The organism is Leucobacter sp. OLIS6, from assembly GCF_002752355.1.
GTDB lineage: Bacteria > Actinomycetota > Actinomycetes > Actinomycetales > Microbacteriaceae > Leucobacter.
This window is the reverse complement of record NZ_MRAV01000014.1, coordinates 454,148-509,298: the sequence shown is the minus strand read 5'-3', so window position 1 is coordinate 509,298 and position 55,151 is coordinate 454,148. Positions and strand designations below refer to the sequence as shown.

General features: G+C 70.6%; 55 protein-coding genes and 7 tRNA genes (1 of these 62 cut by a window edge). 41 read left to right on the top strand and 21 right to left on the bottom strand.

Translation table 11 applies throughout. The features are described 5' to 3' along the window. Positions 1 to 61: 61 nt before the first annotated feature. Positions 62 to 1,237 (bottom strand): HRDC domain-containing protein, encoded by a 1,176-nt coding sequence (locus BMH31_RS12575; RefSeq protein ID WP_099725317.1) that lies wholly within the window; start codon positions 1,235 to 1,237, stop codon positions 62 to 64. A gap of 39 nt (positions 1,238 to 1,276) precedes the next feature. Next, on the bottom strand, positions 1,277 to 1,894 hold the full coding sequence (locus BMH31_RS12570; protein ID WP_099724937.1) for a DUF3000 domain-containing protein: 618 nt from the start codon (positions 1,892 to 1,894) through the stop codon (positions 1,277 to 1,279). A gap of 75 nt (positions 1,895 to 1,969) precedes the next feature. Between BMH31_RS12570 and BMH31_RS12565 the strand changes: the two genes are divergently transcribed. From BMH31_RS12565 to BMH31_RS12555, 3 genes are read left to right on the top strand one after another with little or no spacing between them, the layout of a single operon-like run. Then, a complete protein-coding gene (locus BMH31_RS12565) occupies positions 1,970 to 3,211 on the top strand; it encodes an alpha/beta hydrolase (RefSeq protein ID WP_099724938.1) in 1,242 nt (413 codons plus the stop codon). 10 nt (positions 3,212 to 3,221) lie between these two features. Next, positions 3,222 to 4,289 (top strand): cell division protein ZapE, encoded by a 1,068-nt coding sequence (zapE, locus tag BMH31_RS12560; RefSeq protein ID WP_099724939.1) that lies wholly within the window; start codon positions 3,222 to 3,224, stop codon positions 4,287 to 4,289. Further along, the gene (locus BMH31_RS12555) at positions 4,286 to 4,855 is read left to right on the top strand and encodes a type II toxin-antitoxin system PemK/MazF family toxin (protein ID WP_099724940.1); all 570 of its coding nucleotides are present in this window, start codon (positions 4,286 to 4,288) and stop codon (positions 4,853 to 4,855) included. Before zapE ends, BMH31_RS12555 begins: the two co-directional genes overlap by 4 nt. A gap of 28 nt (positions 4,856 to 4,883) precedes the next feature. Here the strand turns inward: BMH31_RS12555 and BMH31_RS12550 are convergent, their stop codons facing one another. Then, on the bottom strand, positions 4,884 to 5,240 hold the full coding sequence (locus BMH31_RS12550; RefSeq protein WP_099724941.1) for a VOC family protein: 357 nt from the start codon (positions 5,238 to 5,240) through the stop codon (positions 4,884 to 4,886). A 197-nt stretch (positions 5,241 to 5,437) separates the two neighbouring features. Between BMH31_RS12550 and BMH31_RS12545 the strand changes: the two genes are divergently transcribed. From BMH31_RS12545 to BMH31_RS12535, 3 genes are read left to right on the top strand one after another with little or no spacing between them, the layout of a single operon-like run. Further along, a complete protein-coding gene (locus tag BMH31_RS12545; RefSeq protein WP_099724942.1) occupies positions 5,438 to 6,133 on the top strand; it encodes a PASTA domain-containing protein in 696 nt (231 codons plus the stop codon). 42 nt (positions 6,134 to 6,175) lie between these two features. Beyond that, complete coding sequence (locus tag BMH31_RS12540; RefSeq protein ID WP_158234966.1) at positions 6,176 to 6,718, top strand: GNAT family protein; 543 nt, start codon at positions 6,176 to 6,178, stop codon at positions 6,716 to 6,718. After that, positions 6,715 to 7,203: a DUF1990 domain-containing protein gene (locus BMH31_RS12535; protein WP_099724944.1), complete on the top strand. Its 489-nt coding sequence runs from the start codon at positions 6,715 to 6,717 to the stop codon at positions 7,201 to 7,203. The genes BMH31_RS12540 and BMH31_RS12535 overlap by 4 nt, the downstream gene beginning before the upstream one ends. On the opposite strand, the gene BMH31_RS12530 is transcribed toward BMH31_RS12535, so the two are convergent. The 4 genes from BMH31_RS12530 to BMH31_RS12515 all read right to left on the bottom strand — a co-directional run bounded on the left by BMH31_RS12530 (position 7,200) and on the right by BMH31_RS12515 (position 10,220). Further along, entirely contained in the window at positions 7,200 to 8,096 is an 897-nt protein-coding gene (locus BMH31_RS12530) for a phosphodiesterase (protein ID WP_099724945.1), read from the bottom strand. The two genes, BMH31_RS12535 and BMH31_RS12530, sit on opposite strands and share 4 nt — an antisense overlap. 38 nt (positions 8,097 to 8,134) lie before the next feature. Next, positions 8,135 to 8,683 carry a peptide-methionine (S)-S-oxide reductase MsrA gene (msrA, locus tag BMH31_RS12525; protein ID WP_099724946.1) on the bottom strand — a complete coding sequence of 183 codons (549 nt, stop codon included), beginning with the start codon at positions 8,681 to 8,683 and terminating at the stop codon, positions 8,135 to 8,137. Positions 8,684 to 9,021: 338 nt separating this feature from the next. Further along, positions 9,022 to 9,097: transfer RNA gene (locus BMH31_RS12520), tRNA-Val, on the bottom strand. 106 nt (positions 9,098 to 9,203) lie between these two features. Next, the gene (locus BMH31_RS12515; RefSeq protein WP_099724947.1) at positions 9,204 to 10,220 is read right to left on the bottom strand and encodes a hypothetical protein; all 1,017 of its coding nucleotides are present in this window, start codon (positions 10,218 to 10,220) and stop codon (positions 9,204 to 9,206) included. 178 nt (positions 10,221 to 10,398) lie between these two features. Between BMH31_RS12515 and BMH31_RS12510 the strand changes: the two genes are divergently transcribed. The 4 genes from BMH31_RS12510 (at position 10,399) to BMH31_RS12495 (ending at position 11,513) form a co-directional block, all read left to right on the top strand. After that, positions 10,399 to 10,474 (top strand) — tRNA-Gly (locus BMH31_RS12510). 45 nt (positions 10,475 to 10,519) lie between these two features. Further along, positions 10,520 to 10,590 (top strand) — tRNA-Cys (locus tag BMH31_RS12505). 31 nt (positions 10,591 to 10,621) lie between these two features. Then, positions 10,622 to 10,693, top strand: a tRNA-Val gene (locus tag BMH31_RS12500). A gap of 121 nt (positions 10,694 to 10,814) precedes the next feature. Then, complete coding sequence (locus BMH31_RS12495) at positions 10,815 to 11,513, top strand: hypothetical protein (protein WP_143469884.1); 699 nt, start codon at positions 10,815 to 10,817, stop codon at positions 11,511 to 11,513. A 98-nt stretch (positions 11,514 to 11,611) separates the two neighbouring features. Here BMH31_RS12495 and BMH31_RS12490 read toward each other — a convergent pair whose 3' ends face one another. Next, on the bottom strand, positions 11,612 to 12,751 hold the full coding sequence (locus tag BMH31_RS12490) for an epoxide hydrolase family protein (protein WP_099724949.1): 1,140 nt from the start codon (positions 12,749 to 12,751) through the stop codon (positions 11,612 to 11,614). Between the two features lie 62 nt (positions 12,752 to 12,813). Between BMH31_RS12490 and BMH31_RS12485 the strand changes: the two genes are divergently transcribed. Next, complete coding sequence (locus tag BMH31_RS12485; RefSeq protein ID WP_099724950.1) at positions 12,814 to 13,767, top strand: YafY family protein; 954 nt, start codon at positions 12,814 to 12,816, stop codon at positions 13,765 to 13,767. A 46-nt stretch (positions 13,768 to 13,813) separates the two neighbouring features. Here the strand turns inward: BMH31_RS12485 and BMH31_RS12480 are convergent, their stop codons facing one another. Further along, positions 13,814 to 14,575, bottom strand: a complete 762-nt coding sequence (locus BMH31_RS12480; RefSeq protein WP_099724951.1) for an SDR family oxidoreductase — start codon at positions 14,573 to 14,575, stop codon at positions 13,814 to 13,816. 117 nt (positions 14,576 to 14,692) lie between these two features. Here BMH31_RS12480 and BMH31_RS12475 point away from each other — a divergent pair, with 117 nt between their 5' ends. The 4 genes from BMH31_RS12475 (at position 14,693) to BMH31_RS12460 (ending at position 17,952) form a co-directional block, all read left to right on the top strand. Further along, the gene (locus BMH31_RS12475; protein WP_099724952.1) at positions 14,693 to 15,109 is read left to right on the top strand and encodes a VOC family protein; all 417 of its coding nucleotides are present in this window, start codon (positions 14,693 to 14,695) and stop codon (positions 15,107 to 15,109) included. Between the two features lie 149 nt (positions 15,110 to 15,258). Continuing rightward, positions 15,259 to 16,470, top strand: coding sequence for a hypothetical protein (locus BMH31_RS12470; RefSeq protein ID WP_099724953.1), 1,212 nt, complete (start codon positions 15,259 to 15,261; stop codon positions 16,468 to 16,470). A gap of 475 nt (positions 16,471 to 16,945) precedes the next feature. Further along, positions 16,946 to 17,359 carry a hypothetical protein gene (locus tag BMH31_RS15440; protein WP_143469882.1) on the top strand — a complete coding sequence of 138 codons (414 nt, stop codon included), beginning with the start codon at positions 16,946 to 16,948 and terminating at the stop codon, positions 17,357 to 17,359. After that, positions 17,356 to 17,952, top strand: a complete 597-nt coding sequence (locus tag BMH31_RS12460; protein ID WP_143469880.1) for a hypothetical protein — start codon at positions 17,356 to 17,358, stop codon at positions 17,950 to 17,952. Before BMH31_RS15440 ends, BMH31_RS12460 begins: the two co-directional genes overlap by 4 nt. A gap of 18 nt (positions 17,953 to 17,970) precedes the next feature. Here the strand turns inward: BMH31_RS12460 and BMH31_RS12455 are convergent, their stop codons facing one another. Further along, a complete protein-coding gene (locus BMH31_RS12455; RefSeq protein ID WP_099724956.1) occupies positions 17,971 to 19,122 on the bottom strand; it encodes a hypothetical protein in 1,152 nt (383 codons plus the stop codon). 19 nt (positions 19,123 to 19,141) lie between these two features. Continuing rightward, complete coding sequence (locus tag BMH31_RS12450) at positions 19,142 to 19,816, bottom strand: peptidylprolyl isomerase (RefSeq protein ID WP_099724957.1); 675 nt, start codon at positions 19,814 to 19,816, stop codon at positions 19,142 to 19,144. A gap of 165 nt (positions 19,817 to 19,981) precedes the next feature. Between BMH31_RS12450 and BMH31_RS12445 the strand changes: the two genes are divergently transcribed. Further along, on the top strand, positions 19,982 to 20,449 hold the full coding sequence (locus BMH31_RS12445; RefSeq protein ID WP_099724958.1) for a PaaI family thioesterase: 468 nt from the start codon (positions 19,982 to 19,984) through the stop codon (positions 20,447 to 20,449). 24 nt (positions 20,450 to 20,473) lie between these two features. Here the strand turns inward: BMH31_RS12445 and BMH31_RS12440 are convergent, their stop codons facing one another. After that, the gene (locus BMH31_RS12440) at positions 20,474 to 21,040 is read right to left on the bottom strand and encodes a TetR/AcrR family transcriptional regulator (protein ID WP_099724959.1); all 567 of its coding nucleotides are present in this window, start codon (positions 21,038 to 21,040) and stop codon (positions 20,474 to 20,476) included. Beyond that, entirely contained in the window at positions 21,033 to 21,848 is an 816-nt protein-coding gene (locus BMH31_RS12435; protein WP_099724960.1) for an alpha/beta hydrolase, read from the bottom strand. Before BMH31_RS12435 ends, BMH31_RS12440 begins: the two co-directional genes overlap by 8 nt. Positions 21,849 to 21,935: 87 nt before the next feature. On the opposite strand from BMH31_RS12435, the gene BMH31_RS12430 reads away from it, so the two are divergent. From BMH31_RS12430 to ruvC, 5 genes are all read left to right on the top strand, one after another. After that, on the top strand, positions 21,936 to 22,220 hold the full coding sequence (locus BMH31_RS12430; protein ID WP_099724961.1) for a hypothetical protein: 285 nt from the start codon (positions 21,936 to 21,938) through the stop codon (positions 22,218 to 22,220). Positions 22,221 to 22,324: 104 nt separating this feature from the next. Continuing rightward, the gene (gene thrS, locus BMH31_RS12425; RefSeq protein ID WP_099724962.1) at positions 22,325 to 24,322 is read left to right on the top strand and encodes a threonine--tRNA ligase; all 1,998 of its coding nucleotides are present in this window, start codon (positions 22,325 to 22,327) and stop codon (positions 24,320 to 24,322) included. Beyond that, positions 24,310 to 24,873 carry an HIT domain-containing protein gene (locus BMH31_RS12420; protein WP_099724963.1) on the top strand — a complete coding sequence of 188 codons (564 nt, stop codon included), beginning with the start codon at positions 24,310 to 24,312 and terminating at the stop codon, positions 24,871 to 24,873. Before thrS ends, BMH31_RS12420 begins: the two co-directional genes overlap by 13 nt. 63 nt (positions 24,874 to 24,936) lie before the next feature. Beyond that, positions 24,937 to 25,701, top strand: coding sequence for a YebC/PmpR family DNA-binding transcriptional regulator (locus BMH31_RS12415; protein ID WP_099724964.1), 765 nt, complete (start codon positions 24,937 to 24,939; stop codon positions 25,699 to 25,701). Between the two features lie 105 nt (positions 25,702 to 25,806). Next, positions 25,807 to 26,403, top strand: coding sequence for a crossover junction endodeoxyribonuclease RuvC (gene ruvC / locus BMH31_RS12410; RefSeq protein WP_099724965.1), 597 nt, complete (start codon positions 25,807 to 25,809; stop codon positions 26,401 to 26,403). A 13-nt stretch (positions 26,404 to 26,416) separates the two neighbouring features. Here the strand turns inward: ruvC and BMH31_RS12405 are convergent, their stop codons facing one another. After that, complete coding sequence (locus BMH31_RS12405; RefSeq protein WP_099724966.1) at positions 26,417 to 28,357, bottom strand: primary-amine oxidase; 1,941 nt, start codon at positions 28,355 to 28,357, stop codon at positions 26,417 to 26,419. Positions 28,358 to 28,417: 60 nt separating this feature from the next. Next, the gene (locus BMH31_RS12400) at positions 28,418 to 29,167 is read right to left on the bottom strand and encodes a TRIC cation channel family protein (protein WP_099724967.1); all 750 of its coding nucleotides are present in this window, start codon (positions 29,165 to 29,167) and stop codon (positions 28,418 to 28,420) included. Between the two features lie 47 nt (positions 29,168 to 29,214). Between BMH31_RS12400 and recO the strand changes: the two genes are divergently transcribed. From recO to clpX, 14 genes are all read left to right on the top strand, one after another. After that, on the top strand, positions 29,215 to 29,949 hold the full coding sequence (gene recO / locus BMH31_RS12395) for a DNA repair protein RecO (RefSeq protein ID WP_099724968.1): 735 nt from the start codon (positions 29,215 to 29,217) through the stop codon (positions 29,947 to 29,949). Positions 29,950 to 29,970: 21 nt separating this feature from the next. Next, positions 29,971 to 30,756, top strand: a complete 786-nt coding sequence (locus tag BMH31_RS12390) for an isoprenyl transferase (protein ID WP_099724969.1) — start codon at positions 29,971 to 29,973, stop codon at positions 30,754 to 30,756. A 38-nt stretch (positions 30,757 to 30,794) separates the two neighbouring features. Then, positions 30,795 to 31,985, top strand: a complete 1,191-nt coding sequence (dusB, locus tag BMH31_RS12385) for a tRNA dihydrouridine synthase DusB (RefSeq protein WP_099724970.1) — start codon at positions 30,795 to 30,797, stop codon at positions 31,983 to 31,985. Continuing rightward, a complete protein-coding gene (locus tag BMH31_RS12380) occupies positions 31,978 to 33,231 on the top strand; it encodes a deoxyguanosinetriphosphate triphosphohydrolase (protein WP_241898275.1) in 1,254 nt (417 codons plus the stop codon). Before dusB ends, BMH31_RS12380 begins: the two co-directional genes overlap by 8 nt. A gap of 30 nt (positions 33,232 to 33,261) precedes the next feature. Then, entirely contained in the window at positions 33,262 to 35,145 is a 1,884-nt protein-coding gene (gene dnaG, locus BMH31_RS12375) for a DNA primase (RefSeq protein ID WP_099724972.1), read from the top strand. 67 nt (positions 35,146 to 35,212) lie between these two features. Beyond that, positions 35,213 to 36,061 (top strand): ATP-binding cassette domain-containing protein, encoded by an 849-nt coding sequence (locus tag BMH31_RS12370; protein ID WP_099724973.1) that lies wholly within the window; start codon positions 35,213 to 35,215, stop codon positions 36,059 to 36,061. A 91-nt stretch (positions 36,062 to 36,152) separates the two neighbouring features. Further along, positions 36,153 to 36,225, top strand: a tRNA-Asn gene (locus BMH31_RS12365). Between the two features lie 149 nt (positions 36,226 to 36,374). Further along, positions 36,375 to 36,956 carry a gamma carbonic anhydrase family protein gene (locus BMH31_RS12360; protein ID WP_099750233.1) on the top strand — a complete coding sequence of 194 codons (582 nt, stop codon included), beginning with the start codon at positions 36,375 to 36,377 and terminating at the stop codon, positions 36,954 to 36,956. An 89-nt stretch (positions 36,957 to 37,045) separates the two neighbouring features. Continuing rightward, positions 37,046 to 37,116 (top strand) — tRNA-Gly (locus BMH31_RS12355). 180 nt (positions 37,117 to 37,296) lie between these two features. Continuing rightward, positions 37,297 to 37,371 (top strand) — tRNA-Pro (locus BMH31_RS12350). A 66-nt stretch (positions 37,372 to 37,437) separates the two neighbouring features. Beyond that, the gene (gene tig, locus BMH31_RS12345; protein WP_099724975.1) at positions 37,438 to 38,934 is read left to right on the top strand and encodes a trigger factor; all 1,497 of its coding nucleotides are present in this window, start codon (positions 37,438 to 37,440) and stop codon (positions 38,932 to 38,934) included. Between the two features lie 145 nt (positions 38,935 to 39,079). After that, positions 39,080 to 39,664, top strand: coding sequence for an ATP-dependent Clp protease proteolytic subunit (locus BMH31_RS12340; protein WP_046456718.1), 585 nt, complete (start codon positions 39,080 to 39,082; stop codon positions 39,662 to 39,664). A 25-nt stretch (positions 39,665 to 39,689) separates the two neighbouring features. Further along, positions 39,690 to 40,370, top strand: coding sequence for an ATP-dependent Clp protease proteolytic subunit (locus BMH31_RS12335; protein ID WP_046456717.1), 681 nt, complete (start codon positions 39,690 to 39,692; stop codon positions 40,368 to 40,370). Between the two features lie 117 nt (positions 40,371 to 40,487). Continuing rightward, a complete protein-coding gene (clpX, locus tag BMH31_RS12330) occupies positions 40,488 to 41,762 on the top strand; it encodes an ATP-dependent Clp protease ATP-binding subunit ClpX (protein ID WP_099724976.1) in 1,275 nt (424 codons plus the stop codon). 25 nt (positions 41,763 to 41,787) lie between these two features. On the opposite strand, the gene BMH31_RS12325 is transcribed toward clpX, so the two are convergent. The 5 genes from BMH31_RS12325 to BMH31_RS12305 all read right to left on the bottom strand — a co-directional run bounded on the left by BMH31_RS12325 (position 41,788) and on the right by BMH31_RS12305 (position 46,576). After that, on the bottom strand, positions 41,788 to 42,276 hold the full coding sequence (locus tag BMH31_RS12325; RefSeq protein WP_099724977.1) for a hypothetical protein: 489 nt from the start codon (positions 42,274 to 42,276) through the stop codon (positions 41,788 to 41,790). Between the two features lie 73 nt (positions 42,277 to 42,349). Beyond that, positions 42,350 to 42,595 carry a Fe-S oxidoreductase gene (locus BMH31_RS12320; RefSeq protein WP_099724978.1) on the bottom strand — a complete coding sequence of 82 codons (246 nt, stop codon included), beginning with the start codon at positions 42,593 to 42,595 and terminating at the stop codon, positions 42,350 to 42,352. A gap of 28 nt (positions 42,596 to 42,623) precedes the next feature. After that, positions 42,624 to 45,215: a valine--tRNA ligase gene (valS, locus tag BMH31_RS12315; protein ID WP_099724979.1), complete on the bottom strand. Its 2,592-nt coding sequence runs from the start codon at positions 45,213 to 45,215 to the stop codon at positions 42,624 to 42,626. Between the two features lie 227 nt (positions 45,216 to 45,442). Next, positions 45,443 to 46,048 (bottom strand): TetR family transcriptional regulator, encoded by a 606-nt coding sequence (locus BMH31_RS12310; protein WP_099724980.1) that lies wholly within the window; start codon positions 46,046 to 46,048, stop codon positions 45,443 to 45,445. A gap of 54 nt (positions 46,049 to 46,102) precedes the next feature. Continuing rightward, positions 46,103 to 46,576: a GyrI-like domain-containing protein gene (locus BMH31_RS12305; protein WP_241898274.1), complete on the bottom strand. Its 474-nt coding sequence runs from the start codon at positions 46,574 to 46,576 to the stop codon at positions 46,103 to 46,105. Positions 46,577 to 46,915: 339 nt separating this feature from the next. Here BMH31_RS12305 and ileS point away from each other — a divergent pair, with 339 nt between their 5' ends. Genes ileS through ndk form a run of 4 tightly spaced genes read left to right on the top strand, consistent with a single transcriptional unit; the run spans position 46,916 to position 52,587 of the window. Then, a complete protein-coding gene (gene ileS / locus BMH31_RS12300; RefSeq protein WP_099724982.1) occupies positions 46,916 to 50,296 on the top strand; it encodes an isoleucine--tRNA ligase in 3,381 nt (1,126 codons plus the stop codon). Then, the gene (locus BMH31_RS12295; RefSeq protein WP_099724983.1) at positions 50,293 to 51,642 is read left to right on the top strand and encodes a folylpolyglutamate synthase/dihydrofolate synthase family protein; all 1,350 of its coding nucleotides are present in this window, start codon (positions 50,293 to 50,295) and stop codon (positions 51,640 to 51,642) included. Before ileS ends, BMH31_RS12295 begins: the two co-directional genes overlap by 4 nt. Beyond that, positions 51,639 to 52,115 (top strand): DUF4233 domain-containing protein, encoded by a 477-nt coding sequence (locus BMH31_RS12290; protein ID WP_099724984.1) that lies wholly within the window; start codon positions 51,639 to 51,641, stop codon positions 52,113 to 52,115. The genes BMH31_RS12295 and BMH31_RS12290 overlap by 4 nt, the downstream gene beginning before the upstream one ends. A gap of 55 nt (positions 52,116 to 52,170) precedes the next feature. Continuing rightward, complete coding sequence (ndk, locus tag BMH31_RS12285; RefSeq protein WP_099724985.1) at positions 52,171 to 52,587, top strand: nucleoside-diphosphate kinase; 417 nt, start codon at positions 52,171 to 52,173, stop codon at positions 52,585 to 52,587. Between the two features lie 88 nt (positions 52,588 to 52,675). Here ndk and murG read toward each other — a convergent pair whose 3' ends face one another. Then, positions 52,676 to 53,752: an undecaprenyldiphospho-muramoylpentapeptide beta-N-acetylglucosaminyltransferase gene (murG, locus tag BMH31_RS12280; protein WP_099724986.1), complete on the bottom strand. Its 1,077-nt coding sequence runs from the start codon at positions 53,750 to 53,752 to the stop codon at positions 52,676 to 52,678. An 87-nt stretch (positions 53,753 to 53,839) separates the two neighbouring features. On the opposite strand from murG, the gene alr reads away from it, so the two are divergent. Beyond that, positions 53,840 to 54,979 (top strand): alanine racemase, encoded by a 1,140-nt coding sequence (gene alr / locus BMH31_RS12275; protein ID WP_099724987.1) that lies wholly within the window; start codon positions 53,840 to 53,842, stop codon positions 54,977 to 54,979. Continuing rightward, positions 54,976 to 55,151: the 5' end (the start) of a D-alanine--D-alanine ligase gene (locus BMH31_RS12270; RefSeq protein ID WP_099724988.1), read on the top strand. 811 nt of this gene lie beyond the right edge of the window; only the first 176 of its 987 coding nucleotides appear in the window; its start codon is at positions 54,976 to 54,978; the stop codon falls past the right edge of the window. The genes alr and BMH31_RS12270 overlap by 4 nt, the downstream gene beginning before the upstream one ends.

Below are 55,151 nucleotides of genomic sequence, written 5' to 3'. Positions count from 1 at the left end.
CCGCGGCACGGGGGACGAGCCGCCGTGCGGAACCCGCAGGAAACGCGTGGCGCCCGCGGCGTCAGCTTTGTTTGGCCTCTACAAAAGCGATGGCGATGATTGGTGCAGTAATGACAGCCTGCCAGTGTCGTGCGCCGAGCTCCTCGAGCCGATCGGAGATCTGCTCGGCGCTCGCGGACGAGGCGCCCTTCGCCGGCTTCGGCGGCGCCCAGGAGACGCGGCGGAGCAGCTCGGGGGTCAGCAGGTTCTCGAGGGGGATGCTGCGCTCCTCGGCCTCCGCGGCGAGCGCCTCGCGAGCGATCGACAGGCGCGCGGCGGCTTCGGGATGGCGCTGGGCCCAGCCGCGGTGGTGCGGCATCGCGTCGGGATCGCGTGGTCGCGGCTTCGGCAGCTGGTCGGTGGTCTTGCCGCGCAGGGCCGCGTCCCACCAGCGATCCAGCTCGGTCCGGCTCGCCCGACCCGCGAAGGTCTTGAGTCGAGCCAGGTCGCCGCGGGATCGCGGCATGGCGCCGGCCGCGGCGACGATCGAGGAGTCCGGCAGCAGGCGGCCGGGGGCGGTGTCGCGTTCGCGGGCGAGCTCGTCGCGCGCGAGCCAGAGTTCGCGGACGATCGCGAGCTCGCGCGGAGAGCGCAGGCGGTGGCCGCCCGAGACCTTGCGCCACGGTTCCTCGACCGGCGGCTTCGGCGCGCGCTGACGGACCGCCTCGAACTCCTCTTCCGCGAACTCCCGCTTGTGCTGGGCATCGAGCTCGTGCGCGATCGACTCCCGCAGATCGGGCAGCAGGGCGACGTCGAGCGCCGCGTACTCGAGCCACGATTCGGGTAGCGGACGGGTCGACCAGTCGGCCGCCGAGTGCGCCTTCTGCAGCGAGATGCCGAGCTGCGACTCGACGAGCGCGCCGAGTCCCACGCGCTCGAAGCCGAGGAGCCGTGCGGCGAGCTCCGTGTCGAAGAGTCGCGGCGGGTGCAGTCCGAGCTCGTCGAGGCAGGGGATGTCCTGGCTCGCGGCGTGCAGGATCCACTCGAGCCCGTCGAGCGCCTGCGCGAGCGGGGAGAACGAGGAGATCCCGGTGGGGTCGAAGAGGAACGTGCCCGAGTCCTCGCGGTACGCCTGGACGAGGTAGGCCTCGCCGCCGTAGCGGAAGCCGGAGGCGCGCTCGGCGTCGACGCCGACCGGGCCGTGACCGGCCGCGAGCGACTCCGCCGCGGCGCGCAGCCCGGCGTCGTCGGCGACCATGGTCCAGGTGGAGTGGAGGTCCGCTTGCTGGAGCACGGGTTACGCCCTCCGGCCTTCGCCGCGGTGGGCACGCTTCGCGCCGAGGGAGGCGACGCCCTCCTGGTGCGGGAGTCCGGCGAGCAGGCAGAGCAGCTCCGACCAGGCCTCCGCGTGCGCGCCGAAATCGGTGCCGAGCGGGGTCCAGGAGGCGCGGATCTCGATCTGCGCGGCATCGCCCTGCTCCTCGAGCGTGCCGAAACCGGTGGACAGCGTCTTCGTCGCGGTCCCGGACGCGAACGTGACCTGTGCGCCGCGGGAATCGAGGGCGTCGACGAGCCACGACCAGGCGACGTCGGCGATGAACGGATCCACGCCGATCTCGACTTCGAGGGGGGCCTGCGCGAAGCAGATGATACGGAACGGCGATCCCCACTCCGCGGCGGAATCGGGGTCGTGCAGCAGGATCAGGCGACCCGCCCCGTAGGGGGAGTCGCCGCTCTCCTCGGCGGGATGCGCCGAGCCTCGGGTGACGCCCGCGGCGAGCGCCACGGAGCGCGGCGCGATGCGTTCGGGGGCCGGGATCTCGCGCACCTGCAGTTCGCTGCGGAACCGTGCGTGGCGCAGCTGCTCGGCAGCGCGCTCGAACGCATCGGCATTCACTTCGTTCCCGGACTTCACACCTGGAACACTAAGGATTGCTGAGAGTATGGTGCGGATGCCACGCCGCGCTGCAGAAACATCCCGGAGGTGCCCATGAGCAGGCTTCGACCGATCCAGGCGGTCGCCGGTTTCGCCGCGATCGCGACGGCGACGGCTGCGGGATGCGCGCTGCTTGCCGGTGCGGTCGCGCGCCGGGTGGTCACGCCCGAGGCGCGGCCGGACTCCTCCACTCGGGTGCGTTCGGTCCTGCCCGCTGCCCGGGCGTCTCGCCGCTACGGGGTCGACGGCCCGGTGGTCCGGATCCGGGGCGGCTGGTCGGAACTCCCCGGGAGCTACTCGCTGATCCTCGATGGCGGCGCCACCCACGCGAAGGTGGGGCCGGTGCTCGAGGCGCGCCGCGGGACTGCTGCGCGCGAGATCCTCACGACCGATCGCGGCCGCGTGCGGCGCGGGGCGACGGGGCGGGTGACCGGGTGGTGGTACGCGGATCCCGAGGAGCTCGCCGACGAGATCGGCGAGGGAGCCTCGGTCGAGCGGATCGTGCTGCCGCTGGAGGACGGACCGGCGACGGCCTGGATCGTGCGCCCGGCCGATCCGGTGCCCGGCCGGTGGGCGGTGCACGTGCACGGCATGGGTGCGCTGCCGGCAGAGACGCTGCGCGGTGTTCCGCCGCTGGCGCGCGCCGGTCTGACGAGCCTCGTCATCTCCTATCGCAACGATCCGGGCGCTCCGCGCGGTGCGCACGGCCGCTACGGTCTGGGCTCCGCCGAGCAGCGCGACGTCGACGCGGCGATCGCCGAGGCCGTGCGCCGCGGTGCGACCCGGGTGACGCTGTTCGGGTGGTCGATGGGCGGCACGGCGAGCACGCTGGCGGCGACTCGGGGAGCGCACCGCGATGCGGTGGACGGCCTCGTGCTCGATTCGCCCGCGCTCGACTGGCACGGGCTGCTGCGGCACCAGGCGCGACGCGTCGGGATCCCGCGACCCATCGCGGCGCTCGCCGTGCGGCTGCTCGAGGGCGGCCGTGTGCGCGGTGGCGATCCCGCGTCGCCGGGGCTCGCCGCGCTCAGCGCGCCCGAGATCGGTCGGGGCCTTGCGGTGCCGACGCTGATCCACGTCAGCGCGGGCGACACCTACGTGCCGGAGGACGGAGCGCTCGATTTCGCGGCTCGGCACAGCGACCTCGTCGTGCTGCGCCGGCAGCTGGTGGGCGAGCATGTGAAGCTCTGGAACGTCGATCCCGAGGCCTGGGAGGCCGCGACGGAACGCTTCTTGCGGGGCCTGCCGGCTCCCGCACCCGCATCGGATGCGGACGAGGACGCCCCGCGCGGGTAAGCTGTCGGCGATGTCTCAGGATCCGCAGCACAGCTCCGCCCACCTCGTCGACCGCAGCCCGAGCATCTCGGGCGCCGAGCTGGTCGCGACCCTCGTCCCTCCGCGCCAGTTCGACGGGGCGAGCTTCGACTCGTACCGTCCGGATCCGGAGTACCCCTCGCAGGCGGAGGCCCGGGACACGCTGCGCGCGTTCTCGGAGCCCGAGACGCCGATGGCACGGGGCGGCTTCTTCGGCTTCGGGCGCAAGAAGGCCGCGGCCGAGCCCCGGCCGAACACCCCGACCAAGCCGGGCGTCTACCTCGACGGCGGTTTCGGCGTGGGCAAGACCCACCTGCTCGCGGCGACCTGGCACGCGACGGCCGGGCGCAAGTACTTCGGCACCTTCATCGAGTACACGGCGCTCGTCGGAGCGCTCGGATACTCGGGCGCGCTCGGCGTGCTGCAGGGGGCTCGGCTCATCTGCATCGACGAGTTCGAGCTCGACGATCCGGGCGACACGATGCTCATGACGCGGCTGATCGGCGACCTCGTGAAGACGGGTTCGCGCATCGTCGCTACCTCCAATACTCCGCCGAACGCGCTCGGCGAGGGCCGCTTCGCGGCGGCCGACTTCATGCGCGAGATCCAGGCCATGGCCGACAACTTCGTCACGATCCGCATCGACGGCACCGACTACCGCCAGCGCGACCTCGACGGCGATGCCGTCGCCCTGAGCGACGAGGCGTACCGCTTCGCGCTCGCGGACGCCGCGGCCGCGGGGGAGCGCACGACCGACGACGACTTCTCGACCCTCGTCGCGCATCTCGCGACGGTGCACCCCTCCAGCTACTTCGGCATGCTCACCGGGGTGCAGTGCATCGGCCTGCGCGACGTGCACGAGCTCACCGACCAGTCGGCGGCGCTGCGCTTCGTCGCGTTCATCGACCGAGTCTACGACGCCCAGATCCCGATCCGGGCGACCGGAGCGCCGCTCACCACGATCTTCGGCGGCGGCATGCTCGACGGCGGGTACCGCAAGAAGTATCTCCGTTGCATGTCCCGTCTGAACGCGCTGACGCAGGGCGAGATCGCCTCATGAGCTCCGGCGGCGGAGGCGGCCTGCTGCGGGCGATCCTCGACGCGCTGATCGAAGCGCTCCGCCGCGGTCTCCAGAGCCGCTCGGATCCCGCGGGGAAGCGGACGACCGCGGGCCCGCGCGCGGGTGCGTCGGGTGCGCGCCCGGAGGCCTCGCCGGGGCAGACCGGCGACGGGGCGACCCGCGACCTCGGCGCGGCCGAGATCCGGGGCCTGCGCCCGAGCTACGCGCCGGCCGTGGACGGCACCCCCGATCCCGGCGAGGTCATCTGGACCTGGGTGCCCTACGCCGAGCACGACGGACGCGGCAAGGATCGCCCGGTGCTCATCATCGCGCGCATCGACGCCACGACGGTCGCCGGCTGCTACCTGTCGACCAAGCAGCACCGCGGCTTCATCAGCGTCGGCACGGGCGGCTGGGACGGCCAGGGGCGCGAGAGCTTCCTCTCGCCCGAGCGCGTGCTGCGCATCTCCGACTCCGGCATGCGCCGCGAAGGTCACGTGCTCGATCGCGCGCGGTTCGAGCACGTCGTCGCCGAGCTCTCGCGGGACCTCGGCATCGTTCGCTGACCGTCCGCCCGCCGCAGTCGTCGGGCGATCAGCTGCTGACGGTGCAGAACGGGTGCCCGACGGGATCGAGATAGACCCGGAACGTGTCGTGCGCCTCGAGGAATCGCGCCCCGAGGGCGAGCAAGGGCTCGTGCGCGGCTTCGAGATCCGGGACGAGCACGTCGAGGTGCAGTTGCTGGTCCCCGTCGTCGCCCGGCCAGACCGGTGGAACGTACCCGGGGGAATCCTGGAAGGCGAGCTTCGCCGGGCCCTCCGGCAGCTCGAGATCGACCCAGCCGTCGTCCTCGCCGGCCACGACCGTGCCGCCGAGGATCCCGCGATAGAACTCCGCGAGCGCCGCGGGATCCGGGCAGTCGAATACGGTGCTGTGCAGGGTGCCGATCATCGGGACTCCTTCGTGCGATGCGGGATCGTCCGCCGACGGAGAGATCCCGCCGACCCGCCCAGGCTACGCCTCGGGTTCGGGCGGCGCGAGCGCGTGCCGGCCGGGGCCGGCCCCTGTGTACGCTGTGAGTCGTGCGCGGCCGACATCCGTCGGCGCCCGCCCGCCGAACTCTGCGGGCGCTCGACCAGAGGAGGAACGTGACCGCCGCTCAGCCCGATCCGACGCCGACCCGCCGTGCTCCGATCTCGGGGATCGCCGCGCTCCTGGTGGGCATCGCCGCTTTCGTGTTCTGCTGGGTCCCGTTCCTCGGCCTCGGGCTCGGCGCCGGTTCGATCGTGCTCGGGATCCTGTCGGTCCGCGGCGGTCGTGCGCGGGGTGCCGGCATCGGCGGGCTGGCGTTCGGCGCGGTCGCGGCAATCCCCGCGGTCGTGATGACCATCATGTTCATCGCGGCGTTCGTGATCGCCCTGCCCACCGGCACCGGCGCGAGCAGGACGGCCGCACCCCCGAGCGCGACCGCGAGCCCGGCTCCGAGCGCGACTTCGACCCCGAGTCCGAGGACCGGCGCGGAGGAGAAGGCGCAGTACGAGGCGCGGCTCAAGGAGCGGCAGGAAGCGGAACGTGCGGCACGCGAGGAGGACGCGCGGAAGAACGGGGTCGAGCTGCCGGACCTCTCAGGGCTCGACGGCAAGACCGCGCAGTGGCGGTTGGAGGACCTCGGTCTGACGGTCCGGTTCGACGGGAAGAGCGGGACGGTGCTGGCCCCGGTCAACTGGACCGTCATCGGCAGTTCTCCCGGTGCGGGGAAGCGGGCGAAGCTCGGGAGCACCGTCGTGCTCCGGATGGAGAAGACCGCGGAGATGACTCCGAGCCCGACGCCGCCGGGGCAGTAGCGATTCGAGGCGATGTCTGTACCCCGGAGTAGGGTGTGTCCCATGTCGACGCCGCCGGTTGTTTCGCTCCGTTCCCGTACCGATGCCGATTGGGACGCGCTGTACGGGATCGCCTCGGATCTCGACACCTGGGAGGAACGCAACCCGGGGCGGCCCGCTACGCCGCGCCGCGACGCCTGGCAGGCCCGGATCCAGGAGCGCGAGGCGAACCCGGACGGCAGCATGAGCTTCGTGATCGACGTGGACGGCGACGCGGTCGGCACCGTGGGCGTGTTCGACATCGACGAGGTCGCCCGGCACGGCGAGGTCGGGATCGCGCTGGCGCAGCACGCCCGCGGTCGGGGTTTCGGCACCGAGGCCATGACGCAGATGCTCGAGTTCGCGTTCCTCCGCGGCAACCTGCGCCGCATCCACCTCGAGGTGATCTCGTCGAACGCCGCGGCGATCCGCGTCTACGAGAAGCTCGGCTTCGTGATCGAGGGGCGCCAGCGCGAGCACGCGTGGGTGCGCGGCCGCTACGAGGACATCGTGCGCATGGGGTTGTTGCGCGCGGAGTGGGCCGCGCAGCGCGAATCGAACGGATGACCGATCTCACGTACCTCGAGGTGGGTGCCACCGGTGGCGAGCTGCCGGCGGGGTACCACCACGTGCGTGCCGAGCGCGTCATCGGGCGCGGCCGCGAGTACTTCAAGCGCTGCTGCGACGAGCTCCTGTCGGGCGCCGTGCAGCGGCGGGCCGGCGCCGAGGTGAGCGCATCCGATGCGCCGTTCCGCGTGGGCACCGAGGTGCGCATGCGTCTGCGGATCGGGCCTCTGAACTTCATCGCGCCCTGTCGCGTCGTCTGGGTCGAGCGCGGCGTCGATCGCTGCGGGTTCGCCTACGGGACTCTGCCGGGGCATCCCGAACGCGGTGAGGAGCGGTTCGAGCTCCGCCTCGATCCCTCGGGCGACGTCCTGTTCCGGATCGTCGCCTTCTCTGCACCGGCCCGCTGGTTCACGCGCCTCGGCGGACCGCTCGGTCGCCTCGTGCAGGCGCGCATGACCCGTCGGTATCTCGCTGCGTTCGACTAGCGCTTCCGGCTGAACCGCTCCAGGCGCTCCTCCGGGCTGAGCCGGGTCATCTCGGCGTACCACTGCGGCGTGAACGCCGCTGCCGGCTCGGCCGAGACCACCGGCACCACCGCGTGCGTGACCGTGTCCTCCCACACGTGCACCAGGTGGAAGGACTGGCCCGCATCCATCCCGTTCACCCGCTCGACCGGCAGGGCCAGGTCCATGGCGTAGCAGGTCGCAGACGCGACGCTGACCGGGATCCCCGCGAAGGTCCCGCTCGTGGAGTAGTGCAGGTGCCCGGCGAGGATCGCGCGCACGTCGCTGCCCGTGATGGCCTCGGCGAACGCCGGCTGATCGCGCAGCTCCAGGATGTCGAAGAACGGGATGTGGCTCGGCAGCGGCGGATGGTGCAGCGCGAGGATCGTGCCCAGCGGCGCGGGTTCGGCCAGTTCGGCCCGCAGCCAGGCGAGCTGCTCGGGCTCGAGTTCGCCGTGGTGCCAGCCCGGAACGGTGGAGTCCAATGCGATGACGCGCAAGCCGCCCAGGTCGTGCACCGCCGTGATGGGCGCCTGGCTGCCCGGCTCGTCGAGCAGGTGCTCGCGCATCGCCGGGCGCTCGTCATGGTTCCCCGCCACCCAGATCAGTGCGGCGCCGATCTCCTCGGCCAGCGGCTCGAGCATGCCGCGCAGCTCGCGGTACGCGGCGGGCTCCCCGAGGTCCGTGAGGTCGCCCGTCACCACGATGGCGTCTGGGCGCGGCTCCATCGCACGGACCCGCTCGACGGTGCGTTCGAGGTTGCCGACGGTGTCGTAGCGGCCGCCGAGCGCAGCGCCGTCGAGCAGGTGCGTGTCGCTGAGGTGCAGCAGGGTGCGGAGGGCCGGCGCGTGCGCACCGAAGCGGATCTCGGTCATGGCGCCAGCCTAGGGCCGGACCCCGCTCGATCCCGTGCCTACGCCTCGGAGCGCCGGGGGAGCACCCAGTCGGCGCGGGGGAAGTGGCAGGTGTATCCGTTCGGGTAGCGCTGCAGGTAGTCCTGATGCTCCGGCTCGGCCTCCCAGAACGGAGCGGCGGGCTCGATCGTCGTGACCGCCGGCCCGGGCCATAGTCCGGAGGCGTCGACGTCGGCGATGGTCTCCCTCGCGGTCGCCTCCTGCTCGGGGGTGAGCGGGAAGATCGCCGAGCGGTAGCTGGTGCCGATGTCGTTGCCCTGGCGGTTCAGCGTCGAGGGATCGTGGATCTGGAAGAAGAACGCCAGGATGTCGCGGTAACTCGTCCGTGACGGGTCGAAGACGATCTCGACGGCCTCCGCGTGGCCGGGGTGGTCGCGGTAGGTGGCGTGATCGTTCTGCCCGCCGGTGTAGCCGGCGCGCGTGCTCAGCACGCCGGGCTGCGCGCGGATGAGGTCGTCGAGCCCCCAGAAGCAACCGCCGGCCAGCACGGCCGTCTCGGTGCCGGGGGTGCGGGTGATGGATCCGGTGTCGGTGATCCCGCTGGTCATGGTGCGTGCTCCTCGGTCGTCGGGTAGTGCGTTCGTGTCGTGCCGACGTCGCCGAAAGGCGGCGTCAGGAGGGACAACGCGTTCATGCTCTCATTTGGTCCCGTCGATCTGGGAAGAGGCTGGGATCGATGAGCGGCACGGCTGAGGTTCGCACGGATCGGCGGGCACGCGCTGCGCCCCCGCCGACAGCGCTGATTCGAGGGACGCTTGCCGGGACATGACCCCGGGCGGCGCCTGCGGGAACTCGGTCCGGGCCTGGCGCAGCTCCTGCTGCCGATGGCCCGGCCGATCCAGATCCCTGAAACCCAAAGAACCCCCGGCTCGGCCGGGGGTTCTCGTGGTGGGCGATACCAGACTCGAACTGATGACCTCTTCCGTGTGAAGGAAGCGCGCTACCAACTGCGCCAATCGCCCGTTTCGCTCGCGATCTCCCGCGGGCCAACCTGATCGATAATACACACTTTCGGAATGGGCATGCACATCGGGTCGCCGCCCGGGCGATTCCGCCGCGTCGCGTGCCTTAGTTGGGGCGCGTCGCCGGCGGCGCGAGGTCGCTGTTGAGCTTCTGATCGAGCTCGTCGCTCGTCTTGGTGAGCTGCTGCAGCTCGGTGCGCATCGTCTCGTAGTTCGCGATGTCGCTCTCGAGCTGCTCACGGTCCTTCGTGAGCTGCTGCTGGCGTGCGGTGAGGCCGTCGCGGATCCGGTTGAACTCATCGGGATCCTCGGCGAACTCGTACGCGTTGTTGCGCTTGGTGAAGCTCTGCGCGTCCGTGTTGAACTGCGCGACGGCCGCGTTGTAGGCCTCGCGCCGCTGCTCGACGCTCGTCCGCAGCGTCGTCATCTGTTTCTCGAGCGTCTTCGCGCGATCCTGCAGCTGCGTGAAGACGCCGTGGTACCGGTCGAAGTCGTCGACGATCGCGCTGCGCTTCCCGAGCCACTTCGCGTAGTGATCCTCGAGCCACTTCGGCAGCGTGTGGACCTCGGTGCCGAGCACCGAGTGCAGCTCGTTCGCGAACGCGCTGGGGGAGAGCGCGTCGTACACCGACATGCGCTCCTTCAACCCCGGATCGGTCTTGATCCGTTCGTCGTAGAAGGCGCGCAGCTTCTTGGACATCTGGGCCTGCTCGTCCCCGCCCATGCGCGCGTAGACCGCGTGCAGCAGCTCGTGCGCGGCAGTGACCTCGACGATGCCGTCGAGACGTTTGTCGGTGACGCCGAAGAGGTGGATCGTGCCCTTCGAGTAGCAGCCCAGTACGTGCCCCTGCTCGCCGTGCGAGACGTCGGAGCACTGGGTGCTGAAGTGCTGGCTCGCGTCGAGGGTCGGTTGCGACGCCAGGAACACGCGCTCGCCCGCGGGAGTGAGGTCGAGCCGGCCGATGAGCGAGGAGACCTGCTCGCTCGGCGTGAAGTTGCGCGCCTCGATCTCGTCGGAGATGAGCTGCTGGTTCGCGATCGCGAGCGCGCCGACGACGACCACCAGGATCGCGATGCACGCCCACGCGACCCGAGCGACCGTCTTGCGCGCACTCCGAGCCATGCGAACCAGTATCCGGGAGCGGGCTGCGGAAACGGCTCGCCGCGCCGAAAACCGCGGAAAATCAACGTTCTGAGGTGCGCCACGCCCGGCTGTACCGGACTGATTTGCGGTGCCCCAGCAACTTCCCTATAGTTATTCGAGTCGCAAGGGCGAAGCGGAAACGCAGAGCAAGCGATGTGCGGATGTAGCGCAGTTGGTAGCGCATCACCTTGCCAAGGTGAGGGTCGCGAGTTCGAGTCTCGTCATCCGCTCCAGTGGCCGAGTGCAACTCGGCCGCTTGTGGTGTCAACCACAACCACGGTGGCGTGGCCGAGAGGCGAGGCAGCGGCCTGCAAAGCCGTATACACGGGTTCGAATCCCGTCGCCACCTCGCTGGCATAACTGAATAGCCTGAAGTTTAGGCGCGATTGGCGCAGCGGTAGCGCGCTTCCCTGACACGGAAGAGGTCACTGGTTCGATCCCAGTATCGCGCACAAAGAAAACCCCCGGTAAGAGCCGGGGGTTTTCGTGTTTCCCCGTCTCCCCGGGCGTGCGGTGATGAGAGCTGTGGTCGTCTCCTGCCGCGGCATCGCCGGGCTGCACCATACTGATGCCATGAGCGTAGACGGCCAGGAGAAAGTTGCCGCTCGCCCGTCGTGGGTCCGCCGGCATCTCCGCGGGGTGATCATCGGCGTTCTCGTGCTCATCGTGCTCGTCGCGGGCGTGATCGGGCTCGTCCGGATCTCGAACGAGGTGAAGGGCAGCTACGCGATCGAGTACGGCGACGCGATCAGCGCGGAGGACTACTCGGCGATGGTCCGCGCGGTCGTCTCCGAGACCGGGAGCAGCGACGTGTTCGCCGTCGCGATCGAGCACGTCGAGGCCGCGGCGTCCGACACGAAGGTGCCCGAACGCACCACCTCCGTCACCACCGGACCGACCGCGAGCCATCCGTTCGGAGCGTCGTGGGAGTGGCGGGGCGGGGCGCTCCGGCTCGTCGGCGTCCTGGGCCGCGACGACGTACCGGCGGGCGACGGAGCCTTCGCGTTGGGAAGCGTCTCACCCGAGACGCTGAACGCGGTGGATCGTCGCGTCCGCGCCACGATGCCGCACGGCGTCACCCAGGCCGCGCTGACCGTGCAGCGACAGGGCGACGCCCCCGTGATCCGCGTGTACGCCCTGAACCGGGGCACGGACGACACGGTCGACGCGCGCGCCACCGCCGCGGGCCGGATCATCGACGGCACCGTCTGCCTCGCGACGGATCATCCTCGCGGCCAACCCGTCCGGCACACCTGCCGCGCGGTGGAGTAGCCCGGCGCTCGATCCCGCGCGCCGGATACGCAACGAGGCGCCCCGCGCCGCGGTTTCGATGACCGAAAACCCGAGCACGGGGCACCTCGGCGAGCGGGTCAGGCGAGGCTGCGCACGAAATCGCGGATGTCCCGTGCGAGGAGTTCGGGCGCCTCCAGGCCGGGGAAGTGGCCGCCCTCGGCGAACTCCGTCCAGTGGCCGATCATCTGAAGCGGATCCATGACCCGGCGCACGAGCGGGTGCGCGTCGAACACGGCCCAGCCCGCGGGCACCGGTGCGCCCATCGCGGGCGGCGTGTCGGAGTGCGCCGCCTCGTAGTAGAACTGCGCGCTCGATGCACCGCTGTTGGTGAACCAGGTGAGGCTCACGTTCGCGAGCAGGTCGTCGCGGTCGACCGAGTCGCTCGGCGTGGGGTGACGATCGCCGCGGGTCTTGAACTTCTCTGCGATCCAGGCGAGCTGGCCGAGGGGGGAGTCCGCGAGGGCGGCTCCGATGGTGTCGGGCTTGTGGTTCTGCATCTCGAGGTATCCGCGTTCGGCTGCCGCCTCCGCGCTCAGCGGGTGCAGTTCGGACTGCTCTTCGGGCGTGAGCCCGTCGGGCATCGGGAAGATCACCCCGACCAGGCCGAGCAGGCGTTGCTCGCACGCGAGGTGGGTGGCGATCACGCGCTCGGGATGCGCGGTGCCCAGTTGCGAGACGATCCCCGAGCCGAGGTCGCTGCCGTGGGCCACGAAGCGGTCGTAGCCGAGGCGGGTCATGATCTCGCCGTACGCCTCCGCGGTGCGACCGACCTCCCAGCCGGTCGACGACAGCGGGGTCGAGAACCCGAAGCCCGGCGGAGACGGGACGACGACGTGGAAGTCCTCGGTCAGCAGCGGGAGCAGGTGCCGGTACTCGACGAACGATCCGGGCCAGCCGTGGCACAGCAGCAGCGGCGTCGCATCCGGGTTCGACGACGTGACGTGCACGGCGTGGAAGGTCTGCCCGTCGATCTCCGTCAGCAGCTGCGGGAAGGCGTTGAGCGCGGCCTCCTGGGCCCGCCAGTCGAAACCGTCGCGCCAGTGCTCGACGAGTTCGCGGAGATAGGGCTGCGGGATGCCGCGGCTAAAGTCGGCGCGATCGGCGCGTCCGGGCGGGGTGGCCGCCCATCGCGTGCGTGAGAGCCGTGCGTCGAGATCGTCGAGGGCGTTCTGCGGGATATCGATGCGGAACGGGGTGATGGTGGTGTGTGCGTTCATGCCTCCACTCTCCCGGGCAATGCGGAAGGTTTCGTTCCGCGATCCCTGAAATACTCGGAAGCATGTTGGGAACGTCGGCGCGATTGCTCGAGTTGCTGGTGCTGCTCCAACAGCGTCGCGACTGGACGAGCAGCGCCCTCGCCGAACGCCTCGGGGTGAGCACCCGCACGGTGCGCGCCGACATCGGCAAGCTGCGCTCCCTCGGGTACCCGGTGGATGCGCGCCCGGGAGTCGCGGGCGGGTATCGGCTGAGCGCCGGCGCGACGATGCCTCCGCTGCTGCTCAACGATGACGAAGCCGTCGCCGTTGCGGTGGGCCTCAGCGCAGCCGCGGGCGGCCGTCTCGGCGTCGAGGAGACCTCGATCGCGGTTCTCGCGAAGCTCGAGGAGGTGATGCCGTCCCGCCTCCGGCATCGCGTCGAAGCGGTGCGCCGAGCGGCCGCCGTGGTCCCCGGTGCCGGGCCGGCGCTCGACCTCGCTGTCGTCAGCGGCGTCGCCGCAGCGATCCACGGGCACGAGCGGTTGCGCTTCGGCTACGTCAAACCGAAGGGCGCGGAGGAATCCCGTCACGTGGAACCGCAGCGCCTGGTCGGGTGGGGGTCGCTCTGGTACCTCCTCGCGTGGGATCTCGACCGCGACGACTGGCGTGTGTTCCGCGTCGACCGGATGCGCCCCCGCACCCCGACCGGGAAGCGGTTCCGGCCCCGTGCGATCCCCGAGCGCGACGAGGTCGACTTCGTCGTCGATCGCGTGCTCCACACGGGATGGGCGCACCGCGCCCGGATCCTCGTGCACGCTCCCGCGGACGTCGTCGCTTCCAAGATCGTCGTTCCGGTCCGGATCGAAGCCGTCGATACGGCCTCGTGCCGCGTCGAGCTCGGATCCGGCGACCCGGACCACCTCGCCCTGTGGGTGACGCAGATCGGCGTCGACTTCGAGGTGATCGAGGGGGATGGTCTCATCGCCGCGCTCGACCGGCTCGGCGCGCGGGTGCAGCGCGCGGTCGGGTCCCGGTGAAGCCGCCGCGGAGAATCGTCGGCGAGCGTGGACCTTCGGCCTCCGCTCAGCCCCGACCGAGCAGCGCTCCGCCGTTGACCTGCAGGATCTGACCGGTGGTCCAGCCGCCTTCGGGACCCGCGAGGTAGGCGACGGCCCCGGCGACCTCGTCGGGGGTGCCCGGTCGGTTCATCGGGATCTGCGCGAGCCGCGACGCGATCGTCTCGGGGGTGCGACGGCTGTCCCAGAAGCCGGTGTCCGGCACGAACCCCGGGGCGATCGAGTTGACGGTGATGCCCTCCGGCGCCAGCTGTTCGGCCAGGCCCATCATCCAGCCGTGGATCGCCGCCTTCGCAGCGCCGTAGCCGTTCGCACCTCGCAGCGCGGCGATGGAGCTGATCGAGATGATGCGTCCGCCCGGTCGGGCGATGCGGGGGAGCAGCTCCTCGGTCAGCAGCACAGCGGTCAGCACGTTCAACCGGAAGTTCGCCTCGAAGTTCTCGGCGACCCCCGCCAGCCCGTCGCCGCGGTCGAGCACGTTGCCGCCGGCGTTGTTCAGCAGCACGTCGATCGCTCCGTCGATCTCCGACGCGGCTCGAGACACCTGCGCGGGGTCCTGCAGATCGGCGGCGACGATCTGCACCCGAGCGTCGGGAGTCTGCTCGCGGATCCGGTCCGCGGCCTCCCGGAGCACCTCCTCGCGGCGGCCGAGGACGACGATGTCGAATCCGTCGCGCGCGAGCCTGAGCGCGGACGCCAGGCCGATCCCGCTCCCTCCTCCGCTGATCACGGCTTGCGGACGGGCGGGAACCTCTGCGGGAGTCGTCATGCACTCACTCTAAGCAGCGGGGCTCGGCCACCGGAACCCCGTGAGCCCGTACATGTTTTCCGAGCGCGGATCGCACGGTGCGGTGCCGTCGGCGAATCCGTCTGCCAGACTGCCCCCATGCCGCTCTTCGATCACCTCGGGCTCACCGTCGCCGACCTCGACCGCGCCTTCGCGCAGTGGGATCCGGTGCTCACCGCGCTGGGCTGCGTGTCCGACGGCAGCGAGATGGAGGGCGGCATGGCTTGGTCGCGCGAGGACGAGACCGAGCTGATCCTGTACCGCGCGCCTGAGACGTGCGGGGAGCCCCATCGGTACGGGCGGATCGGGTGGCAGCATCTCGCGTTCGCGGTCGATTCGCGCGCGGAGGTCGAACGACTGCACCGGATCGCGCTCGACGCCGGGTGGAGCCCGGTGCGGGACCCGAAGATCTTCCCGCGCTTCTCGGACCGCTACTACGCCTCGTTCGTCGAGGATGACAACGGCATCCGGATCGAGTTCGTGCACAATCCGCCGCGCGAGGCCGTGGGCGGGTAGGGGCTCGACGGGTGCTCCGAGACCGGAGCCGCATCGTGCCCGATCGTGCCGCGGGGTGCTGATCCGGCCCGCATAGGATGAGTGCGCGAGCGTCGCCGCGGACGGTCGTCGGCAGCGGATGCAGCCGCCACCTTGGACCGGAGAACCGCATGCCCGACACCTCACCCCCGCCGCAGGCGCTCGCCGAAGCGCTCGGAACGGCTGCCGCCGAGCAGCTGCTCGCGAAGCTCGGGAGCTATTCGAACGTCCCCAACGCGATCTCGGGCGCCGCGAAGACGCCGAGCGATCCGGCGCTCGAGCAGGCGGCCCTGCGGTGCTTCGTCGAGGAGTACTCGGCCACCGTGGAGACGGACATCCGGGTGTTCTGGGCGCTGCTCACCCTGGCGGCGCGATCCGACATCTCGGTACTCGACCGCGTGCCCGCCGACACGATCTCCAACCAGGCGCAGAAGATCGCGAGCATTCGTCGCGCGACCGCGAAGCACACCAAGCTGCTCGCCGCGGCGGACGCCGCACCCGTTCCCGGGCCGGCGGACGCCGCAGCGGGAGCCTCGCAGCTCCCGGCGAAGGTCTCGGAGGTCGCGAAGTGGATCGCCGCGCACCCCGACGTCGACCCGAAGGTGTTCGCCCCACACCCGGGGCAGCGCGCGGCGGCTCGGCGAAGCGCGTTGCGCGCACTCGGATCCATCGCCTCGTCCGAGGCGTTCGACGTCCTCGGGCAGTATGCGACGGCCGAGTACTCGGATGCGGACCTCGCGGAACTGCACCGGGCCTGGGGCCGTTTCGACCGTCGTGCGTTCGCCGCGACGATGTTCGGTCCCGCCGCGCGCGGTCTGCGGCTCGACGTCTGCGCCGATCTCGAGGGCATCGGCGCCGTCGACGGGTTGCTCGCGCTCGACGTGATCCTCGCGAAGCCCGCCGATCTCTCGCCGCTCGCGGAGTGCCGCGGCCTCGAACGGCTCCGGGTGCTCGCGCTCGACGACGCGGGGCTCGCCAGCATCGACGCGATCGCGGACCTTCCCCGGCTGGTGCACCTGGAACTCATCGGAAGCACGCGCGGGGCCGACCTGACCCTGCTGACGCGGACGCCGGTCGAGCAGCTGTATCTGGCGCTCGACGGTGCGGACGGCTCCTTCCTGCGTGAAATACCGAGCCTCGCGGGGGTGAAGCTCAGCGGCGGGGACGAACCGCACGCCGGGCTCGCGGAGACGGTGATCGGTCTCGCCCGGAACGGCGTGACGGTCGTGCTCTACCGCCACGAGCGCTGGGTGCCGGAGCTCGTCGCGAATGCGCCCGGCGACGTCATCGTCGACGAAGCCAACGGATTCGTCCGGCTCCGGCCGGCGCAGAACGCCGGATGACGCCGCACGGCTCGCTGATGCTCGACCCGATCCCGGCGTTCGCGGCGGGCACTCCGGCGACGGGCGCGATGCTCCCCGAGGAAGGACGGACCGCGCTGACCCGTGCGGGCGGACCCCCTCCGGCCGTGTTCGACGCGGTGGGCGACGGCTGGGCGGAGGCCGATGTCCCGGTGCTCGTCCGAGCTTCGATGCGCTCTGGTCCGCGCTGCAGTCAGCGGGGCTGCACTGGGCGGGGAACTGGCGCACGCTCGACGAGCTCGACGAGCTCGCCGAACGCGAACGCGAGGGCTCGGGCGGGGCCGGACACCGGAGTATCGCCTCGTACCTTGCTGCGCTCCGCACCGCGGGGGCGACGCGCGCCAACGTCTGGAAGTACTCCGAGACGACGGGCCTCGCACTGGTCCGCGTCGACGGCGAAGCCGGGCAGACGACGTCGCTCGCGCTGCACATCGTGCCCGCGAGCTGGGTGTCTGGTGTGCCAATCGGAGTCTCGAAGCGGCGGTCTCGGGACTGGGTCGCGGTCGAGGGGATCGACCTCCGCTGGGCGTGGTCCGAGGTGGTCGCACTGCACGAGGAACGAATGCGCCTGCTCGACGGGATCGACCTCAGCGATGCCGTCGTCCGGTTCCTCGCGAAGGACCCGGCCTCCGCCGAAGCAGAGTCCCGGGCGGGTTTCGCTTCCGAGGCCGCGTGCGGAGCCGGTCGGATCGCGGTGCGTGCGCTCCTGCTCGAGACGATGCGGATCCAGCCGGACTGGACCCGGCCGCTCGACGGTATCGGTGCCGAGGTCGCGGCGGTGATGGGCGATCGGCACCCCGAGCTGTCGAGCGAGGCACGGGAACGGCTCGGGCGGTACTTCACGCGTTTCGTCGCGGCGGCGGGGCGATGAGTCAGGAGGAGGGCGCGGAGCCCCGGCCGGTGTTGCGCGTCTCGGACGCGACGGCGGTCCTGCGAGCGCTCGAGGGCGAGCCCGAGTGGCGGACTCCGAACTGGGCGGATCTCGGTTTCCCGGTCATTGACCGCGGACGGCATGCGATCTTCCCGCTCGCGGGAGCGCCGGTCGGGGCGGGCACGATGCCCGGAGAGCCGGGGATTCTGGCCGAGGACGCCGATCGGCTGCGGAGGTACTGCGTCCACCGGTACGGCGGCGACTTCTTCCACGCCGAGCCGCAGCTCGACCTCGACGCGGGGTACGGGCGCAGACTCCGTGCGGCGGGGCCCCTGCTGCCGGCCGCAGTGAGACCGCCGTGGTGGCGGATCGGCGGGCTCGTCGTATTGGTGATCCGCTCGATCGATCCCGGAGGCACGATCGAGACGCTCGCGCTGCACGCCCTGCCCGGGGAGTGGTTCCCGCAGTCGGTCTTGGCGCCGACCACCAAGCGCGAGATGTCCCGAGCACGCAGCATGCTCCGCGAGCAGGAGACCGCGGACGCGAGCTGGGCGTGGCCGATCGACGCGGCGGGCTTCGGCGCGAAGGCCTGAGCGCACCGTTCGAGCGTCTCAGCGCGCCCGGCGCTGCTCCGCGATCCACGTGCGATCGACGATCGCGGCGGAGACGGCGGCGCGGAGCCCCGGAGCTTCCGGCCCGCGGTACAGGTCCCTGACCCGGTAGGGCGACCCTTCCGCGGTCGGAGCACTCCGATCGATGCGCTCGGCGAGCTCCGAGAGGGCCTCGTGCTCGCCCGACGCGTACGCGGCGAGTTCGTCCGCGTCGAGCCGGATCAGCACCGAGGTGTCGCCGACCGGGCCGGCGCTCGTGCGGACGTCGAGGAAGGTCTCGCCGTTCCGGGCGACGAGGAACCAGCGTCCCGGTTCGTGGTCGACGTAGCGCATCGCATCGCGTTCCGCGGCGATCCGCGCTGCATCTCCCCACAGAGCGACGGGTGGGATCTCCGGGGCCGGGCGCCGCCACGCGACGTCGAACGGCAGGTACGCGAGGATCGGCTCCGCATCCCGTCGCAGGCCCAGGCAGAGCGCGCGCTCGCAGCTCCGGCAGGAGACCTGGCCTTCCGCGGGGGCGCCGAGCCCGGAATCGTGCAGCAGCGCCAGGTCCGCGAGCGGGATCCGGGAGGAGTCCTCCCTGAGTCTCCCGTCGGCGACCGCGGCACGGAGCACCTCGATCGTGGCCGTGACGTCGAGGGAGTCGTCGGGCCGGAGCACCGGGAGATCCGCGCAGGTCTCGCAGGTCTCGTCCTCGGGGCGGCAGATCAGTTTCGGGTCCTCCGCGGATACCACCACGCCGACGAGGATCCCGGAGCGCACCGTGAGCCGAACGAAGCCGTCGGTGACGGGGAAGTATCGGGAACCACCGCCCGCGAACCGCCAGCTCGGGCCGAAGACCGCCTTGAATCGGTCGAGATCGGAATCCTTGTCGAGATCGGGGAACCAATCCTGCAGGCGGAGGCCCCGGGGCGCGAACGGAGTCGGCACGAGGTGGAGGAGCACGGCGGCGAGCGCACCGTCGTGGAACACGAGCTCGCCGCCCGAGGCGAATCGCAGGTGCTTCGAGCGGATCGGGGGAACGCCGATCGAGCGTTCCAGCGCCTCGACCGGTTCTTCACCCAGTGCCGAGGCGAGATCGCGGACGATCGGATCCTGTTCGCCGCGCGCGAGCGCATCGAAGAGGCGGGTCGGAAGCGCGGGGCTGGTCATCGGCTCGGTTTCGCGCCCGCTACGCTCCGGCCGTGGAGGCCGACAGGATCGTGACCTTCTGCGCGGGAGCCCCGTCAGGTCCGCCGCCCTCGACGCCCTTCTTCGCGACGGCTCTGACCGCCGCGAGGCTCGCGTCGTCGAGGTGCCCGAACACGGTGTAGTTCGGCGGGAGGCTCGTGCTGTCGTCGTACACGAGGAAGAACTGCGACCCGTTGGTGTCGGGTCCGGCGTTCGCCATGGCGACGGTTCCCGCGGGGTAGCTCATGCCGGGTGCGGTCTCGTCGGCGAAGGTGTAGCCGGGGCCGCCGCGTCCGGTGCCGGTCGGGTCGCCGCACTGGAGCACGTAGATGCCGCTCGTGGTGAGTCGGTGGCAGGCGGTCTGGTCGAAGTACTGCTGCGAGATCAGCGAGACGAAGCTGCTCACCGTGCAGGGAGCCTGCTCGCCGTCGAGCGCGATGGTCAGGTCGCCGGCGGAGGTCTTGAGCGTTGCGGCCTTCGCCGTCTTCGGGTCCGCGGGCGGCGGCGTCACCGGCTTCGCGGCCGAACCGTCCTTCGGGTAGGTGCAGGCGGACGCGGTGGTCGGCGTGGCCGACTGCGAAGCGGCGGGCGCCGATTCGTCGGGGCCTGCGCTGCAGGCGGCGAGGCCGATGAGCAGGGCCGCGATCGCGGGCAGGGCGGCGAGACGGAGACGCATGCGATGTCCTTCGGGGGAGGGAACGGGGCCGCGCGCCGGATGCTCGGGACGCGGTGGGGCGGGATCCAGTCTGGCCGATTCGCGTGGTGGGCGCGATGCGGGTGCGTCGCGGGGTGCGGATAGGGTGGCCGGATCGGGACCCTCGACGCAGAGAGCAGGCTCAGGATGACGCACCGCACCGACGCGGGATCGACCCCGCCCGATCCCACGACCATGACCGGTCTGGAGGTGCTGCGCGCGGTCCGCGATTCGCCGGAGCACGGTCCCAGCATCGGCCGGTTCCTCGGCATGGAGCTCGAGGAGGTCGAGGAGGGGCGGGCGACGTTCGTGATCGCCGCGCGCCCCGAGTACGCGAACCCCCTGGGCTCCCTGCACGGCGGCATCTACGCGACGGTCCTCGACTCGGCGATGGCGTGCGCCGTGCATTCCCGGCTCGGCGCCGGGGTCCGCTACGGGACGCTGGAGATGAAGATCAACTTCCTCAGAACCGTCCCCACCGATGGCAGTGTGCTCCGCGCGACCGGCACCGTGGTCCACCTCGGTCGCTCCACCGCGCTCGCGGAGGGCACGATCACCGACGAGCGGGGTCGCATCGTGGCGCACGGCACGGAGACCTGCATGATCTACGGCTGAGGCGCGCGGCGGCGCGAGCCGGGATCAGCGGCCGCCCCACGAGCTCAGCGCGCCGTCGAGCGCGTCCACGATGCGATCGAAGGTGGCGTCGAGATCGCGGGCCTGCTTGAACCCTCCGCCGAGCTCCAGCGCGACGAAGCCGTGCACGGTGCTGCGGACGAAGCGGATCGCGTCGGTCAGGTCGTCGCCCGCGAGCGCGTACTCGCGCAGCGCGTCGGCGATCGCGCGGATCAGTCGTTCCGCGGCCGCCTGGCCGTCCGCATCGCCCGGTTCGGGCGCGATCTGCAGCGCGGCGTGGCGCCCGGGATGCTGCTCGGCCCAGCGGCGCAGCCCGTCGGCGATCCCGTGCAGGGCGGCCGAGCCGGAGCGCCCGGAACCGGCCGTGGTGAGCACGGCGGCGAGGTCGTGCGCGGCCTGCTGCGCGATCGCGCTGCGCAGATCGTCGAGGTCCGCGACGTGGCGGTAGACGCCGGGGGGAGCGATGCCGAGGGCGCGCCCGAGCTTCGTGATCGTGAGCGAATCGAGTCCGATCTCGTCGACGAGCTCCGAGGCGCGGGCGACGACGGCGCCGCGGTTGAGACGTTCAGCCATGCGAGGCCTCCGCGCTCAGGAAGCTGCGCAGTTCGGCGAAGACGGCCTCCGGTTGCTCGGCCATCGGGTAGTGCCCGGCGCCCGGGATCATGCGGTGCTCGCCGTGGAGGGCGTCGGCGATCCAGCGCGCTTCGGCCTCTGGATCGGGGAAGTCGCGGTCGCGCGAGCCCATGATCACGAGCGTCGGCGCGTCGACGTGGGGGAGCGCCGACTCCGCCGGAGCGTGGGTGACCTCGCGCACGGTGGCCTGGAAGGCGCGCCAGCGCCCCGGCCGTCGCAGCAGCGCCATGGTGCGACCGAACTGCTCTTCGTGGTCGTCGGGGCGGACCGCTCCGAACAGCGAGCTCGCGTACCCGCGCCACACCGTCGGGCCCCAGGGGCGCAACAGCATCAGGCGCATGAGCGTGCGCAGGCCGGCCGGGCCGTGGTCGCGCACGAACGGGCCGATGAGCACCAGCTTCGCGATCGCCTCGGGGCGATCCGCGGCGGCGATGACCGCGGCCGCAGCCCCCATGGAGTTGCCGATGACGGCCGCCGGGCCGGAATCGAGCGCGTCGACCACCGCCAGCAGATCGCCCGCGGTGGCGGGATCGTCGTAGCTCGAGAACTCGGCGGAGCTGTCGCCGTGCCCGCGCAGGTCCATGACGGCGACGCGGTGCCCGGCATCCGCGAGCAGCGGGACGACGTGGCGGAACGACGCGCGATTCTCGCCCATCCCGGGCACGCACAGCACCAGCGGGCCGCGCCCGGTGACCTCGACGGCGATGCGTCCGTCGGGTCGCTCGACTTCGATGAGAGATCCATTCATGTTACGAAGCATAACATCTAGTTACGATGCATAGCAATGTCTGGTACGGGAGCCGGGCGCGGCGACGGGTGCCGTAGCCTGGAGGGCATGGATCCCGACTTCGTCTTCGAGCTGGTCTGGTGGACGGTCGTGATCGTGCACTTCGTCGTCGCGCTGTTCGCGATCCGCTCGCTCGGTCAGTGCACCGCCGTGATCTCCATCGTCAAGCTGTTCTTCTGGATCGCGTTCATCGCGCTCGTACCGCTCGTCGGCAGCATCGTCTGGATGCGGGCGGGACGGAAGCGGGCCGACGCCGCATTGGAGCGGGTTGCGGAGGAGGAATCGCGCCGGGCCGGCTCGGCGCCCGTGGGATCCCGGCGCACGGGGGACTGACGCCGCGCTCGCCTGTGCCCGGCGGCGGACCCAGTAGGATCGTGGGGTGAACGGCACCGCCGTTCGTTCCCGATCCGCACCCGCTTGCGAAGGAGTGTGCCCCAGTGGCAGATGGCTTCTCCCTGTTCACCGACCGTTCGATCGTCGCCATGCGCGTCAACGGCGAGCTCCGCGACCTCGCGACCGAGGTCACCGAGACGGACACCGTGGAGCCGATCACCGTCGAGAGCACCGACGGACTGAACATCCTCCGCCACTCCGCCGCGCACGTGCTCGCGCAGGCCGTGCAGCGCATCAACCCCGAGACCACGCTGGGCATCGGCCCGCCCATCACCGACGGGTTCTACTACGACTTCGATCCGAAGACGCCGTTCACCCCCGAGGATCTGAAGGCGATCTCGTCCGAGATGCAGAAGATCGTCAAGCAGGGGCAGCGCTTCGTGCGCCGCGTCGTCACCGAGGATGAGGCGCGGGCCGAGCTCGCGAACGAGCCCTACAAGCTCGAGCTCATCGGCCTCAAGGGCGGATCCACCGGCGACGACAACGTCGGCACTGATGCTTCCGCCGCCGAGAACGGCGAAAGTGTCGAGGTCGGCGGCGCCGAGCTCACCATCTACGACAACGTCGATCCCAAGACCGGCGAGCTCTGCTGGAAGGACCTCTGCCGCGGACCGCACGTCCCGAACACCCGCATGCTCGGTAACGGCTGGGCCCTCATGCGTTCGGCCGGCGCCTACTGGCGCGGCAGCGAGAAGAACCCGATGCTGCAGCGCATCTACGGCACCGCCTGGCCGACCAAGGACGAGCTGCGCGCGTACCAGACCCGCCTCGAGGAGGCCGCGAAGCGCGACCACCGCAAGCTCGGCGTCGAACTCGACCTGTTCAGCTTCCCCGACGAGATCGGATCGGGTCTCGCCGTGTTCCACCCCAAGGGCGGGATCATCCGGCACGAGATCGAGAACTTCATGCGCTCGGAGCTGCTGAAGAACGGCTACGAGGTGGTGAACACCCCGCACATCACCAAGGGCACGCTGTTCGAGACCAGCCAGCACCTCAACTGGTACAAGGACGGCATGTTCCCGGCGATGCACCTCGACGAGGTGGTCGACGACGAGGGCCGCGTGGTCAAGCAGGGTCAGGACTACTACCTGAAGCCCATGAACTGCCCGTTCCACAACCTCATCTTCCGCGCCCGCGCGCGCAGCTACCGCGAGCTGCCGCTGCGTCTCGCGGAGTTCGGCACGGTCTACCGCTACGAGAAGAGCGGCACTCTCTCGGGCCTCACCCGGGTGCGCGGCCTCACGCAGGACGACGCGCACATCTACGTCACCGACGAGCAGGTGAAGGACGAGATCAAGCGTCAGCTCGAGTTCGTGTTCCAGACCCTCCGCGCCTACGGCCTCGACGACTTCTACCTCGAGCTCTCGACCCGCGACCCCGAGAAGTCCGTGGGCTCCGACGAGCAGTGGGAGATCGCCACCGAGACTCTGCGCCAGGTCGGCGAGGAATCGGGCCTCGAGCTCGTCGCCGACCCGGGCGGAGCCGCGTTCTACGGCCCCAAGATCTCGGTGCAGGCGCGCGACGCGATCGGCCGCACCTGGCAGCTCTCGACCGTGCAGCTCGACTTCAACCAGCCCGAGCTGTTCGAGCTCGAGTACACGGCCGCCGACGGCACGCGCAAGCAGCCGATCATGATCCACCGCGCGCTGCTGGGCTCGGTCGAGCGCTTCTTCGCGATCCTGCTCGAGCACTACGCGGGCGCGTTCCCGGTGTGGCTCGCTCCGCTGCAGGTGGTCGGCATCCCCGTCGCCGAGCAGTACGGCGAGTACCTCGACGGCATCATCGCGCGCCTCCGCGAGGAGGGCGTGCGCGCCGAGGTCGACCACAGCGACGATCGCATGCCGAAGAAGATCCGCACCCACACCAAGGAGAAGGTGCCGTTCCAGCTCATCGCGGGCGAGGAGGATCGCGCCGCCGGCGCTGTCAGCTTCCGTTTCCGTGACGGCACGCAGATGAACGGCGTCCCCGTCGACGAGGCGATCCAGCGGATCACCGGTGCGATCCGGAGCCACGAGCAGGTGTCGACGGCGTGGACCGAGTAGAGGACCTGAGCTCGACCGCCGCGGTCGGGGAGCCCGACGAGCTGCAGCGGCTCTGGGTCCCGCACCGTATGGTCTACGTGGCCGATCATCGCCAGCCCGATCACACCGACTGCCCGTTCTGCGCGGCTCCCGCCCGCAGCGACGAGGACGCGCTGATCGTGGCGCGCGGGCGCTCCGCCTACGTGCTGCTCAACCTGTTCCCCTACAACACGGGCCACATGCTGGTCTGCCCGTACCGCCACGTGTCGGGCTACGACGAGGCGACGGCCGAGGAGGTCGCCGAGATCGGCGAGCTGACGCAGACCGCCATGCGGGTCGCCCGCGAGGTCATGGGCTGCGACGGATTCAACATCGGCATGAACCAGGGCGCGATCGCGGGCGCCGGCGTGGCCGCGCACCTGCACCAGCACATCGTGCCGCGGTGGGCGTCCGACGCCAACTTCTTCCCGATCATCGCGAAGACCAAGGCCATGCCGCAGCTGCTCGGCGACGTGCGCGAGCGGGTCGCCGCGGCCTGGCCAGTGGACCCTGGACCACAGGCTCAGGCCTGACCGATCCACGGCGGCGAGACCGCCACCCCAGAACCTGAAACATCGAGAATCGAAGGAGCTCCCGTGTCCGGACACTCCAAGTGGGCGACGACCAAGCACAAGAAGGCCGTCATCGACGCGAAGCGCGCAAAGGCGTTCGCCAAGTACATCAAGAACATCGAGGTCGCCGCGCGCATCGGCGGCGCCGACCTCTCGGGCAACCCGACCCTCGTCGACGCCGTTCAGAAGGCGAAGAAGAACTCGGTCCCCGGCGACAACATCGATCGCGCGATCAAGCGCGGCGCCGGTCTCGACGGCGAGGCCGTCGAGTACATGACCATCATGTACGAAGGCTACGGCCCCAACGGCGTCGCCCTCATGATCGAGTGCCTCACCGACAACAAGAACCGCGCCGCGGCAGAGGTGCGCACCGCGCTCAGCCGCAACGGCGGCACCCTCGCCGACCCCGGCAGCGTCGCGTACAACTTCGCGCGCAAGGGCGTCATCGTGGTCCCCGCCGAGGGCACCACCGAGGACGACGTGCTGACCGCCGTGCTCGAGGCCGGCGCCGAGGAGGTCAACCCGACCCCCAACGGCGAGGCCTTCGAGGTGCTCACCGAGGCGTCCGACCTGGTCGGCGCCCGCACCGCGCTCGTCGACGCGGGGATCGACTACGACTCGGCCGACGCCGAGTTCGTGCCGAACCTCAAGGTCGAGATCGACGCCGACACCGCCCGCAAGGTGTTCCGCCTCATCGACGCGCTGGAGGACAGCGACGATGTGCAGAACGTCTTCACGAACTTCGACCTGACCCCCGAGGTCCAGGCCGAGCTCGAAGCGGACGACTGACACCATCCGCTGATTGAGCGAGCTTGCGAATCGAGACCTCGGACTTCGTTTCGACTCGCGAGCTCGCTCGACCGCCGGGTGGTCAACAGCCCCAGAGGAACGTGCATGCGGATCATCGGGATCGACCCGGGCCTGACCAGGTGCGGCGTGGGCATCGTCACCGCCGGCGGCAATCGCCGGGTGGAGTTCGAGCACGTCGAGGTGCTGACGAGCGCCGCGGGCGACCCGTTGCCCGCACGCCTGCACAAGCTCGGCTCCAGCCTGGAGCGACTGCTCGATGGTGAGCGCCCCGACGCGATCGCCCTCGAGCGCGTGTTCGCGCAGGACAATGTGGCGAGCGTCATGGGCGTCGCGCAGATCAGCGGCGTCGTCATGTACCTGGCGGAGCAGCGGGGGATCCCGCTCGCCCTCTACACGCCGAACGAGGTCAAGGCCCAGGTGACGGGCTACGGCAGCGCCGACAAGGCGCAGGTCACCACGATGGTCACCCGGCTGCTGCGCCTGCAGGCGCCGCCGAAACCCGCCGACGCCGCCGATGCGCTGGCGCTCGCGATCACGCACGCCTGGCACCTCGGGCGGGGCGGATCGGCGAGCCGCGCCGAGAGCCAGCCCGGCGCGGGAACCGCCGAGACACCGGCGCAGCGCGCCTGGCGCGAGGCCGAGTCCCGGCAGGGCCGCCGTCGCGGCCCGCGCGGCGGCTGAACCCGCCGGGACCTCAGTGCTCGCAGTGGCATTCGCCGCCTGCGCAGCAGCTCCCGCCGCCGTGCTTCGACGGTGATCGCGGCGCGTCGAGCGACGGGTTCCGGTCGAAGAAGCCGAACGGCTTGAGCGTGAAGGCGACCTTGTCGACGGGCATGATCGGCCAGTCCTCGGCGCGGGTGATGTGGTGAATCCCGAAGACGTACCAGAGCACGACGTCGGCGTCGACGAGGTTCTCGTCGTCGGCGATCCAGGCGCTCATGCCGTTGTCGAGGTCATCGTGCGACTGCGTCGGGTAGTCGCCGGCGGGCCACATCTCGAGGTCGTGCTGCCGCGTCACCCAGAGGGTGCTGCCGATCACCGGGTTGCGGCGCAGGATCGGCGACGACTCGTCGAACATCGCCGGGAACGATGCCGACGGCACCAGCTTGTACGCGGTGGGCGCGCCCCAGGCGTTGAGGCGGTTCGGGTTCTGCACCTTCCAGGAGCGCTGCGTCTCCCACCGGTAGTCGCGGCCGGCCTCGGCCTCCGACGTGATCACCGTGCCGCGCGTGTGCAGGTCGAGGCCGAGCGGATTCGCGTCGCCGATGGGCGCGGCCATCGAGTCGGACTCGACGACCGTGTTGTCCTCGCCGTCGATGTCGAGGTCGAGACGCGCGACCAGGAAGTGCTGGTGGAAGGGCGCGTAACTGCGACGGTCGATCACGGTGCCGGTGGGGAACGTCGCGGCCTCGTCCTCCATGGGAGTCGAGACCATGATCCCGGTCGCCCGGATCTCGCACTCGATGTTGCCGTCCGGATAGAAGCGCCAGTAGACGAGGTACTCGTAGTTGGCGACCGTCGCGTGCACCGAGACCACGAAGCGGCGCATGCGGCGCACCTCGGTGCCGGCATCGGGATCGACGTGCTTCCACAGCACGGCGTCGTCCTCCTCGTGCAGACAGATCGCGTTCTTCGTGACCCGGGGACGCCCTGCGGTGTCGGGCAGCACACCGTCGAGGTACGTGATCTCGCCGAGGCAGTCGCATCCGAGCTCCAGCGAGGTGCACATGTAGCCGAGGCCCCACTCGCCGATGTCGAACGCCGTGCGGCGGTAGTGGTCGAAGCTCGAGTCGCGGTACGGCACGATCATCTCGGCGAGCGACATCCGGTATGCGATGTCGCGGTACTCGTCGCCGTCCTTGAACCGCACCTGGTACAGCACGGGGCCCTCGCGGTAGTTGAAACCGATGCGGAACTCCCAGTCCTGCCAGCGCAGCAGGGATCCGTCGAGCGCGAACGAGACGCCCTCGGCCTGCACGATGTCGAGCGGCTTCAGATCGGTGCGTTCGGGCTCGCCGCGCAGCTCGGGGGTGTACTCCGCGTCGACCTCGGGGAACCCCCGGTCGTGCGCCTCGTCGATCTGCAGCACCTCCATGCTGTTCACGTCGACGATCACCTTGAGCCCGCTCACGGGGTGCGCGTAGGGATTGCCGCCGGTCGCTGCACGCCTCCAGATGTCGACCCAGCCGAGCCGTCGGTCCCGCCACTGCGGCGGCATGACCTCGTGACCGTAGGTCCAGAGGTCGAAGAGCACGAGCTCGGGATCGATGCCGCGCCCCTCGAGCGCAGCGCGCACGCCGGGGTGGGCGCGCAGCGCGACGTCGCAGTCGTGGTACTCGTCCACGGTGAAGTTCGGCGTGACGCCCGGGCGGTGCTCCCAGCTCTCGACGATGCCGGCGCCGAGATCGACGATCGCCTCGAAGACCTCGTTGCTCGCCTTGTTCCAGAGCACGGCGAAGGAGCGGCGCGCGATCGGATCGCCCTCGCGCCAGGCGCGGACCTCGGTCTTGGGCGGTTCGCGGAGCACGATGGAGGCGTAGCGCCAGCCCGCATCGATCCCGTGCTCGCGGGCGAGCAGCTCGGAGGTCGCGGCGATCTCTTCGGCGGACAGGGAGTCGAGGGGATGAGGGCGCATCGCAGCTCCGTTCTCGGCGGGCGCTCCGTCGCGCCGTCCTGCGCGTCAGCCTACCCCGGCTCAGCGCGCGCTGGGACCCCGCAGATCGTCCGGGTTCGGCGGGATCTCGGGCAGCGGGATCGTGCCCGTCTTGAGCGCCTCGATGGTCTGCTCCACCTCGCGCTGGCGCCGCAGCCGCAATCGACTGAGCGCGCGCTGCTCGGGCAGGCTCCAGCCGAACCGGACGGCGAGCAGGCGGAGCACCGCGGTCACGGCGACGCAGGCGACCCCCGCGATGACGACGGGGACCCCGAACGCGAGCAGCACGACCAGCACGCCGACGCCGACGAGGCTCGCGACCGCGTAGAGGGATCCCACGTGCATGAGAGCGATGGGGATGTTGAGCATGAGGTCACGGAGCACGCCGCCGCCGACCGCCGACACGGTGCCGATGAAGAGGGCCGGGACCACGGGCATGTCGAGCGACAGCGCCTTGGTCGTGCCGATCGCGCCGAACATGCCGATGCTGAGCGCGTCGAGCACGGTGATGACCGGGTCGACGCGCTCGAAGAGGCGCGGCAGGAGCATGCCGATGAACGCGGCGCCCGTCGCGACGATCAGGTACCAGTTGATCGAGAACGCCGCCGGAGTCACGCCCAGGAGGATGTCGCGGAGGAAGCCGCCGCCGATGCCCGAGGCGATGCCGATGATCGCGACGCCGAGCAGGTCGATCCGCTTGAAGCCCGCGGCGAACAGGGCGCCCTGCAGGCTGCCGACGCCGACCGCGACGAGGTCTGCGGCGAGCGGGGTGTGGAAGGTCTGGTCGAGCACGTCTCTATTCTCGCCGATCGCGCATCCGGATCCGGGATACTTGAGGCATGCCCCTGTACCGCGAAGTCGGCGTCGTGCTGCGCACGCACAAGCTCGGCGAAGCCGATCGGATCGTGACGCTGCTCACGCGCGAACGCGGTCTGCTGCGCGCCGTGGCGAAGGGGGTCCGGCGCACCTCGTCGAAGTTCGGGGCGCGGCTCGAGCCCTTCATGGTCGCCGATCTGCAGTGCTACGAGGGCCGCACCCTCGACACGATCACCCAGGCCGAGACGCTCGGCTCGTACGGGCCGCCGATCAGCAGCGACTACGAGCGGTACCGCGCGGGCAGCGTCATGGTCGAGACGGCCGAGCGCCTGAGCGAGGGCGGGCCCGCGCCGCAGCAGTACGGGCTGCTCGTCGGCGCGCTGCGCACGCTCGCCCAGGGCACGGTACCCACCGAGCTCGTGCGCGACGGCTACCTGCTGCGCGCCATGGCGATCGCCGGCTGGTCGCCGGGCTTCGAGGAGTGCGTGCGCTGCGGAGCGGCGGGACCGCACACTCTCGTCGTCGTGCAGCTGGGCGGCGTGGTGTGCGAGGACTGCCGCGTGCCCGGCGCGCCGCGGCTCGATCCGGGATCCATCCGCCTGCTCGCCGCGCTGCTCGCGGGGGACTGGGACACGGCGACCGCGTCGACCGAGCGCGAGCGCGGGCAGGCGGCCGGAATCGTCGCCGCGTACACGCAATGGCACCTGGAGCGCGGGCTGCGCTCGTTGCGCGGCGCCGCGGCGCATCCCGTCGCCTGAACGCTCGATACACTGAACGCTATGCCGCGAGTGCCCGACGAGATCGTGCCGGTCGATTGGACCGGCGAGCAGCCGCCCCGGTTCGCGGGCCCCGTGCCCGAGCACGTCGCGATCGTCATGGACGGCAACGGGCGCTGGGCCAACCAGCGCGGTCTGCCCCGCGTCGAGGGGCACCGCATGGGCGAGCAAGCGCTGCTCGACGTGGTGGCCGGCGCGATCCAGGCCGGTGTCAAGCACCTGAGCGTCTACGCGTTCTCGACCGAGAACTGGCGGCGTTCGCCCGACGAGGTCCGATTCCTCATGGGGTTCAACCGCGACGTGCTGCGGCGTCGGCGCGAGCAGTTGCACTCCTGGAACGTGCGCATGCGCTGGGCCGGCCGCCGGCCGCGGCTCTGGGGGTCCGTGCTCAGCGAGCTGAAGACCGCCGAGCGGGTCACCGCGCACAACACCGGGTTGACGCTCACGATGTGCGTGAACTACGGCGGACGCAACGAGCTCGTGGACGCGATGCGCCGCATCGGCGAGGACGTCGCCACCGGGCGGCTCTCGCCCCACGGGATCAGCGAGCGCACCATCGGGCGCTACCTCTACGTGCCCGAGCTGCCGGACGTCGACCTGTTCCTGCGCTCGTCGGGGGAGCAGCGCACCAGCAACTTCATGCTCTGGCAGTCCGCGTACGCCGAGATGGTGTTCCTCGACACCCTGTGGCCCGACTTCGACCGGTCCGAGCTCTGGCGGGCGATCGGGATCTACCACGATCGGGATCGCCGCTTCGGCGGGGCGGTGGACGCCCCGAAACGGACCTAGCCGCCCGGCCGGGCGGGTCGTGAGAGAATGGAGCCGATATGACTTCCTCCTCTCTCGCAACCGATCAACGGCTGCGCATCGGCCCGATCGCGCTCGACGTCCCGGTGGTGCTCGCGCCCATGGCCGGGATCACCAACACGGCGTTCCGTCGGCTCTGCCGCGAGTACGGTGCGGGGCTCTACGTGAGCGAGATGATCACGAGCCGGGCGCTCGTCGAACGCACCCCGGCCTCGATGCGCCTCATCAAGCACCACGAGAGCGAGACGCCGCGTTCGATCCAGCTCTACGGGGTGGATCCGAAGACCGTCTCCGAGGCCGTGAAGTTCCTCGTCGCCGAGGACCGCGCCGACCACATCGACCTGAACTTCGGCTGCCCGGTGCCGAAAGTGACCCGCAAGGGCGGCGGATCCGCGCTGCCGTGGAAGCAGGACCTGTTCAAGGCGATCGTCGAGGGCGCCGTCAAGGCCGCCGGCGACATCCCCCTCACGGTGAAGATGCGCAAGGGCATCGACGCCGACCACCTCACGTTCCTCGACGCCGCGCGCACCGCCGAGGACGCGGGCGTCGCGGCGATCGCCCTGCACGGACGCACGGCCAACGAGTTCTACTCGGGGCACGCCGACTGGTCGGCGATCGCCGAGCTGAAGCAGGCGATCACGAGCGTCCCCGTGCTCGGCAACGGCGACATCTGGTCCGCCGAGGACGCGATCCGCATGGTGCGCGAGACCGGCTGCGACGGCGTCGTCGTCGGCCGCGGCTGCCTCGGTCGCCCCTGGCTGTTCGGCGATCTGGCGGCCGCGTTCCGCGCCGAGCAGGGCGAGATCTCGAGCGAGGCGGCGGAGGCTGCGATCGCGAAGCCGCCGCTCGGTTTCGTCATGCAGGCCATGCGCCGGCACACCGAGCTGCTCGTCGAGTTCTTCGACGGCGAAGAGGATCGCGCCTGCCGCGATATCCGCAAGCACGTCGCCTGGTACTTCAAGGGCTACGGCGTCGGCGGCGATACCCGCCGCGCGCTCGCGGCGGTCGAATCGCTGGAGCAGATGGACGAGATCTTCGCGACGATGGACGACTCCATGCCGTACCCCGGCGAGGGCGCCGAGGGGCAGCGCGGCCGGGCGGGCAGTCCCAAGCGCGTCGTGCTGCCGGACCGCTGGCTCGAGAGCCGCACGAGCGACGGCATCGACTTCGCCGAACTGGCCGAGGCCGAGCGGGACGATTCCGGTGGGTGAGCGGGCGAACGGGTACTCCGAGTTCGACGAGGAGCGCTTCGTCCCCGAGCAGCACGGCGGCGGACGCAGCGACTTCGCTCGCGACCGTGCCCGCGTGCTGCACTCGAGCGGCTGGCGCCGGCTCGCCGCGAAGACCCAGGTGCTCAGCCCGACGGCCGGCGTCGACTTCGCCCGCAACCGTCTGACGCACTCGCTCGAGGTCGCCCAGATCGGTCGCGAGCTCGCGGTCTCCCTCGGCGTCTCGCAGGACGTGGTCGACACCGCCTGCCTGGCCCACGATCTCGGACACCCGCCCTTCGGGCACAACGGGGAGCTCGCGCTGAACGAGTGGATGCGCGGTTTCGGCGGTTTCGAGGGCAACGCGCAGACGCTCCGGATCCTCACCCGTCTCGAGCCGAAGCGCTTCGCGCCCGACGGGTCGAGCGTCGGTCTGAACCTCACGCGCGCCACGCTCGATGCCAGCTGCAAGTACCCCTGGGCACTGCAGGAGGCCGCGCCCGGCAGCGCCAAGTTCGGGTACTTCACCGACGACGCGCCGGTCTTCGACTGGCTCAGGCTCGGGGCACCCGAGCGGCGCAAGTGCGTCGAAGCCCAGATCATGGACTTCTCCGACGACGTCGCATACTCGGTCCACGACTTCGAGGACGCGATCGTGTCGGAGCACATCGATCCCCAGTTCCTCACGGCCCGCTCGGGCCACGATGCGCTGATCCGGACCGTCTCGGAGTGGGCCGGCGGCGACTTCTCGGCGGACGAGCTCGGCGCGGCGTTCGACCGGATGGCCGAGAGCGGCAACTGGCTGCGCAGCTGGGACGGGTCCCGCAGGGACCAGGCCCGGTTGAAGAACTTCACCAGCGACATGATCGGCCGGTTCGCGCGCGCCGCGATCCGCGACACGGTCGACGAGGCCGACGGCCGATCGCTCGCCCGCTACGGGGCGCGCATGGTCGTACCGCGCGAGGTGAGCGCCGAGATCGCCGTGCTCAAGGGCGTGGTCGCCGCGTACGTGATGCAGAGCGGGCGGCGCCAGCCGACGTATCGGCGCCAGCGGGCGCTGCTCACCGAACTGCTGCACACGCTGTGGGAGTCGGGCGCGCACGAGCTGGAGCCCGCCTACGCGGCCGACTTCCGGGCCGCCGAGGACGAGTCCGCGGCCCGTCGCGCGATCGTGGATCAGGTGGCATCGCTCACCGACCAGTCGGCGATCGCCTGGTACGAGCGGCTCTGCACGGCGCCGCTCGTCTAGCCCGGCGGACGACGACTAGACTGGGCAGCTATGGCAGGCCGGATCCGCGCGAGCGACATCGAAGAGGTGAAGCGCCGCACGAACCTGGCCGACCTCGTCGGCGACTACGTCGCGCTGAAGAACGGCGGCATCGACTCGATGAAGGGGCTCTGCCCGTTCCACGACGAGCGCAGTCCCAGCTTCCACGTGCGTCCGGCGCTCGGGTACTACCACTGCTTCGGCTGCGGCGAGTCGGGTGACGCGATCACGTTCCTGCAGCGCATGGACCACCTGACGTTCACCGAGTCGGTCGAACGCCTGGCCGCGCGGATCCACTACGCGCTGACCTACGAGGAGGGCGGTGGACGCCGCGAGGAGGGTCCGAACCGGGCGCGCCTGCTCGCCGCCAACCAGGCCGCCGCGGCGTACTTCGTCGAGCAGCTGGCGAGCGAGGAGGGCAAGGCCGGGCGCGACTTCCTCGACGGGCGCGGATTCGACGCCGAGGCCGCGACCCGGTTCGGCGTCGGCTATGCGCCGCGCGGATGGGACGGGCTGACCGACCACCTGAAGGCGCAGGGCTACACCCCGGCGGAGCTCGCGCAGGCCGGGCTCGTCTCCGAGGGGCAGCGCGGCGTCTACGACCGCTTCCGCGGCCGGGTCATCTGGCCGATCCGCGACACGAGCGGCCAGGTGATCGGCTTCGGCGCCCGAAAGCTCTACGAGGACGACAATGGCCCGAAGTACCTCAACACCCCCGAGACCCCGGTGTACCGCAAGTCGCAGGTGCTCTACGGTCTCGACCTGGCCAAGCGCGCGATCTCGCGCGGGCACCGCGCGGTCGTCGTCGAGGGCTACACCGACGTGATGGCGTGCCACCTGGCCGGGATCGAGACCGCGGTCGCCACCTGCGGCACCGCCTTCGGACGCGAGCACATCTCGGTGCTGCGCCGGGTCATGGGCGATGATGCGGCGGCCGAGGTGATCTTCACCTTCGATCCCGACGAGGCCGGGCAGAAGGCCGCGCTGCGCGCCTTCAGCGAGGAGAAGCGCTTCACCGCGCAGACCTACGTCGCGGTCGCGCCCGACGGGCTCGACCCCTGCGACCTGCGGCTGCATCGCGGCGACGAGGCCGTGGTCTCGCTGTTCGACCGGAAGACCCCGCTGTTCGAGTTCGCACTGCGGCAGGCGGTCTCGCGCTTCGACCTCAACAGCGTCGAGGGCCGGGTATCGGCGCTCCGGGCCGCGGCGCCGATCGTGGCGGAGATCAAGGATCCCGCGATGCGGCCGGGCTACGCGCGCGAACTGGCGCGCATGCTCGGCTCCGACCTCGGCGAGGTGCAGCGCGCGGTGCGCACGGCGGAGTCACGACCGCCGTCGCGCGGGAACGATCGCGAGGAGCAGCCGCGCGCGAGCCAGGATCCGAACGATCGCTTCGGTGCTCCGGCCGAGCCCGCGGCGCCCCGCATCTCCTTGGCGAGCCTGCCGAACGCGCCGGGCGTCTGGCTCGAGCGCGACGCGCTCATGGCGATGCTGCAGCAGGGCGAGGCGGTCGGCATCGACCTGCTGTCGCAGGCGGTCACCGCGCAGGTCGACGAACCGCGACTGCGCGGTGTGCGCGATGCGATCGCTGCCGCGCTGCCCGCGCTCGGCACCGACCGCTGGCTCGCCGAGGTGCTCGAGCAGACGCCCGAGGCCCTGCGCGATCTGGCGCGGGAGCTCGCGCTCGCGCCGATGCCGCAGCGCAAGGCGGAGCAGCTGGCCGCGTACGCGAAGGACGTGGTGGTCTCGCTGCTGGATCGCGACCTGCTGAACCTCAAGGGCGAGCTGGTCGCCCGCATGCAGCGCATCGGCGATTCGGCCGACGCCGGATCCCGCAGGATCCAGGAGCAGCTCGTCGCGCTCGAGGCGGCTCGGCGCAGTCTCCGCGTGGAATGACCGGGCGGGCACGAGCGTGCCGTAGGCTGCTGCGAGTACCGACATCCACCGGTGGAAGGAGTCCTGCGTGGCAGGCGTCGACCTCGACGCGGATCCGGCGATCCACGTCTCCGATCTCTCGCTCAGCTATCCCGCTCACGGCGGAGGCCGCTCGTTCCACGCGGTCGAGGGCGTCAGCTTCGACGTGCGGCGCGGCGAGGTGCTCGCGCTGCTCGGCGAGAGCGGATCGGGCAAGTCCACGCTCGCGCGCTTCCTCGCGGGGCGGGCGAAGGACACGGGGGACAAATCGGCGCGGATCCGAGCGACGGGCGGCGACGCCCACGTGCTCGGCACCTCGATGCGGCGGCTCAACCGGCGCGGTGCCGCCCGGCTGACGGCCTACGTCGGCCACCTCGCGCAGGATGCGGGCGCCACCCTGCCGCCCGAGCTGAACGTCGGAGACATCCTCTTCGGGCCGATCGTCGAGCGCACCAAGGACTTCGACCGCGACGAGCTCGGCGCCGTGGTCGCCGAGATGATGGACATCGTCGGGTTGCCGCTGAGCAAGCTGCAGGAGTACCCGTACGAGCTCTCGAAGGGGCAGCGGCAGCGCGTGGCCGTGATGCGGTCGCTCATGCTGAACCCGCCCGTGCTCGTCGCCGACGAGCCGACGCTCGGCGTCGACGCGAACAGCCGACCGCGGATCGTGGACCTGCTCCGCTGGTATCGCGAGCGCAGCAGCGCGACCCTCGTGCTGATCAGTCACGACATCGGCATGCTCGAGGCGCTCGTGCAGGATGTGCTCGTCATGCAGCAGGGCCGAGTGGTCGGCCACGACGACATCAATGCGATCTTCCGCCAGGCCGATCACGTCTACGTGCAGCAGCTCGCGCAGGCGCTCCGTGCGACCGCCTACGACGAGATCGCCGACGAGTAGGGCGGGCGCGCCCGGGCGGCGCGCGGAGGCGGCCAGGATTTGCACTGCGAGCGAGACGCTGGGTAAGCTAGAGGGGTTGCTTCGGCAATGATCCCCTGTAGCTCAGTTGGCAGAGCGCTTGACTGTTAATCAGGATGTCGCTGGTTCGAGCCCAGCCGGGGGAGCAAGAGAAACCCCCACCCGCACCGGGTGGGGGTTTCGTCGTATCTGCGATCGGCCAATGTCCTCGCCGGGTTCTTCGCGCGATACCCGCCGCGCGCCCGTAGGATCGAGTCGCGCCGTCGCCGCCGACCCGCGCAGAGAGGGATCACCCGTGAGCAGTGTCGAACGCACCGGAACCGTCATCGCCCTGGATCCCGAGCGCGCGCCGCGGATCCACGATTCCGCCTGGATCGCGCCGGGCGCGGTCGTCGTCGGAGCCGTCACCCTCGGGCCCGGCAGCAGCGTCTGGTACAACGCCGTGCTCCGCGGCGACTCCAACTCGATCTCGGTCGGACGCGACAGCAACTTCCAGGACGGCGTGGCCGTGCACACCGAGGCCGCGCACGGCGCGGTGATCGGGGATCGCGTCTCGGTGGGGCACAACGCGGTCGTGCACGCCGCGACGGTGGAGGACGGCTGTCTCATCGGCATGAACGCGACGGTGCTGAGCGGAGCGGTCGTGGGGGAGGGATCCCTGGTCGCGGCCGGCGCGCTCGTGCCGCAGGGCCGGATCATCCCGCCGAACTCGCTCGTCGCCGGGGTCCCGGCTCGGGTCGTGCGGGAGCTCACCGACTCCGAGCGCGAGAGCGTGCGACGCAACGCGGAGATCTACATCGGTCACACCGCTGCGCATCGGGAGGCGGTCGCCGCGCTGCTCGCCGCGCCCGGGAATCCGGCTGCGCGAGCCGAATGACACGCCACGGTTTCCGATCGGTGGCTGAAGTGCACTAGTATCGGTCGAGTGCTTCGGCACGCCTCGGTCGCGGTGAACGCCCCGACCACGGGGATGTAGCTCAATGGTAGAGCCTCAGTCTTCCAAACTGATTACGCGGGTTCGATTCCCGTCATCCCCTCTGTTCCGCCCGGTCGATCCGGGTCGCACGAGAGCCCCGCGAAAGCGGGGCTCTCGTCGTTTCGGGCGATCCCGCACGTGTTTTCGGCTAGACTTGCCTGCGGTTGTCCGCACAGCCGTACTCGCGCACGCTCTCGCGTGCGCGAGAACTGGGCCGCGGTCACCCGGAACCCGCGGGTTTCGGGGCGTAGCTCAGCTTGGCTAGAGCGCCCGCTTTGGGAGCGGGAGGTCGCAGGTTCGAATCCTGTCGCCCCGACTCGGACCTGCACAGAGTCCGACCACGCCGCTAGCTGCGTACGAATCCGATCACTGAGAGGCCAAATTGCCGAAGACGAACGCTGAGAAGCTCACGCCGACCCGAGTCAAGCTGACGGTCGCGCTCACCATGGACGAGCTCGAGCCGCACCTCAAGGGCGCCTACAAGACCATCTCGGAGCAGGTGTCGATCCCCGGCTTCCGCAAGGGCAAGGTCCCCGCGCCGATCATCGACCAGCGCGTCGGCCGCGAGGCCGTCGTCGAGCAGGCCGTCAACTCGTCGCTCGACGAGTTCTACCAGGCCGCCGTCGCCGAGTCCGACGTGCGCCCCATGGGCCGCCCGACCGCCGATGTCGAGCAGTGGATCGACCTGAAGGACCCGAAGAGCGAGGTCGTGCTCGCGTTCGAGGTCGAGGTCCGGCCCGAGTTCACCGTCCCCAAGTACGACGGCCTCAAGCTGACCGTCGACAACGCCGAGGTCGGCGACGACGCGGTCGACGCCGAGCTGGACAAGCTCCGCGAGCGCTTCGGCACCCTCGAGACCGTCGAGCGCGCCGCCGCGAAGGGCGACTTCGTCGAGATCGACCTGACCGCCACCATCGACGGCACCGAGGTCGACCAGGCCCAGGGCGTCTCCTACGAGGTCGGCGCGGGCAACATGCTCGTCGGGCTCGACGAGGCGATCGACACCCTCACCGCCGGTGAGTCCACCACCTTCACCTCGCAGCTGCTCGGCGGCGAGTACGAGGGCCAGGACGCAGAGGTCGCCGTGACCGTCACCGCCGTCAAGGAGCGCAAGCTCGCCGAGGCGGACGACGATTTCGCGCAGCTCGCCAGCGAGTTCGACACCGTCGCGGAGCTCCGCGAGAGCCTCGCCGAGCAGGTCGCCCAGGCCGCCGTGTTCGCGCAGGGCCGCCAGGCGCGCGATCTCTTCACCGAGACCCTCATCGAGCAGGCCGGGATCCCGATCTCGGAGGAGCTCGTCGAGGACGAGGTGCACCGCCACCTCGAGGGCGAAGGACGTCTCGAGGACGACGAGCACCGCGCAGAGGTCCGCGAGTCCTCGGAGAAGCAGCTCCAGCTGCAGCTCCTGCTCGACGCGATCGTCGAGGCGGAAGAGGTCACCCCGACCGAGGCCGAGCTCTCGCAGTACATCTTCCAGTCGGCTCAGCAGTACGGCATGGAGCCCGGTCAGTTCATCCAGGCGCTCAGCCAGGGCGGTCAGATGGGCATCATCGTCGCCGAGGTCACCCGCAACAAGGCGCTCGCGATCGCCCTCGCCAAGGCCGAGGTCGTCGACCAGGACGGCAACGCCGTGGATCTGACCGAGTTCACCGCGGTCGACAACGGCGAGGACTCGGCTGACGAGGCCGAGGCCCCCGCCGAGGAGAAGAAGCCGGCCGCCAAGAAGGCTCCGGCGAAGAAGGCTCCGGCCAAGAAGGCCGCCGAGGCCGCGGGCGATGACGACGAGGAGGCCAAGAAGGCCGCTCGTTCGGCAGCCGCCAAGAAGGCCGCTGCGACCCGCGCCGCGAAGAAGGCCGCTGCGGAGGCCGCCGCCGAGTAAGGCGACGCACCGCACGCTACGAGGATCCCCGGTCTGCGGACCGGGGATCCTCTGCGTTTCCACCTGTGTGCCCAGGGCGAACATGGGCGTCGACGGGCCCGCGAGTCGGTAGCCTCGAATCACACGAGATCGAATGGAGCCACGCATGGCAGAACAGACGACGCCGAACAGCGTGTTCGAGCGCCTGCTCAAGGATCGGATCATCTGGCTGGGGTCCGAGGTCCGCGACGACAACGCGAACGAGATCTGCGCGAAGATCCTGCTGCTCGCCGCCGAGGATCCCGAGGCCGACATCTACCTCTACATCAACTCGCCCGGCGGTTCGATCACCGCCGGCATGGCGATCTACGACACGATGAGCTTCGTGCCGAACGACATCGTCACCGTCGGCATCGGCATGGCGGCGTCGATGGGCCAGTTCCTGCTGACCGCCGGCACCAAGGGCAAGCGCTACATTACGCCGAACGCCCGCGTGCTCCTGCACCAGCCGCACGGCGGCTTCGGAGGCACGGCGAGCGACATCCAGACCCAGGCGCAGCTCATCACCTCGATGAAGAACCGCCTGGCCGAGATCACCGCCTCCCAGACCGGCAAGACGGTCGAGCAGATCAACGCCGACGGCGACCGCGACCGCTGGTTCACCGCCGACGAGGCGCTCGAGTACGGCTTCGTCGACTTCATCCGCGATTCGGCCTCCGACGTGGTCGGCGGCGGCGGAACCAGCAAGTAGCCAGCGGAACCAGGAGAGAACTTCAATGAACACCCCGCAGATGCCTTCTCTGCCGCAGGCCGGCGGCTCCGGTCTGCTCATGCCCGAGTCCCGCTACGTGCTGCCCTCCTTCGAGGAGCGCACGGCCTACGGCTACAAGCGGCAGGACCCCTACGCCAAGCTGTTCGAGGATCGCATCATCTTCCTCGGCGTGCAGGTGGACGACGCGTCGGCCGATGACGTCATGGCCCAGCTGCTCGTCCTCGAGAGCCAGGACACCGAGCGCGACATCACCATGTACATCAACTCTCCCGGTGGCTCGTTCACCGCGATGACGGCGATCTACGACACGATGCAGTACATCCGCCCGCACGTGCAGACGGTCTGCCTCGGTCAGGCGGCCTCGGCTGCCGCGGTCCTGCTCGCGGGCGGCACGCCCGGCAAGCGGCTCGCGCTGCCGAACGCACGAGTGCTGATCCACCAGCCCTCCTCGGGCCAGGGCGGCCACGGCCAGGCCTCGGACATCGAGATCCAGGCGCGCGAGATCATGCGCATGCGTGAGTGGCTGGAGGAGACGCTCTCGAAGCACTCCAACCGCACGCCCGAGCAGGTGCACCAGGACATCGATCGCGACAAGATCCTGAGCGCCGACGAGGCACTCGAGTACGGTCTGGTCGACCAGGTGCTCACCAGCCGGAAGAACCCGCAGGCAGTGCTCGGTTCCTGACCGTCCCGCGGCCCGACGCCACCGGCGTCGGGCCGCGGCGTGCCTCCGGCGGCAATGTCGGTAGTGCGGGTTAGGCTCGAGAACATCGAACCACACCGATCCGAAAGGGGACGTCGCATGGCGAAGATCGGCGAGAGCAGCGACCTGCTGAAGTGCTCTTTCTGCGGGAAATCGCAGAAGCAGGTCCAGCAGCTGATCGCGGGTCCGCAGATCTATATCTGCGACGAGTGCGTCGGTCTCTGCAACGAGATCATCGAGGAGCGCATGGCCGAGTCGGCCGCGCCCGAGTCGCCCGAGTTCACGCTGCACAAGCCGCGCGAGATCTCCGACTTCCTCGACCAGTACGTGATCGGTCAGGATCGTGCCAAGCAGTCGCTCGCGGTTGCGGTCTACAACCACTACAAGCGGGTGCGCGCGGCGCAGAAGCTCACGAGCGCCGAAGCCGCCGCCGAACAGGTCGAGATCGCCAAGTCCAACATCCTCATGGTCGGTCCCACCGGTTGCGGTAAGACCTATCTCGCGCAGTCCCTCGCGCGCCAGCTCGGCGTACCGTTCGCGGTGGCCGACGCCACCGCGCTGACCGAGGCGGGGTACGTCGGCGAAGACGTCGAGAACATCCTCCTCAAGCTGCTCCAGGCGGCGGATTTCGACGTGCAGCGCGCCGAGACGGGCATCATCTACATCGACGAGATCGACAAGATCGCCCGCAAGGCCGAGAACCCCTCGATCACGCGCGATGTGTCGGGCGAGGGCGTGCAGCAGGCGCTCCTCAAGATCCTGGAGGGCACGGTGGCGTCGGTGCCGCCGCAGGGCGGCCGCAAGCACCCGAACCAGGAATTCATCCAGATCGACACGACCAACGTGCTCTTCATCGTGGCGGGCGCCTTCGCCGGCCTCGAAGAGATCGTGGCGTCGCGCGTCGGCAAGGGCGGCATCGGCTTCGGCGCACCGCTGTCGAGCAAGCGTGACGACTCCGAGCTGTTCGCCGAGCTCCTGCCCGAAGACCTGCACAAGTTCGGTCTCATCCCCGAGTTCATCGGTCGTCTGCCGGTCGTCGCGACCGTCGATCCGCTCGACGTCTCCGCGCTCACGCGCATCCTGACGGAACCGAAGAATGCCCTGGTCAAGCAGTATCAGCGCATGTTCGAGCTCGACGGGGTCGGACTCGAGTTCGAGGACGCCGCGCTCGAGGCGATCTCCGAGCTCGCGGTCGAGCGCAAGACGGGCGCGCGCGGCCTGCGCGCGATCCTCGAGGGCGTCCTCGGGCCGGTCATGTTCGATGCACCTTCCGACGAATCGATCGCGAAGGTCGTCGTCACCCGGGAATCCGTCACGGGCGAAGCTGCACCTCGAGTGCTGCGCGCGGCGACGGGCGGGGAGCGCACGGCCTGAGGCCCTGCCTCCCGCGGCCGGGGTCCTATTCGGACGGCGGCGGAGTCGAGAGATCGTAGCTGAGCAGCACGGCGCCGCCCTCGCTCGGCAGGGTCAGCGCCTGAACGGTCAACCGTGTATTCGACAGGGTCGCTGAGCGGCCGCCCTCCGGCGTTTCGGCCGCATCCTGTTCAGCGAAGCCATTCGTCGAGATCACCTCGGCCCACAGCGCATCCGCCGCGGCGCGGTCCTTCGTCGATAGGACGACGAACCAGACACCGGGACCGCGCTCACCCGCATCGTCGATCGTCGCGCCCTTCGGCACGGCGAACGCTTCCGTCGGGAACCCCTTCGGCAGGGTCTTCTGCTTGGTGATGTCGGGCTCGTGCTTCGGCTTCGACCAGCTCGACCCCGAAGAGTCGCCGCCGCCCTTCGTGCTGCTGTTGCCGGGCTTGTCCTGCGAGGCCCCGCCCGCGCCGGGCTCGGGTGCGCACGCGGTGAACGCGAGCGGAACCGATAGGCACAGCACTGCCATGGCCGCAGCGGCCACGCGGCGGGCGCCGACCGGACGGCGCGTTGCGGGGGGAGTCGAAGGCCTCATGCGATGCTCAGCTCAACCAATCGTCGTCGTCTTCGTCGTGCGCGTCCTCGACGGCACCGAGCGACTCGGTGCCGTCGAGGGTGACGAGCAGCAGGTCGTCGAGGGCGCACCGAGGGCGCCCCTCGAGCCAGGTCAGCGTCCACGCGGACGCCTCGGGATGCTGCTGCTCGGCCGCGGCGATCAGGGGCAGCAGCGCGCTCGGGACGCTGGCGTGCGGGGGCTGCCCCACCTGCCAACGCGTCCCGAGCTGCATGCTGCCGACCTTCCCGTGCGGTCCCGGCTCAGGCCTCGGCCGGAGCCTCGAGGCGGATCTCGGCGACGGTCGGAGCGTCGACCTCGGCCGCTTCGATGCGGAGCTCGGCGATGCGCCCGACCTTGCTCAGGTCGTCGGCGGCGAGCTGCAAGCGGTCGCGGTCGGCCGCGGGCGTCTGGACGACCGCGAGCTCGACCGGCGTCTTCTGCGATGCCTTCGCGGCCGTCTTGGCGCCGCGGATACCGACGAGCGCCGAGCCGACAAGTCCGAGCAGGCCGGGGTCGGCGTCGGGGCCCGCGGGCTCCGACGCTTCGGCGGCCTGCGGCCACGCGGCGACGTGCACCGAACCCTCGTTGAACCACGACCACGTCTCTTCGGTCGCGTAGGGCAGGAACGGCGCCAGCAGGCGGATGAACGCCGAGAGGGCGAAGCGCAGCGCGGTGACCGCGGAAGCCTGCGGCTGGCCGCTGCCGGCGTGCGCGCGCTCCTTGACGAGTTCGAGGTAGTCGTCGCAGAAGGTCCAGAAGAACGACTCGGTGATCTCGAGCGCGCGAGCGTGGTCGTACGCCTCGAACGCGCGGGTCGCGTCCTCGATCACGGTCGCGAGCGACGCGAGCATCGAGCGGTCGAGCGCTTCGGTCACGGTGCCGGCACCGGTGGCGTCGAACGAGAGCGTGAACTTCGCCGCGTTGAGCAGCTTGATCGCGAGGCGGCGGCCGATCTTGATCTGGGTCGGATTCTGCGGATCGAAGGCCGCGTCGGTGCCGAGCTTCGCGGACGACGCCCAGTACCGGACCGCGTCGGCGCCGTGCTGCTCGAGCATGCCGAGCGGGGTGACGACGTTGCCCTTCGACTTCGACATCTTCTTGCGGTCGGGATCCAGGATCCAGCCCGAGATGCCGGCGTGCTGCCAGGGGAGCTGCCCCGACTCGAGCTCGGAACGCAGCAGCGTCGAGAAGAGCCAGGTGCGGATGATGTCCTGGCCCTGGGGGCGGAGGCTGAACGGGAAGACGAGGTCGAAGAGCTCGGGATCGCGCTCCCAGCCGCCCGCGAGCTGCGGGGTGAGCGACGAGGTCGCCCAGGTGTCCATGACGTCGACCTCGCCGACGAAGCCGCCGGCCTGGCCGCGCTGCGTGGCGTCGTAGCCCGCGGGCACGTCGCTCGACGGGTCGACGGGGAGCTGCTCCTTCGTGGCGACGATCGGCTGGTCGAACACCGGGTTGCCCTCGGCATCGAGCGGGTACCAGACCGGGATCGGCACGCCGAAGAAGCGCTGGCGCGAGATCAGCCAGTCGCCCGACAGGCCTTCGACCCAGTTCTCATAGCGCACCCGCATGAAGTCGGGGTGCCACTCGAGCTCGCGACCGTGGGCGAGCAGGCGCTCGCGCAGGCCCTCGTCGCGCGCGCCGTTCGTGATGTACCACTGGCGGGTCGAGACGATCTCGAGCGGCTTGTCGCCCTTCTCGAAGAACTTGACGGGGTGGGAGATCTTGCGGATCTCGCCCTGCAGCTCGCCGGAGGCCTGCAGCAGCTCGACCATGGTCTGCTTTGCGCTGAACACGGTCTTGCCCGCGATCTGGGCGTAGGCGTCGAGTCCGGCCTCGCTGGTGATGGCCTCGGGGGCCTCCGCGAGCACGCGGCCGTCGAAGCCGAGGATCGCGCGGTTCGGCAGATTGAGCTCGCGCCACCAGACGACGTCGGTCACGTCGCCGAAGGTGCAGATCATGGCGATGCCGGTGCCCTTGTCCTGCTGTGCCAGGTGGTGCGCGACGATCGGCACCTCGACGCCGAAGATCGGGGTGCGCACCGTGGTGCCGAAGAGCGGCTGGTAGCGCTCGTCGTCGGGGTGCGCGACGAGCGCGACGCAGGCGGCGAGCAGTTCGGGGCGCGTGGTGTCGATGAGGATGTCGCCCTCGCCGTCCGTGCGGTGGAACGCGAGCGTGTGGTAGGCGCTGGGCTGCTCGCGGTCCTCGAGCTCGGCCTGCGCGACCGCGGTGCGGAAGGTGACGTCCCAGAGGGTGGGGGCCTGGGCCTGGTAGGCCTCGCCGCGCTCGATGTTGCCGAGGAAGGCGAGCTGCGATGCGCGGATCGAGTCGGTGCCGATGGTGCGGTAGCTCTGCGTCCAGTCGACCGAGAGGCCGAGCGTACGCCACAGGTCCTCGAACTGCTTCTCGTCCTCGACCGTGAGGCGCTCGCACAGCTCGATGAAGTTGCGGCGCGAGATCGGCTGCTGGTCGGCTGCCTTCACGCTCTTGCCGTCGCCGCCCTCGTGCGGCGGCACGAAGTCCTCGACGTAGGGGAGGGACGGATCGCAGCGCACGCCGTAGTAGTTCTGCACGCGACGCTCGGTGGGCAGGCCGTTGTCGTCCCAGCCCATCGGGTAGAAGACGCGCTTGCCGCGCATGCGCTGGAAGCGCGCGACGGTGTCGGTGTGCGTGTACGAGAAGACGTGCCCGACGTGCAGCGAACCCGATGCCGTGGGCGGCGGGGTGTCGATGCTGTAGACCTCGCTGCGCTCGGCCCCCTCGCGCGGGAAGCGGTAGGTGCCCTCGGCCTCCCAGCTCGCGCCCCACTTGGTTTCGAGGCCTTCGAGTGCCGGCTTGTCGGGGATCGCGCTCATGCGGTGGCTCCGTGTCTCGACGCGAGGTCGGGGTCGATGTGGGCGGCACCGTGTCTGCGCGCGATCGACGCGACCGCGCTGGTGCCTGATGGTGTGTGCCTTCAGTCTATCGAAAGGCGCGTCCCGTCCGCCGGATATCGGGCTTCCGCCGGATGAGAGCGGTGCAGGGATCCGGCGGAAGCCCGAAATCCGGCGCAAGGCGGGCCCCGCTCACCCCAGGTGCCGGGTCAGGACGCGTCTGCGCTGGCCTTCCGGCGCATCGCGGCAACGAGCGCGAGGTGTCCGTCCAGGCCTCCGCGGCTCGGTCCCGCCGCGATCCAGGACTGCACCGCGGAGAGCATGAGCGCGAGCGCGGTGTTGACGGTCAGGGCGACGCCGAGGTCCTGCGGGTGGGCGTCCGTGCGTTCGGCGACGAAGACGCGCAGTGCCTCCGCGGCTCGGGTGACGCGGCGCGTCGCCGCGGCGAGGACTTCGTCGGGCGAACCGATCGCCTCGAAATGGTTGAGGATCCAGGGCACACGGTCGGGGCCGAAGTTCCGTGCCATCTCGGTGAACGCGGCGTCGATGGCGTCGGCGGGCTCGGAATCGGAGGCGCCGAGCAGCCCGGGAAGCCGATCGAGCTGCGCGTCGACGTCGCCCCAGAACACGTCGGCCTTGCTCGCGAAGTAGTTGAAGAAGGTGCCTCGGCTCACCCCGGCGCGGCGCGCGATCTGATCGACGCTCGTGCGGGCGTACTCCTGCTCCAGGAAGAGTTCGGACGCCGCCTCTTCGAGGACGGCGCGGCTGGAGGCTCGCGGCCGGCCGCGAGCGGGGGTGCTGAGGGAGGCGTTCACCCCTCCAGTATCCCGTGCGGAACCCGTTCGGCAGCGCGACGGGTGGAGCGCGCCTCAGCCGGCGAGCTGGATCGCGACGAGGGTCTCGTTCTCGGCCGGGTCCCCGCCCGGCTTCGGCTCCGTCAGATACTGCTCCCACGCGAGGCCGGTCGCTTCGAGTCCCTGGGCCACGGCCCACTCGAACAGCCGCTGGTAGGCCGACCCGATCTGCGAATAGTCGCCGCGCACCAGCAGCGTCGCGACCCGTCCGGCCGCGATGGTCTCGGAGGCGACTTCGCCGTCGCCCGCGAAAGGCTCCGCGACCGGCACGGCGACCGAGAGATCGAGGGCGCCGTCAGGGGAACCGTGCACGACGCCCATCGGCGGTGCGCTCGGGGCGATGCCCGCCGCGCCGAGGGCGTCGAAGATCGCCGGATACGCCCGATCGTAGAGCGCGGGGATGTCCGCGAACGCGACGCGATCCCGGACGACCGCGAGATGCTGCTCGGGCTGATCGACGACGTCGGGCTGATCGGCGGGTGCGGACACTGGCGGCCTCCTGGGAATCGGCATCGACCTGGATGCTGCGATGCTATCCCGGGTCATCGCGATCCGGTAGAATCGAGCGCACAGGCGTCGATCCGGCCATCACCGGGGAGCCTTCGGAAGAACGGTCGAGAGCGCTTCGGCGCGCGAGGTCCACTAGAACCGAACGGGAACGGCCCGTCACAGCCGAACGAAGAGGCCGAACCGCGCTGCTCGCAGCGCGGTTCGACAAGCGGGGTGGTACCGCGGGAGCTGCGAAGCGCAGCGCTCGTCCCGGCGTCGGAACAGTGCACGTAGGCGACAGCAGCCGTACGCGCACGGACACGCACGAGGGCCCCGAACATGACGTATCCGAAGCAGTCGACCGGCGACGCCGCGCAGCAGCCGAACGGTGCAGCAGCCGAAGTATCGCCATCCCCGCGACTTCCCGAGGTCGAGCAGCGCGTGCTCGCCTTCTGGAAGGCCGACGACACTTTCCGCGAGTCGATCCGACGCCGTGAGGGCGAAGCCGAGTGGGTCTTCAACGACGGCCCGCCCTTCGCCAACGGCCTGCCGCACTACGGCCACCTGCTCACCGGCTATGCCAAGGACGTCTTCCCCCGCTTCCAGACCATGCGGGGCAAGAAGGTGGAGCGCCGCTTCGGGTGGGACACCCACGGCCTGCCCGCCGAGCTCGAGGCGATGAAGCAGCTCGGCATCACCGAGAAGCGCCAGATCGAGGAGATGGGCATCGCCGCGTTCAACGCGAAGGCCCGCGATGCCGTGCTGCAGTACACGCGCGAGTGGGAGGACTACGTCACCCGCCAGGCGCGCTGGGTCGACTTCGAGCATGGGTACAAGACCCTCGACCTCGGGTACATGGAGAGCGTGCTCTGGGCGTTCAAGCAGCTGCACGAGAAGGGCCTCGCCTACGAGGGCTCCCGGATCCTGCCCTACTGCTGGCGCGACGAGACCCCGCTCTCGAACCACGAGCTGCGCATGGACGACGACGTCTACCAGATGCGCCAGGACCCCTCGGTGACCGTGACCTTCCCCTTCATGGGAGAGCGCGCGGCCGAGCTCGGTCTCGACGGCGTGCGCGCGCTCGCCTGGACCACGACGCCCTGGACCCTGCCCACGAACGCGGCCCTCGCAGTCGGACCGGAGATCTCCTACGCCGTCGTGCCCGCGGGCCCTGCGGGCGGCGCCGACGGCGGGGCGGCGGGCGAGGCCCGCTACCTGCTGGCGGTCGACCTCGTCGGCAACCACGCGAAGGATCTCGGCTACGAATCCGCCGAGGCCGTGAACGCGGCCGTCGAGCGCACGGTGCCGGGCGCTGAGCTCGCCGAGATCGAGTACGCGCGGCTCTTCGACTACTTCGCCGACTCCGAGGTGTGGGGCACCGCGCGGTACTGGCGCGTGCTCGTCGACGACTACGTCTCGACCACCGACGGTACCGGCATCGTGCACCAGGCGCCGGCGTACGGCGAGGACGACTACCGCATCACCGCCGAGGCCGGCATGCCCGTCATCGTCTCCGTCGACGACGGCGGCCGCTTCATCAAGGCGGTCACCGACGTGGCCGGCGAGCTCTGGATGGATGCCAACCGCCCGCTGATCCGTCTGCTCAAGCAGAACGGCCGCCTGCTGCGAGAGGCGAGCTACGAGCACTCCTACCCGCACTGCTGGCGCTGCCGGAACCCGCTGATCTACAAGGCGGTCTCCAGCTGGTTCGTGCGCGTCACCGACATCAAGCAGCGCATGCTCGAGGTCAACGAGCAGATCACCTGGGTCCCCGAGAACGTCAAGCACGGCCAGTTCGGCAAGTGGCTCGAGGGCGCCCGGGACTGGTCGATCAGCCGCAACCGCTACTGGGGCAGCCCGATCCCGGTGTGGAAGAGCGACGATCCCGAGCACCCGCGCGTCGACGTCTACGGCTCGCTCGCCGAGCTCGAGGCCGACTTCGGCGAGCTGCCGCGCAACGAGCAGGGCGAGGTCGACCTGCACCGCCCGTACATCGACTCGCTGACCCGGCCGAACCCCGACGATCCCTCCGGCGCGAGCACCATGCGCCGGATCGAGGACGTGTTCGACGTCTGGTTCGACTCGGGCTCGATGCCGTTCGCGCAGGCGCACTACCCGTTCGAGAACCGCGAGTGGTTCGACACGCACCAGCCCGCCGACTTCATCGTCGAGTACATCGGGCAGACGCGCGGCTGGTTCTACCTGCAGCACGTGCTCGCGACCGCGCTCTTCGATCGCCCCGCGTTCAAGAACGTGATCAGCCACGGCATCGTGCTCGGCTCCGACGGCAACAAGATGTCGAAGTCGCTGCGCAACTACCCCGACGTGAACGAGGTGTTCGACCGCGACGGCTCCGATGCGATGCGCTGGTTCCTCATGGCCTCGCCGGTGGTCCGCGGCGGCAACCTCGTCGTGACCGAGGAAGGGATTCGCGAGGGCGTTCGCCAGTTCATCCTGCCGCTCTGGAACTCCTACTACTTCTTCAGCCTCTACGCGAACGCGGACGGGATCGAGGCGGAGCGCCGCACCGACTCGAGCGATCCGCTGGACCGCTACATCCTGGCCAAGACCGGACGCCTGGTGCGCGAGGTCGAGGCGCACCTCGACGGGCTCGACACGACGAGCGCGGCCGAGACCCTGCGCGACTTCGCCGAGACGCTGACCAACTGGTACGTGCGCCGCTCGCGGGACCGCTTCTGGGAGGGCACGCACGGGGAGAACGGCAAGGAGTCGAACCGTCAGGCCTTCGACACCCTGTTCACCGTGCTCGAAACCGTCGCGCGCGTCGCGGCGCCCATGGCGCCCCTCGTCACCGAGGAGATCTGGCGCGGCCTCACCGGCGGCCGCTCGGTGCACCTCGCGGACTGGCCGGACGCCGCGGAGTTCCCCGCTGACGACGAGCTGATCGTCGCGATGGACGAGGTCCGTCAGATCACCTCGCAGGCGCTCGCACTGCGCAAGGCCCGCCGTCTGCGGGTCCGCCTGCCGCTCTCGGAGCTCACCGTCGTGAGCGCGCGGCCGGAGGCGCTGCAGCCGTTCGCCGAGATCCTGCGCGAGGAGCTCAACGTCAAGCAGGTGACCCTCGTCGAGCAGACGGCCGAGAGCGCTGCCGAGCACGGGATCGTGCACACGCTCGCCGTCAACGCCCGCGCGGCGGGTCCGCGCATCGGCAAGAACGTGCAGCAGGCGATCCGCGGTGCGAAGTCGGGCGACTGGTCCGAGACCGACGGCGTCGTGACCGCGGGCGGCATCGCGCTCGAGCCGGGGGAGTACGAACTGACGCTCTCCGCCGGCGATGGCGCCGACGGGTCGACGGCGCTCGCGCTGCTCCAGGGCGGCGGCTTCGTGCTGCTGCGCACCGACACGACGCCGGAGCTCGAGGCCGAGGGCATCGCCCGCGACGCGATCCGCGCCGTGCAGGAGGCGCGCAAGAACGCCGGCCTCGACGTGAGCGATCGCATCGTGCTCGCGCTGAACGCGGAGCCCGCTCACGTGGACGCGCTCCGGACCCACGGTGGGCTGATCGCGGCGGAGACGCTCGCGGCCGGCTTCGCGGTGCAGGAGGCGATCGGGATCGACGCGATCGTCGACGACATCCGGTCTCCCGGCGACGGCGTCTTCGTGACCGGCGCGAAGGCTCTCGGCACGGACAAGGCTCCGCTCATCATCACGATCGACACGACCGGGCTCGACGCGCCCGAGGAGGAGGACGCCCGATGAGCGCCGCAGAAGAGGTCTACGACGCGCTGCTCGGCCGCGTGGGCGAGGCGAACCCGCGCCCCCGCATCGAGCCGGTGCGCCGGCTCGCCGAGCTGGCCGGTTCGCCGCAGCTCTCGTTCCCCGTCGTGCAGATCGCGGGCACCAACGGCAAGACCTCGACGAGCCGCGCGGTGGAGTCGCTGCTGCGCGCGCACGGCCTGCGTACGGGGCTCTTCACGAGCCCGCACCTCGTGGACTTCACCGAGCGCTTCCAGGTCGATGGATCGCCCATTGGCGGCGAGCGGCTCGCAGAGGCCTGGGGTGAACTGCAGCTGCCGCTCGAGGTCGTCGACGCCGAGCTCGAGGCCGCTGGCCAGGGACCGATCACGTTCTTCGAGGCGCTCGCGGTGCTCGCGTTCACCGCGTTCGCCGATGCCCCCGTCGATGTCGCCGTGATCGAGGTCGGCATGGGCGGCGAGTGGGATGCGACCAACATCGTCGACGCCCAGGTCGCCGTGTTCACACCGATCGCGCTCGACCACACCGCGATCCTGGGCCCGGACATCGCGACCATCGCGCAGACGAAGGCCGGGATCATCAAACCGGGCAGCACGGTCGTGTCGGCCGCGCAGGATCCGGCTGCGCTCACCGCGATCGAAGCCGCCGCCGAGCGCACCGGTTCGCGCGTGCTCGTGCAGGGCCGCGATTTCCGCCTCGCCGACGACCGGCTCGCCGTCGGCGGACGCCAGATCGACGTGGTCGGCGCGACCGGCAACGCCTACGATCCCGCGTTCGTCCCGCTGTTCGGCGGCCACCAGGCCGAGAACGTGGCGCTCGCCATCGCCGCCGTCGAGGCTTTCCTCGGCGGCGAACGGCCGGTGCCCGAGGAAGTGCTCGACGAGGGACTCGGCCAGCTGACCTCGCCCGGCCGCCTCCAGCTGATCGGTACCGACCCCTCGGTCGTGGTCGACGCCGCGCACAACCCGCACGGCGCGGAGGCGCTCGCGCGAGGCTTCGTCGAGTCGTTCCGGTTCTCCGAGGTGGCGCTGGTCGTCGGCGTGCTCGGTGAGAAGGACGCCGCCGGCGTGCTCGCCGCGCTGGCTCCGCTCGCCTCCCGCGTGATCCTCACCACGGTGGATTCGCCCCGCGCCATCGACGCCGACCGGCTCGCCGAGCTGGCGGCGACCGCGCTGCCCGGGCTGCCGGTCGAGGTCGAGGAGCGCCTGCCCGACGCGCTCGACGCGGCCCGCGCCTGGGCGTCGACGGTCGAGGAGGGCGAGACCCGCGGCGTGCTCGTGACCGGATCGGTCATGCTCGCCGGCGAAGCGATCGCGTATTCGCGGGATGAGGGCTGGGGGATCGCATGAGCCCGCGCAAGATCCGCGGCGCCTCCGCCGAGGACGGCGAAGAACTGCAGCTGTCGCCTTCGGAGACGCTCGCGCACAACTCCGCGATGCGCGTCTCGGGCGCGCGCAGCGGTCGTCAGTCGACCCAGCGGGCGCTGGCGTCCATCGTGCTCGGATTCGAGCTGATCATCGTCTTCCTCATGGGGATGACAGTGTTCGGACTGTCCCTGCTGGAGCCGCGGGAGCTCGGCATCTACATCGGCATCGGGCTGTGCGTCGTGATCATCGTCGCCCTGGCCTGCATGCGCGGCGGGCTCGGCATCAAGATCGGCTGGGGGGTGCACGCGCTCATGCTGGCGGTCGCCGTCATCATGCCGATGAGTCTGATCGTGAGCATCGTGTTCCTGGCCCTGTGGATCTTCTGCATGGTCCGCGGCGCGCAGATCGACCGCGGGCGCGAGGCCTGGCTGGCGTCCCAGGACGCCCAGAACTAGCCGCGTCCGCTCACTACACTTGTTTTCCGTATTCCGTTCTGATCGAAGGAGACGCATGTCCGCAGAAGAGACCCTCATCCTGGTGAAGCCCGACGGCGTCGCCCGCGGCCTGACCGGTGAGATCCTGCGCCGCATCGAGGCGAAGGGATACCGCCTGGTCGACCTCCGCCTGGTGGACGCCGACCGCGAGCTGCTCGCCGCGCACTACGCCGAGCACGAGGGCAAGCCCTTCTACGAGCCGCTCATCGAGTTCATGAGCTCGGGTCCGACCGTCGCGATCCGAGCCGCGGGCCACCGCGTCATCGAGGGCTTCCGCTCGCTCGCGGGCACGACCGACCCGACGACCGCGGCGCCCGGCACGATCCGCGGCGACCTCGGTCGCGACTGGGGCCTCAAGGTGCAGCAGAACCTGGTGCACGGATCCGACTCGCCGGAGTCGGCGGCGCGCGAGCTCGCGCTCTGGTTCGCCTGATCCGACCGCGATTCCGGACGTCGAGCGCGTCCGCCTTGCCCCGCACGCGGGGCGGAGGCGGGCGCGCTCCGTCGTTCTCCGGCCGAGGTCAGCCGAGCGTGCGCTCGGCGAGAGCGAGCAGACGGCCGGCGGCATCCCGCGCGCCGAGCACGGATGCGGCCGTGCTCATGCGTAGGCGCCGGTCCGCGTCGTGCAGCAGCGGCACGATCCGCTCGGACACCGTGTGCGGAGTGAGGTCCGCGTCGGCGATCAGCACGGCTCCGCCGGCCTCCACCGCAGAGCGGGCGTTGAGCGCCTGCTCGCCGTTGCCGACCGCATAGGGCACGTAGACCGCCGGGATGCCGAGCGCGCTGATCTCGCTCACGGTCGCCGCGCCGGAACGGCACACGACCAGATCGGCGAGCGCGTAGGCGAGGTCCATCCGGTCGACGTAGGGGACCACCGTGCGGGCGTCGGCGCTGCTCGCCTCCACCTCGCCGATCTTCTGCTCGCCGGTCACGTGCAGGAGCTGCCACCCCGCAGCGGCGATCGCGGGCCAGGACCCCGCGAAGGCGTCGTTGATCCGGCGCGCACCGGTCGACCCGCCGAACACCAGCAGCACGGGACGGTGCGGATCGAGTCCGAAGACCTCGGCGGCTTCCGAGCGGGAGGCCTCGCGATCGAGCGACGCGATCTCGGCGCGCAGCGGCATGCCGACGACCTCGGCACCGCGCAGCGGAGTTCCGGGGAACGCCGTGCCGACTGCCGCGGCCCGGCGGGCGCCCCAGACGTTGGCCAGGCCGGGCCGGACGTTCGCCTCATGCACCGCGTATGGCACGTGTTCCCGCCGAGCTGCGACGTACGCCGGGGCCGAGACGTATCCGCCGAAACCGATCAGCAGATCGATGCGCCGGTCGCGCAGGATCTCGCGCGTGAGCGCGACCGCGCGTCGGAATCGCGCCGGGAACCGCGCGGCGTCCAGGTCCGGCCTGCGCGGGAACGGCACCCGCGGGATCGTACTGAGTTCGTGTCCGCGCTGCGGGACCAGCCGTGCCTCGAGCCCCTCCTCCGTGCCGAGGACGAGGACCGAGGCCTCGGGATCGCGTTCGAGGATCCGGTCGGCGACCGCGAGCAGCGGGGAGACGTGGCCGGCGGTCCCGCCGCCGGCGAGCAGATAGCGGGTCATGGCGCCAGCCTATGAAGCGAGGCGTACCGTCCGCGTATCGAAAGCGGCATAGGCTGCGGCAACATCCGACCCGCTTGACTGCTGCACATGCAGCCAACCGTCTCCGAACTCATCGTGCACGATGACGCGATCCGCGAGAACACCGCCGCCTTCGCGCGCCTCACCGGCGATCGCCTCATGGCCGTGCTGAAGGCCGACGCGTTCGGCCACGGCGCGATCGCGCACTCCGTGCTCGAGGCCGGTGCGAGATCGATCGGCGTCACCTCGATCGAGGAGGCGGTCGCGCTGCGCGAGGGCGGCGTCGATGCGCCGATCCTCAGCTGGTTGAACACGCCCGAGGCGGACTTCGAGGGGGCGGTGCGGCGGCGCATCGACCTGGCGGTGCCGAGCACCGAACTGCTGGTGGCGGTCGTTCGCGGCGCGGCGCGCGCCGGATCGCCCGCCCGGATCCACCTGCACATCGACGTCGGAATGGCCCGGGACGGCTGCGCCGCAGCCGATTGGGCACCGCTCTGCGCGCTCGCCCGGGAGGCGGAGGCCTCGGGCTCGGTGCGGGTGGTCGGGATCATGGGACACATGTCGTGCGCCGACGATCCCTCCGACCCGCAGAACGCGCGCGAGCGACTGGTGTTCGCGAACGCGATCCGCACCGCGACGCGGCGCGGGCTGACGCCGGCCGTGCCGCACCTCGCGGCGACGGCCGCGACGCTCACCGGCGTGGGCGGCGGGTTCGGCGTGCACCGGATCGGCGCGGGACTGTTCGGGATCGACCCGTCCGCGAGCACCGACCTCCTGAAGCCCGCGCTCACCCTCACCTCACGGGTCGTGTCCTCGCGCGAGGTGGGTGCCGGCACGGGTGTCGGCTACGGCCTCGACTTCGTCGCGTCGGGCCGCACCCACCTCGCGCTGCTCCCGGTCGGCTACGGCGACGGGCTGCCCCGCGAGGCGTCGGGCCGTGCGGAGGTGCTCGTGCGCGGACGCCGGAGGCCGATCGTCGGACGCTTCTCGATGGACATGGTCGTCGTCGACACGGGCGAGGACCTGTTGCAGCCGGGCGAGCAGGTGACCGTGTTCGGCCCCGGTGCGGAGGGCGAACCCACCGTCGCCGAGTGGGCCGCCTGGGCGCGCACGATCCCGCACGAGATCGTGACCCGGCTCGGGAGCCGGATCCCGCGGATCCACCGCACCATCGAACCCTCGAACCACGCGCAAGGAGCAGCAGCATGACGCAGACCCCCACCACCCGAGTCGCCGTGATCGGAGGCGGGATCAGCGACGAGCACGAGGTGTCGATCGCTTCGGCGGCATCCGTCGTCCGTGCCGTCGCGGACCTCGGACTCGAAGCGGTACCGATCACGATCGCCCGGGACGGGCGCTGGCTCGCCGATGACGGGCACCG

Bases quoted from the DNA above. Each gene is read 5' to 3' on its own strand.
- BMH31_RS12555 (WP_099724940.1), top strand. From the start codon at position 4,286: ATGAGCTCCGGCGGCGGAGGCGGCCTGCTGCGGGCGATCCTCGACGCG.
- BMH31_RS12475 (WP_099724952.1), top strand. From the start codon at position 14,693: ATGCCGCTCTTCGATCACCTCGGGCTCACCGTCGCCGACCTCGACCGC.
- zapE (WP_099724939.1), top strand. From the start codon at position 3,222: ATGTCTCAGGATCCGCAGCACAGCTCCGCCCACCTCGTCGACCGCAGC.
- BMH31_RS12440 (WP_099724959.1), bottom strand. From the start codon at position 21,040: ATGGCTGAACGTCTCAACCGCGGCGCCGTCGTCGCCCGCGCCTCGGAG.
- ndk (WP_099724985.1), top strand. From the start codon at position 52,171: ATGTCCGCAGAAGAGACCCTCATCCTGGTGAAGCCCGACGGCGTCGCC.
- clpX (WP_099724976.1), top strand. From the start codon at position 40,488: ATGGCGAAGATCGGCGAGAGCAGCGACCTGCTGAAGTGCTCTTTCTGC.
- murG (WP_099724986.1), bottom strand. From the start codon at position 53,752: ATGACCCGCTATCTGCTCGCCGGCGGCGGGACCGCCGGCCACGTCTCC.
- BMH31_RS12325 (WP_099724977.1), bottom strand. From the start codon at position 42,276: ATGGCAGTGCTGTGCCTATCGGTTCCGCTCGCGTTCACCGCGTGCGCA.
- BMH31_RS12575 (WP_099725317.1), bottom strand. From the start codon at position 1,237: ATGGTCGCCGACGACGCCGGGCTGCGCGCCGCGGCGGAGTCGCTCGCG.
- valS (WP_099724979.1), bottom strand. From the start codon at position 45,215: ATGAGCGCGATCCCCGACAAGCCGGCACTCGAAGGCCTCGAAACCAAG.
- BMH31_RS12435 (WP_099724960.1), bottom strand. From the start codon at position 21,848: ATGAATGGATCTCTCATCGAAGTCGAGCGACCCGACGGACGCATCGCC.
- BMH31_RS12390 (WP_099724969.1), top strand. From the start codon at position 29,971: ATGCCGCGAGTGCCCGACGAGATCGTGCCGGTCGATTGGACCGGCGAG.
- BMH31_RS12340 (WP_046456718.1), top strand. From the start codon at position 39,080: ATGGCAGAACAGACGACGCCGAACAGCGTGTTCGAGCGCCTGCTCAAG.
- BMH31_RS12515 (WP_099724947.1), bottom strand. From the start codon at position 10,220: ATGGCTCGGAGTGCGCGCAAGACGGTCGCTCGGGTCGCGTGGGCGTGC.
- BMH31_RS12320 (WP_099724978.1), bottom strand. From the start codon at position 42,595: ATGCAGCTCGGGACGCGTTGGCAGGTGGGGCAGCCCCCGCACGCCAGC.
- BMH31_RS12290 (WP_099724984.1), top strand. From the start codon at position 51,639: ATGAGCCCGCGCAAGATCCGCGGCGCCTCCGCCGAGGACGGCGAAGAA.
- BMH31_RS12550 (WP_099724941.1), bottom strand. From the start codon at position 5,240: ATGATCGGCACCCTGCACAGCACCGTATTCGACTGCCCGGATCCCGCG.
- recO (WP_099724968.1), top strand. From the start codon at position 29,215: ATGCCCCTGTACCGCGAAGTCGGCGTCGTGCTGCGCACGCACAAGCTC.
- msrA (WP_099724946.1), bottom strand. From the start codon at position 8,683: ATGACCAGCGGGATCACCGACACCGGATCCATCACCCGCACCCCCGGC.
- BMH31_RS12460 (WP_143469880.1), top strand. From the start codon at position 17,356: ATGAGTCAGGAGGAGGGCGCGGAGCCCCGGCCGGTGTTGCGCGTCTCG.
- BMH31_RS12405 (WP_099724966.1), bottom strand. From the start codon at position 28,357: ATGCGCCCTCATCCCCTCGACTCCCTGTCCGCCGAAGAGATCGCCGCG.
- BMH31_RS12490 (WP_099724949.1), bottom strand. From the start codon at position 12,751: ATGAACGCACACACCACCATCACCCCGTTCCGCATCGATATCCCGCAG.
- ileS (WP_099724982.1), top strand. From the start codon at position 46,916: ATGACGTATCCGAAGCAGTCGACCGGCGACGCCGCGCAGCAGCCGAAC.
- ruvC (WP_099724965.1), top strand. From the start codon at position 25,807: ATGCGGATCATCGGGATCGACCCGGGCCTGACCAGGTGCGGCGTGGGC.
- dusB (WP_099724970.1), top strand. From the start codon at position 30,795: ATGACTTCCTCCTCTCTCGCAACCGATCAACGGCTGCGCATCGGCCCG.
- BMH31_RS12480 (WP_099724951.1), bottom strand. From the start codon at position 14,575: ATGACGACTCCCGCAGAGGTTCCCGCCCGTCCGCAAGCCGTGATCAGC.
- BMH31_RS12470 (WP_099724953.1), top strand. From the start codon at position 15,259: ATGCCCGACACCTCACCCCCGCCGCAGGCGCTCGCCGAAGCGCTCGGA.
- BMH31_RS12450 (WP_099724957.1), bottom strand. From the start codon at position 19,816: ATGCGTCTCCGTCTCGCCGCCCTGCCCGCGATCGCGGCCCTGCTCATC.
- BMH31_RS12445 (WP_099724958.1), top strand. From the start codon at position 19,982: ATGACGCACCGCACCGACGCGGGATCGACCCCGCCCGATCCCACGACC.
- BMH31_RS12495 (WP_143469884.1), top strand. From the start codon at position 10,815: ATGAGCGTAGACGGCCAGGAGAAAGTTGCCGCTCGCCCGTCGTGGGTC.
- BMH31_RS12335 (WP_046456717.1), top strand. From the start codon at position 39,690: ATGAACACCCCGCAGATGCCTTCTCTGCCGCAGGCCGGCGGCTCCGGT.
- BMH31_RS12530 (WP_099724945.1), bottom strand. From the start codon at position 8,096: ATGACCGAGATCCGCTTCGGTGCGCACGCGCCGGCCCTCCGCACCCTG.
- BMH31_RS12540 (WP_158234966.1), top strand. From the start codon at position 6,176: ATGTCGACGCCGCCGGTTGTTTCGCTCCGTTCCCGTACCGATGCCGAT.
- BMH31_RS12455 (WP_099724956.1), bottom strand. From the start codon at position 19,122: ATGACCAGCCCCGCGCTTCCGACCCGCCTCTTCGATGCGCTCGCGCGC.
- BMH31_RS12430 (WP_099724961.1), top strand. From the start codon at position 21,936: ATGGATCCCGACTTCGTCTTCGAGCTGGTCTGGTGGACGGTCGTGATC.
- BMH31_RS12485 (WP_099724950.1), top strand. From the start codon at position 12,814: ATGTTGGGAACGTCGGCGCGATTGCTCGAGTTGCTGGTGCTGCTCCAA.
- BMH31_RS12565 (WP_099724938.1), top strand. From the start codon at position 1,970: ATGAGCAGGCTTCGACCGATCCAGGCGGTCGCCGGTTTCGCCGCGATC.
- BMH31_RS12535 (WP_099724944.1), top strand. From the start codon at position 6,715: ATGACCGATCTCACGTACCTCGAGGTGGGTGCCACCGGTGGCGAGCTG.
- dnaG (WP_099724972.1), top strand. From the start codon at position 33,262: ATGGCAGGCCGGATCCGCGCGAGCGACATCGAAGAGGTGAAGCGCCGC.
- alr (WP_099724987.1), top strand. From the start codon at position 53,840: ATGCAGCCAACCGTCTCCGAACTCATCGTGCACGATGACGCGATCCGC.
- BMH31_RS12295 (WP_099724983.1), top strand. From the start codon at position 50,293: ATGAGCGCCGCAGAAGAGGTCTACGACGCGCTGCTCGGCCGCGTGGGC.